Annotated in this window: 41 protein-coding genes and 5 pseudogenes; 17 read left to right on the forward strand and 29 right to left on the reverse strand. The window is 37.9% G+C overall.

The annotated features are described in order from the left end of the window. A pseudogene (locus tag ACFIMC_RS07615) lies at positions 1-210 on the reverse strand (DUF3792 domain-containing protein); the annotation flags it as partial. Positions 211-690: 480 nt separating this feature from the next. On the opposite strand from ACFIMC_RS07615, the gene pyrF reads away from it, so the two are divergent. The 4 genes from pyrF to ACFIMC_RS07635 all read left to right on the forward strand — a co-directional run bounded on the left by pyrF (position 691) and on the right by ACFIMC_RS07635 (position 4,494). Then, positions 691-1,536, forward strand: coding sequence for an orotidine-5'-phosphate decarboxylase (gene pyrF, locus ACFIMC_RS07620; RefSeq protein ID WP_375634394.1), 846 nt, complete (start codon positions 691-693; stop codon positions 1,534-1,536). Between the two features lie 49 nt (positions 1,537-1,585). Continuing rightward, a complete protein-coding gene (locus tag ACFIMC_RS07625) occupies positions 1,586-1,843 on the forward strand; it encodes a hypothetical protein (protein ID WP_375681731.1) in 258 nt (85 codons plus the stop codon). 42 nt (positions 1,844-1,885) lie between these two features. Next, positions 1,886-3,370, forward strand: a complete 1,485-nt coding sequence (gene hisS / locus ACFIMC_RS07630) for a histidine--tRNA ligase (RefSeq protein WP_375680974.1) — start codon at positions 1,886-1,888, stop codon at positions 3,368-3,370. A gap of 590 nt (positions 3,371-3,960) precedes the next feature. Beyond that, a complete protein-coding gene (locus ACFIMC_RS07635) occupies positions 3,961-4,494 on the forward strand; it encodes a replication protein (RefSeq protein WP_375618298.1) in 534 nt (177 codons plus the stop codon). 882 nt (positions 4,495-5,376) lie between these two features. Here the strand turns inward: ACFIMC_RS07635 and ACFIMC_RS07640 are convergent. Beyond that, positions 5,377-5,901, reverse strand: a complete 525-nt coding sequence (locus ACFIMC_RS07640) for a peroxiredoxin (RefSeq protein WP_375613588.1) — start codon at positions 5,899-5,901, stop codon at positions 5,377-5,379. Positions 5,902-6,118: 217 nt separating this feature from the next. On the opposite strand from ACFIMC_RS07640, the gene ACFIMC_RS07645 reads away from it, so the two are divergent. The 3 genes and pseudogenes from ACFIMC_RS07645 to ACFIMC_RS07655 all read left to right on the forward strand — a co-directional run. Further along, positions 6,119-7,747: an alpha-D-glucose phosphate-specific phosphoglucomutase gene (locus ACFIMC_RS07645; protein WP_375613582.1), complete on the forward strand. Its 1,629-nt coding sequence runs from the start codon at positions 6,119-6,121 to the stop codon at positions 7,745-7,747. 1,084 nt (positions 7,748-8,831) lie between these two features. Further along, on the forward strand, positions 8,832-9,167 hold the full coding sequence (locus ACFIMC_RS07650; RefSeq protein WP_375680975.1) for a zinc ribbon domain-containing protein YjdM: 336 nt from the start codon (positions 8,832-8,834) through the stop codon (positions 9,165-9,167). A gap of 876 nt (positions 9,168-10,043) precedes the next feature. Next, positions 10,044-10,124 (forward strand): annotated as a pseudogene (locus ACFIMC_RS07655) (DUF4102 domain-containing protein); the annotation flags it as partial. A gap of 448 nt (positions 10,125-10,572) precedes the next feature. On the opposite strand, the gene ACFIMC_RS07660 reads toward ACFIMC_RS07655, so the two are convergent. The 25 genes and pseudogenes from ACFIMC_RS07660 to ACFIMC_RS07780 all read right to left on the reverse strand — a co-directional run bounded on the left by ACFIMC_RS07660 (position 10,573) and on the right by ACFIMC_RS07780 (position 43,608). Then, positions 10,573-11,151 carry a NifU family protein gene (locus ACFIMC_RS07660; protein ID WP_273723704.1) on the reverse strand — a complete coding sequence of 193 codons (579 nt, stop codon included), beginning with the start codon at positions 11,149-11,151 and terminating at the stop codon, positions 10,573-10,575. Between the two features lie 59 nt (positions 11,152-11,210). After that, positions 11,211-11,702 carry a universal stress protein gene (locus ACFIMC_RS07665; protein ID WP_375612177.1) on the reverse strand — a complete coding sequence of 164 codons (492 nt, stop codon included), beginning with the start codon at positions 11,700-11,702 and terminating at the stop codon, positions 11,211-11,213. A 62-nt stretch (positions 11,703-11,764) separates the two neighbouring features. Then, a complete protein-coding gene (trpS, locus tag ACFIMC_RS07670; protein WP_375672044.1) occupies positions 11,765-12,835 on the reverse strand; it encodes a tryptophan--tRNA ligase in 1,071 nt (356 codons plus the stop codon). A gap of 60 nt (positions 12,836-12,895) precedes the next feature. Further along, on the reverse strand, positions 12,896-14,467 hold the full coding sequence (gene murJ / locus ACFIMC_RS07675) for a murein biosynthesis integral membrane protein MurJ (protein ID WP_273790944.1): 1,572 nt from the start codon (positions 14,465-14,467) through the stop codon (positions 12,896-12,898). A gap of 788 nt (positions 14,468-15,255) precedes the next feature. Next, positions 15,256-18,486 carry a BID domain-containing T4SS effector gene (locus ACFIMC_RS07680; protein WP_375672045.1) on the reverse strand — a complete coding sequence of 1,077 codons (3,231 nt, stop codon included), beginning with the start codon at positions 18,484-18,486 and terminating at the stop codon, positions 15,256-15,258. A 317-nt stretch (positions 18,487-18,803) separates the two neighbouring features. Then, a complete protein-coding gene (locus ACFIMC_RS07685) occupies positions 18,804-20,768 on the reverse strand; it encodes a BID domain-containing T4SS effector (RefSeq protein ID WP_375672046.1) in 1,965 nt (654 codons plus the stop codon). A 304-nt stretch (positions 20,769-21,072) separates the two neighbouring features. Then, positions 21,073-22,359: a BID domain-containing T4SS effector gene (locus ACFIMC_RS07690; RefSeq protein WP_375672047.1), complete on the reverse strand. Its 1,287-nt coding sequence runs from the start codon at positions 22,357-22,359 to the stop codon at positions 21,073-21,075. A gap of 353 nt (positions 22,360-22,712) precedes the next feature. Next, on the reverse strand, positions 22,713-23,561 hold the full coding sequence (locus tag ACFIMC_RS07695) for a BID domain-containing T4SS effector (protein WP_375672048.1): 849 nt from the start codon (positions 23,559-23,561) through the stop codon (positions 22,713-22,715). Positions 23,562-23,902: 341 nt separating this feature from the next. Beyond that, a complete protein-coding gene (locus ACFIMC_RS07700) occupies positions 23,903-25,207 on the reverse strand; it encodes a BID domain-containing T4SS effector (protein ID WP_375672049.1) in 1,305 nt (434 codons plus the stop codon). A gap of 309 nt (positions 25,208-25,516) precedes the next feature. Next, positions 25,517-27,115 (reverse strand): BID domain-containing T4SS effector, encoded by a 1,599-nt coding sequence (locus ACFIMC_RS07705; protein ID WP_375672050.1) that lies wholly within the window; start codon positions 27,113-27,115, stop codon positions 25,517-25,519. A 1,203-nt stretch (positions 27,116-28,318) separates the two neighbouring features. Then, positions 28,319-28,501, reverse strand: a pseudogene (locus ACFIMC_RS07710) (type IV secretory system conjugative DNA transfer family protein); the annotation flags it as partial. Between the two features lie 248 nt (positions 28,502-28,749). Beyond that, on the reverse strand, positions 28,750-30,378 hold the full coding sequence (locus ACFIMC_RS07715; RefSeq protein ID WP_375672051.1) for a BID domain-containing T4SS effector: 1,629 nt from the start codon (positions 30,376-30,378) through the stop codon (positions 28,750-28,752). A 516-nt stretch (positions 30,379-30,894) separates the two neighbouring features. Further along, complete coding sequence (gene traG / locus ACFIMC_RS07720; protein ID WP_375634755.1) at positions 30,895-32,811, reverse strand: Ti-type conjugative transfer system protein TraG; 1,917 nt, start codon at positions 32,809-32,811, stop codon at positions 30,895-30,897. A gap of 155 nt (positions 32,812-32,966) precedes the next feature. Continuing rightward, positions 32,967-34,601: a BID domain-containing T4SS effector gene (locus ACFIMC_RS07725; protein ID WP_375636856.1), complete on the reverse strand. Its 1,635-nt coding sequence runs from the start codon at positions 34,599-34,601 to the stop codon at positions 32,967-32,969. Between the two features lie 10 nt (positions 34,602-34,611). Continuing rightward, complete coding sequence (locus ACFIMC_RS07730) at positions 34,612-34,827, reverse strand: antitoxin VbhA family protein (protein WP_375610603.1); 216 nt, start codon at positions 34,825-34,827, stop codon at positions 34,612-34,614. Between the two features lie 65 nt (positions 34,828-34,892). After that, the gene (virB11, locus tag ACFIMC_RS07735; RefSeq protein WP_375613571.1) at positions 34,893-35,963 is read right to left on the reverse strand and encodes a P-type DNA transfer ATPase VirB11; all 1,071 of its coding nucleotides are present in this window, start codon (positions 35,961-35,963) and stop codon (positions 34,893-34,895) included. Then, positions 35,960-37,120, reverse strand: coding sequence for a type IV secretion system protein VirB10 (gene virB10, locus ACFIMC_RS07740; protein ID WP_375627908.1), 1,161 nt, complete (start codon positions 37,118-37,120; stop codon positions 35,960-35,962). Before virB10 ends, virB11 begins: the two co-directional genes overlap by 4 nt. Further along, the gene (virB9, locus tag ACFIMC_RS07745; protein WP_375612192.1) at positions 37,113-37,979 is read right to left on the reverse strand and encodes a P-type conjugative transfer protein VirB9; all 867 of its coding nucleotides are present in this window, start codon (positions 37,977-37,979) and stop codon (positions 37,113-37,115) included. Before virB9 ends, virB10 begins: the two co-directional genes overlap by 8 nt. Further along, positions 37,976-38,680: a virB8 family protein gene (locus tag ACFIMC_RS07750; protein WP_375610599.1), complete on the reverse strand. Its 705-nt coding sequence runs from the start codon at positions 38,678-38,680 to the stop codon at positions 37,976-37,978. Before ACFIMC_RS07750 ends, virB9 begins: the two co-directional genes overlap by 4 nt. Next, the gene (locus tag ACFIMC_RS07755) at positions 38,634-38,936 is read right to left on the reverse strand and encodes a type IV secretion system protein VirB7 (protein ID WP_375610598.1); all 303 of its coding nucleotides are present in this window, start codon (positions 38,934-38,936) and stop codon (positions 38,634-38,636) included. Before ACFIMC_RS07755 ends, ACFIMC_RS07750 begins: the two co-directional genes overlap by 47 nt. 210 nt (positions 38,937-39,146) lie before the next feature. Continuing rightward, entirely contained in the window at positions 39,147-40,133 is a 987-nt protein-coding gene (locus ACFIMC_RS07760) for a type IV secretion system protein (RefSeq protein ID WP_375610597.1), read from the reverse strand. After that, positions 40,120-40,605 (reverse strand): type IV secretion system protein VirB5, encoded by a 486-nt coding sequence (locus ACFIMC_RS07765; protein WP_375610596.1) that lies wholly within the window; start codon positions 40,603-40,605, stop codon positions 40,120-40,122. The genes ACFIMC_RS07760 and ACFIMC_RS07765 overlap by 14 nt, the downstream gene beginning before the upstream one ends. Continuing rightward, positions 40,602-42,956 (reverse strand): VirB4 family type IV secretion/conjugal transfer ATPase, encoded by a 2,355-nt coding sequence (locus ACFIMC_RS07770; RefSeq protein WP_375610629.1) that lies wholly within the window; start codon positions 42,954-42,956, stop codon positions 40,602-40,604. Before ACFIMC_RS07770 ends, ACFIMC_RS07765 begins: the two co-directional genes overlap by 4 nt. Before the next feature lie 22 nt (positions 42,957-42,978). Beyond that, on the reverse strand, positions 42,979-43,287 hold the full coding sequence (locus tag ACFIMC_RS07775; RefSeq protein WP_375610595.1) for a type IV secretion system protein VirB3: 309 nt from the start codon (positions 43,285-43,287) through the stop codon (positions 42,979-42,981). Then, positions 43,288-43,608 carry a TrbC/VirB2 family protein gene (locus ACFIMC_RS07780; RefSeq protein ID WP_375610628.1) on the reverse strand — a complete coding sequence of 107 codons (321 nt, stop codon included), beginning with the start codon at positions 43,606-43,608 and terminating at the stop codon, positions 43,288-43,290. A 398-nt stretch (positions 43,609-44,006) separates the two neighbouring features. Here ACFIMC_RS07780 and ACFIMC_RS07785 point away from each other — a divergent pair, with 398 nt between their 5' ends. Together ACFIMC_RS07785 and ACFIMC_RS07790 are read left to right on the forward strand one after the other, a co-directional pair. Continuing rightward, positions 44,007-44,732, forward strand: coding sequence for a hypothetical protein (locus ACFIMC_RS07785; RefSeq protein ID WP_375638527.1), 726 nt, complete (start codon positions 44,007-44,009; stop codon positions 44,730-44,732). 1,149 nt (positions 44,733-45,881) lie between these two features. Next, positions 45,882-46,004: pseudogene (locus ACFIMC_RS07790) on the forward strand (hypothetical protein); the annotation flags it as partial. Between the two features lie 1,039 nt (positions 46,005-47,043). On the opposite strand, the pseudogene ACFIMC_RS07795 reads toward ACFIMC_RS07790, so the two are convergent. Then, a pseudogene (locus tag ACFIMC_RS07795) lies at positions 47,044-47,404 on the reverse strand (helix-turn-helix domain-containing protein). A gap of 1,194 nt (positions 47,405-48,598) precedes the next feature. Here ACFIMC_RS07795 and ACFIMC_RS07800 point away from each other — a divergent pair. Together ACFIMC_RS07800 and ACFIMC_RS07805 are read left to right on the forward strand one after the other, a co-directional pair. After that, entirely contained in the window at positions 48,599-49,444 is an 846-nt protein-coding gene (locus tag ACFIMC_RS07800) for a TIGR01459 family HAD-type hydrolase (RefSeq protein WP_375612197.1), read from the forward strand. Next, complete coding sequence (locus tag ACFIMC_RS07805) at positions 49,444-50,445, forward strand: bifunctional riboflavin kinase/FAD synthetase (RefSeq protein ID WP_375672031.1); 1,002 nt, start codon at positions 49,444-49,446, stop codon at positions 50,443-50,445. The genes ACFIMC_RS07800 and ACFIMC_RS07805 overlap by 1 nt, the downstream gene beginning before the upstream one ends. Before the next feature lie 2,119 nt (positions 50,446-52,564). On the opposite strand, the gene ACFIMC_RS07810 is transcribed toward ACFIMC_RS07805, so the two are convergent. Further along, on the reverse strand, positions 52,565-52,894 hold the full coding sequence (locus tag ACFIMC_RS07810; protein WP_375632881.1) for a TIGR01244 family sulfur transferase: 330 nt from the start codon (positions 52,892-52,894) through the stop codon (positions 52,565-52,567). 998 nt (positions 52,895-53,892) lie between these two features. Between ACFIMC_RS07810 and parA the strand changes: the two genes are divergently transcribed. From parA to ACFIMC_RS07840, 6 genes are all read left to right on the forward strand, one after another. After that, complete coding sequence (parA, locus tag ACFIMC_RS07815) at positions 53,893-54,522, forward strand: ParA family partition ATPase (protein ID WP_273790968.1); 630 nt, start codon at positions 53,893-53,895, stop codon at positions 54,520-54,522. Next, positions 54,519-54,749 carry a plasmid partition protein ParG gene (locus ACFIMC_RS07820; protein WP_375672032.1) on the forward strand — a complete coding sequence of 77 codons (231 nt, stop codon included), beginning with the start codon at positions 54,519-54,521 and terminating at the stop codon, positions 54,747-54,749. Before parA ends, ACFIMC_RS07820 begins: the two co-directional genes overlap by 4 nt. A gap of 1,090 nt (positions 54,750-55,839) precedes the next feature. Further along, a complete protein-coding gene (locus ACFIMC_RS07825) occupies positions 55,840-56,106 on the forward strand; it encodes an EexN family lipoprotein (RefSeq protein ID WP_375672033.1) in 267 nt (88 codons plus the stop codon). A 3-nt stretch (positions 56,107-56,109) separates the two neighbouring features. Further along, a complete protein-coding gene (locus ACFIMC_RS07830; RefSeq protein WP_375621543.1) occupies positions 56,110-56,322 on the forward strand; it encodes an EexN family lipoprotein in 213 nt (70 codons plus the stop codon). A 44-nt stretch (positions 56,323-56,366) separates the two neighbouring features. After that, on the forward strand, positions 56,367-56,636 hold the full coding sequence (locus tag ACFIMC_RS07835; RefSeq protein ID WP_375638605.1) for an EexN family lipoprotein: 270 nt from the start codon (positions 56,367-56,369) through the stop codon (positions 56,634-56,636). Positions 56,637-56,639: 3 nt separating this feature from the next. Beyond that, positions 56,640-56,858 (forward strand): EexN family lipoprotein, encoded by a 219-nt coding sequence (locus tag ACFIMC_RS07840; RefSeq protein ID WP_375612202.1) that lies wholly within the window; start codon positions 56,640-56,642, stop codon positions 56,856-56,858. Positions 56,859-57,671 lie beyond the last annotated feature (813 nt).

Consider the following 57,671-nt stretch of genomic DNA (forward strand, 5'->3'; position numbering starts at 1 on the left):
TGGGGATGAAGAAGTGAAATCCATTTGGCTTAAGCCTAAAGCTGCGACCAGAAAAGAGAGGCAGATTGAGGTGGCAAGAGCTGTCACCAGTCCCGCAAAGATTGCGGACCATGAAATGGGTGTGTGAAAGAGTGAATATTTTTCTTCTAGAGTTGTTTCTCCTAAAAAATTCGTATCAAATGGTGTGTTTTCAGGAATGCGAGTTTCCATGTTTTATCTCCTTGAATATGCTGGAGATACAATGCCTTTTTGCTAATTATGTTCCAAAAGGGATAAAGATATGCGCCAAAAGGAATAGGAAAGATCTAAAGCTAAGATCGAGATCATCATGGTGGGGCATTTTCTTTTGAAACTTCGTTTAAAGCGCGTTCATAGAGAGTTTTTGTTGATCATAAAAAAGGGGGGTGAAAACGACAAGGCATGTCTATAGGGCTTTATGAGGTCATTATAATATAGATGCTGTTTTGTTTATATTCTTTCATAAATTTGAATTTTTATCTCATGACAATGTTTTGGTTGATAAACATATGATAAGCGTTACGAATGGGAATATATTTATGTTTCATAAATAAAAGCACATTTTGTATAGAGAGATCTTTCTTTGTGTTTTCGCTATTGTATTCTTTTGACAAATGCTTTTCTTTTTGATTGTATCAAAAAGTTTAAAGAGAGATCTTGTTAGGATATAAAATGTTTCGTTCAACTTTTTTTAAAAATCGTGAAATCTATGGACCTCTTTGTATTGGCTTTGATCCGAGCCATAAAGTTTTGCAATCGTGGAAACTAAGCTTTGATTATAAAGGTCTAAAAGATTTTTGTGATATTCTCTTAACAGCAGTTGTTGGTAAAGTGGGTATTATAAAGCCGCAAGTCGCATTTTTTGAATTATATGGTGTGGAAGGTCTTCAAGCTCTCAAAGAACTGATTGAAAATGCACACGAACAAGGCATATTGGTTCTGGCGGATGCAAAAAGGGGGGATATTGGCTCTACTGCTGAAGCCTATGGTAAGGCTTGGCTTGGTCCAAGTAGTGCGTTCAAGGTGGATGCCATGACAGTTAATCCTTTTTTGGGTTTTGATGCTCTTATTCCTCTGATAAAGGTTGCAGAAGAAACAGGAGCAGGGGTTTTTGTGGTTGTTCAGTCTTCTAATCCAGAGGGGAAACAAATACGAAATGCGCTTATTGGTGATCAGACACTCTCTCTTCATCTTGCACAGTGTATTTGTGATTATAATAGTCAGTCTTCGGTTATTTATCATAATATTGGCCCCATAGGTGCGGTTATAGGAGCGACATTAGGATCTGAATCAAAAGACACAATCGAGCAGTTAAAAAATAGTCTGTTTCTCGTTCCGGGTATTGGCGCTCAAGGTGGAACAATGACACAACTAGCAAATCAATTTCCACAAAGACTTTGGCAGAATGTTATTCCCTCTGTATCACGCTCTATTACAGATGCTGGACGAAATATTGTTGATTTAAAAAATGTTATCAATCATTTTGCAGAACAAGCGCAAAGCACACTGATGTCTTGAGGATTTTTGCATCTGTAATAAATCTGAAGAATTCTGAAAGGGAGGGCTTTTGAGGGGGATGCTTCCGATTTATCCAGAATCAACAGTCGCTTTGAGGTTTCTTTCAACAAGCACAGATGTCTTTTCATTGAATGTTAAGCGGGCATTTCATGTTGAGCGGGGGGCTATGTTCCTATTGAAAATGCAAATATTTTCAGTAGATTGCCTTAAGGGTAAAGGTTTGCATCTTTTAAAAGCAAAAGCTTATGTATATTGTTACCAGTTTCCAGTTGATAAAGTTATTGCAGCGTTTGTTTCTATAAGATAGACACACGTTATCGGTGAATATATATTGTTGTTAGAGAAAAATATGTTATCAAAACAAGAAAAAACCAAAGCCCGTTTACCCCGGGGTTTTGTTGATCGTACAAGTGCACAGTTGTATGCAACTGAAACAATGATTGCGCAAATTCGTGAAGTTTATGAACTTTATGGTTTTGAAGCACTGGAAACACCAATTTTTGAATATACAGATGTGCTGGGTAAGTTTTTACCGGATTCAGATCGTCCAAATGCAGGCGTTTTTTCGCTACAAGATGATGATGAGCAATGGATGTCTTTGCGCTATGATCTTACCGCGCCTCTTGCTCGTTATTTTGCCGAGAATTTTGAAGTTTTGCCAAAGCCTTATCGCAGTTATCGTCTTGGCTTTGTTTTTCGCAATGAAAAACCAGGTCCAGGGCGGTTTCGGCAATTTATGCAGTTTGATGCGGATATTGTTGGAACACCAACGGTAGCAGCTGATGCCGAAATTTGTATGATGGCAGCCGATAGTTTGGAAAAACTAGGGTTTCAGCATCATGAATATGCCATTCGTCTGAACAACCGAAAAATTCTCGATTGTGTTTTAGAGAAAATTGGTTTGGGGGGAAATGAGCAGGCTGAAAAGCGCTTAACTGTCTTAAGAGCAATTGATAAGCTGGATAAATTTGGTTCTGAAGGGGTGCGTTTGCTTTTGGGAAAAGGGCGTTTGGATGAAAGTGGTGACTTTACAAAAGGGGCGGAGCTTAAGGATAAAGAGATTGAGTGTATTCTTACCTTAACTGCTGCTGGAGCTGAAACAGCAGAAGAAACGCTTGAGGCTCTTAAAGAAGTGGTTGGTGATCATATTCAAGGGCGTGAGGGAATTTGTGAGCTTGAGGAAATGCAAGCAATTTTTGCCGCAAATGGCTTTCAGAATCGTATCAAGATTGATCCATCGGTGGTGCGTGGACTGGATTATTATACAGGTCCTGTCTTTGAGGCTACGTTGCTGTTTGATGTTTTCAATGATGATGGGCTGAAAGTTGTTTTTGGCTCCGTTGGTGGTGGTGGGCGCTATGATGGATTGGTGGCACGCTTTCGTGGTGAAAACATTCCAGCAACAGGTTTTTCAATCGGGGTCTCACGCTTGATCGCTGCTTTGCAAAATCTTGGAAAGTTGCCTATGAAGGAGACAACAGGGCCGGTTGTGGTGCTGATGATGGATAAAGAGCCAGAGGCGGTTGCTGGTTATCAAAAAATGGTGATGCAGTTGCGTGGTGCGGGAATTCGTGCTGAGCTCTATTTGGGGGCATCGGGGATAAAAGCGCAGATGAAATATGCAGATCGACGCCAAGCGCCTTGTGTGGTTATCCAAGGCTCACAAGAACGTGAGAGCGGAAAAATACAGATTAAAGATTTGATTGAAGGGGCGCGTTTGTCTCATGAAATTAAGGATAATCAAACATGGCGTGAAAGTCGACCAGCACAAGTGACGGTTGATGAAGAAAAATTGGTCAAAACAGTACAGGATATTTTAGCCGCCCAAAAATGATAATGGTAAAAGTCTTTATCGAAGTGATTGTTCGAAATATTTTGAAAATTTGAAATTCAATTTTTAAAATTTGTGCTTTGCTCGTTTATACGTGTTGGTGCACGCGTTCAAAAGCGGGGTTTTGAAGTGCGTGCGGCATAAAAGAGAGATTTTTTAAGAGATAAATAAGCGCTATTTGCTATAAAACGTGCCCTTCTGAGGATGCGATGATAATGCGTTAAAATGAGCAAAAAAAATTGTAACGAACAAAAACTCTGAGAAAATTAAAGGGTTTCACGTAACGCTTCTGCAAAAGTTTATAAAAATATTGACAAGTTCATATTGGCTTCATCTTTGAATTCTCATCTATGAGTATCAAATCCTTTGATGTTCTCTTCTTGGACATTACAAAATCTAGCCTTATTGCAAAAGGAGGGAGAACTAGAGCGTTTTATCCTAAAAGACTTTTTAAGCTTCAAAAAACAATGAAATGACTTAAATCGAACAATTTTTTACAGGAGCATGTTTGGATGAATTGTAAGCTGCCATAATGGTAACTTACTGATAATATGCATTTTTCATAAAGTCAATTCTTTAACGGAGAAATGAAAATGGTCCAATATGATTTTACTCTGCTCTATGAACGAAATCCCTTTATTCTTGAAAGACCTGAGAATATTGGAAAATCATTTAAACTTCCTCCTTCAAATTTCGGATTTGAAGATCTTCCGCAAATTACCTTTTCAGGCGCCTCGTCGTGTCGGCGTATGATTTTTGGGTTATCATTTAGTGGTATGAAAGCATTTTTTGTGATGTTGTGGCAGGTAGGGAAAATGTTAGATGAGGGGGATGATGTGGACTTATGGTTTGATCAGATAACATTGGATCATGATATTCTTGAAGAATTTTTGACTTGCGATCTTTCAATTCAAGAACCAGAATATCTTAATTTTGAAAGTTTTAAAGAAGGTATCAAAGAATTAGAAACAAATAAAATTGTAGCGAAGGGGACAAAAAAAGATTGTTATTTCATCAATCCAGATATTTTTGGTCTTCCTGAATGTGATGAAGATTTTGAGTTTGATGAAGAGGAAGAGATAGAAGCACACTTTACGGTAGAATACCCGAATAAACAACTTCTTTAACCGTTTTTCTCTTAGAGAAAAATAAAAGCTTAGAATAAATAGCTATGAGAACAGTAATGAGTCTGTTTATGGTATGTGAATTGGAATGTTTGCGGGATCTGTTTTGATTTAATATTCTCCATGAATGGTTCTTTATGCAGAGCGGTTTTTATGCCATATTTTCTTCTTTTTATGAGACATAAGTTAATTTGAACTGTGCACCTCTTCAAACAAATGTTTGATCTGTATTTTCTTTCTTGGTACTTTTGTGAACTTTGCAGTAATGATGTTCATAGCTCTTGTATTTTGGCGCGTTTACGAGAGGTATTTTTACTCTTTTTAATCGTTTATTCATATGCCAATCCCGCTTGCTAATGAGCAAGAAAATAGTTTTAAGGGATTCAATATAAGAAGGGATAAAATAAAACAATCTTATGATATTCGGCTCCTCTCATTCAATATGCAAAATTATAAATTATCTTTATAAATCAAAGTATTGTTTAATACAAAGTTTTTCTCAGTATGAGAAATTTAGCATTGATCTTGCATATTTCATCAATACGTTAGTCCTTGATGTTTCTGAGAGAGTTTTGCATGAATTTGCGCATTTGGCAATTGCATCCCCATTTTTTGATAGCGTGCAACAGCTTTTAACTCTTTGATTTTTTAGCCCCACAACGGGTCCAGATTTTTCATCAGCAATTTTTCAAACTTTTTCAAAGCAGTTAAAACATAAAATATTTATTGAAAAAATTATTGCTGTAATCTTTTCTCACAGAAGGCGTACAATCAACTTATCGTGTCTGTTTTCACGAATAGATGTTGTAAAAAGTCAACGACACAAATCTTCCTCCTCAGAAAATTTGTGTCGTAAAATTTTGTTTAAATAGACGATTGGGGGAATTAGCTTTTCAAGGCTTTTAAAACATGTTGTGGTGAAGAAACTTCATAAGGATCTGTTGCACAATTATCTGAAAAACCTGCTTCTTCGAACCATTGTTCAACCACACCATCATTAATAACAGCTGCGTAGCGCCATGATCGCATGCCGAACCCAACATTGTCTTTTGCAACCAGCATACCCATTTTGCGTGTGAATTCACCAGAGCCATCGGGAATTAACTTCACGTTTTTGATATTTTGTGCTTTTCCCCAAGCATTCATGACAAAAGCATCATTGACGGAAAGGCAATAAATTTCATCAATACCCGCTTGTTTAAATTCATCATAGAGCTTTTCAAAATCAGGCAGCTGAAAGGTTGAGCAAGTAGGGGTAAAAGCTCCAGGAAGAGAAAAAAGAATAACACGCTTTCCTTTAAAGTAAGCATCGCTGTTAACTTCTTGCCACCGATAAGGATTGTCTCCAGCCACTGATTCATCGCGTACGCGTGTGTGGAATGTTACATTGGGAACTGTTTTTTTCATCATCATGATGCTCCTGTATTCTTTTACGAAAATTTTGTTTTAAAACAGCCTTTGTATTTAAAAACATATGGTAAAAAGCGTTTTAAATAAAAGGGCTTCTTTAAAAACTCTTACTTCTAACGAGTGTGCAAATATTTCACACTTCCGTCAAGTAGAATTAATGGTCGACTTTGGATACTCTTCACCTTAAAATTATAGGAAAGAATATAAAGGTATTGATATGACCATAAAGACAGTTTTAACCACGGCTTTTGAGGGGCAAAAACCGGGAACGTCTGGTTTGCGCAAAAAAGTGTCTGTTTTTCAACAACCCCATTATGTAGAAAACTTTATACAATCTCTTTTTGATAATATTGGACCTCTTGAAGGAAAAATGTTGATTCTGGGGGGGGATGGGCGCACTTTTAATCGTACTATCCTTCAGATTGTGTTGAAGATGGCAGCGGCGCATGGTGTCTCTTGTGTTAAAATGGGAAGGGGCGGTATTCTTTCTACACCTGCTGTTTCGCATCTTATTCGTAAAACTCATGCCCATGGTGGACTTATTCTTTCTGCAAGCCATAATCCTGGTGGTCCAGAAGGAGATTGTGGTATTAAATATAATATTTCCAATGGGGGACCCGCTCCTAATTCTTTATGTGATGCTATTTTTGCAACATCGCAACGTCTTTCTTTTTATAAAATTCTTGAAGCACCAGATATTGATTTAGATAGGCAAGGTACGATCTTTATGGGAGCCATGCGGATTGATATTATTGATCCTGTCGCTGATTATGTTGCTTTGATGCAGGAGCTTTTTGATTTTGACTGTATTGCCAAGGCTGTTGCTCGAGGTCTTACTTTACGGTTTGATGCCATGCATGCGGTAACAGGGCCTTATGCCCATGAAATTTTTGAAAAATGCTTAGGATTTTCTGAAGGGACGGTGGTTAATGGTATTCCTTTGCCAGATTTTGGAGGCGGTCATCCAGATCCCAATTTGGTTTATGCTAAGGATCTTTATGATTTATTGATGTCAGAGCAAGGACCAGATCTTGGCGCCGCCTCTGATGGTGATGGAGACCGTAACCTCATTATTGGTCGTCAACAATTTGTCTCGCCTTCGGATTCTTTGGCTATTATGGCTGAACATGCACACCTTATTAAAGGATATCGAAAAGGTGTTGTGGGGATAGCGCGCTCTATGCCGACGGGGCGTGCTGCTGATCTAGTTGCGGAAAAACACGGATTAAATTTTTTTGAAACGCCAACGGGATGGAAGTTTTTTGGAACCCTTTTGGATGCGGGAAAAGTAACCTTTTGTGGTGAAGAAAGCTTTGGAACGGGCTCTCATCACATCCGCGAAAAAGATGGTTTATGGGCTGTCCTATTTTGGTTAAATCTTGTAGCGGTAACAGAAAAAACTGTCGCACAGATTGTTCAACAGCATTGGTCCACCTATGGGCGTTTTTACACGTTACGGCATGATTATGAAGAAGTCGAAGCAGATAAAGCTTTGGCATTACTAGAGCATTTGCGTGCGCACTTACCACATGCAGGAACTGAAATTTCTGGATTTTTCGTCAAAAAAGCAGATGATTTTACATATCATGATCCCGTTGATCAGAGCGTTAGCACGCGGCAAGGTATACGTATTTTTTTCGAGAATGGAGCAAGGTTGGTGGTTCGTTTGTCGGGAACAGGGACGCTAGGTGCTACTTTACGACTTTATTTTGAACAGTATGAAAGTGATCCGCGCAAACACAATTTTAATCCGCAAGAAGTTCTCCAACCTTTGCAACAGGTAGCACTAAAACTGTTAAACATACAACAAGCATTGGGGCGAGATCGTCCTGATATTATCACCTAAGATCATTGGAATGTTTTTTTGTAAAGGTATGATGATTGATCACATGGATGTGATTTTAGGGGTGTGATTTTATGTGCATAAGGGAGAGCTTAACTCTATTTTTAGGCGAGACTTGTTTTTTCCACCTTTCCATATCAATCGGATTCCTAAAACTGCGGGATTCTTAAAACTAAATGCTGTAGGAAATTATAATCGAGCATAATCGGATCATTTATGTCCAATGGGTTTGCTCAATGGCTTGATAGCAATTTTTGTTTAATAGGGGAATGTTTCTCATACAAAACAAAATACGATCATTGTTGCACATTTCATATGTTTGTTTTAAAGAATCTTCTCTCTCAAGACACTAAAAACGCATCTTATGCGTGTTGCTTTGAAAGGGATAACCGGCCATCCATCCATTGAGCAGCACCATTTTTACGCTTATGAGAGAGTAAGACGGCACCATTATTCACTTTGCCCGCTTTCAATGTTGGCTCTTATATTTGAGAGTATTTAGTATTTTGGATAATCGTTTTACACGGATTTTCCTACTTGTAACATGCAAACAAAAGGCTTTGGTTGTTTCAATGTAAAAGGGGTTGAGAGAATCTCAGCTTATTTATCGGCTTTCATTCAATATACAAAACCATTAACTATGATCATAAATCAGTCTGTTCTCTAACATTATGACTGTTATCTTTACTTAAATAAAAGGTTAAGTTGGGGACATCATTTTCTTGTTTCTCAATGCTGAAATAGTTTTTAGCTCTCTGAGAACGTTTTATTCAGAGATGTTCCTTTTCTAATTGTTTTGTTATCCATTCGTTAATTGCATTGGTGATGTATAAGAAAATGATTTTGATTAATTTATTAGAGAGAATGCAGTGAGTAAATTTTATGATATGCGGGGGGCTTATTTGAGTTGTATAATGATCAATCATTTTTATAAACTTGTGTATAGTATGTGATGATAGCATTCATGAATACAGTTGGCAGATGAGGATTGAAACAAAGGGAAACATTTTTCTAAAATAATGGACAATAAGCACTTCTTGCTTTATGACCAGTCATAATGAATGTTTTTTCTAAAAAAGGGAAATTTATGACCCAATATCCCAAATGTCCTCGTTGTGATTGTCTTTATACTTATGAAGATGGTGAAAATTTTGTGTGTCCTGAATGCGCGCATGAATGGCCACAAAAAAACGATGATACGGTTCTTGCCAATACTGTTTATGATGCCAATGGTCAGATTTTAACAAACGGAGATACCGTTATGGTGATAAAAGATCTGAAAGTAAAAGGCGCTTCATCTGTTTTAAAAGGGGGGACGAAGGTAAAGAATATTCGCTTGGTGGATGGGGATCATAATATCGATTGCAAAATTCCTAGGATCGGTCAGATGAGTTTAAAGTCGGAGTTTGTGAAAAAAGTTTAGGCATTTATCTTCTTGCAATTGTTTTTGCATTTCGTTGGTTTTCTATTTTTACATTCTTCTCTAATTGGGCATATTTTTCTCCAATGGGCTTCTTTTCTTGTTTCATAGATTACACCAATCAGATAGGAGCAATATGTTTTCCTTTATTGCAAAGCCATGTATCGCAGAGAAATAGCGACTCTTTCTTTTCTTTTAATATGGGGTTATGAGGGGACTGGATGTTGACTCATAAGCAACAATAAAAGTGTGCGCTTTATGAGAAAAACAACGCCGTAAAGTAGACAAACTTATTTCTGCTGAATTGAAAAAATATTCTCATTTTTTTATCAGATAATTTCTCAAACAACCATAATAGATCTGGCTTCAATGTATTTATTTTTTATGGGTAGTTACACCTTTTGCGTCATATTTATGGAAATGAGATTGAAAATGATAGAGGAAATTCTTGATTTTAAGAATGGAAAAAGGACGCTATGACCTTGATAAGGTCTTATTGCCATGCATTTTCCAGCTCTTAGTACTGCAACAGTCTCTTATAAAAGTGTACATAAGAGCTATTAAAAATAGTTTTTGTTATTATCCAGTTTGTGCTGTGTAAGCGGACGATTTTGATTGATGCAATAAAAACATAATTGAAATAAGAAGAATGTCAGAATTCTCATTGCAAGTTGCAAAATGTGATCTTTGTCGAGTGTCTGAAACAACATATTGATTTATAATAATAAATTAGCGTTATTCATATTGAATTAGAACCCCGAATAACGTGGGATTCTCTCATTTCAAATCTGTTCCATGTTGAATCAATTAAAATCACTTGCTTGCACACCACACGCGGGGCTGGCGTGTGGGTAAAAATGAGGAAAGAAAGGATTAAAAATGACTCTTATGAATCGTCTTAATGAAAGAGCTGTCGCATCATTAGGGGCTGGCAGATATGATGATGGTGCCGGCTTGCTACAAGAAGTATTTTGCGTGATTTGTCGTTGGAAGCACTGAGAAAGATAGAGCAAATGAGCACTCTATCTTACAATGTTTTCTTTTTTGGGTTTTCTTTTTTTTAACGAGGTCGTGTTTTCCTCGTTAAAATTGCATGACAAGATTATAAAACAAAATAAATTTAAAGTGCACATCCATGCATTGTACTTCTGTGTACGTATAAATTGGTTTATTGAAACAACTTATGCTCTTAAAAGGGCAGAAAGCTTTTTAAGGCATATGTGGAGGTGAAAGGTGAGTGAATGTATCATTATTGGACAGATTTTTTTAACAGTACTCTATTTTTATGGCTGCATGGCTTACTTCGAGAATTTCAGGAATAAAATGACGTAAGATCTTTACATTCCATGTTTGAGCGCTGTTGAAGAGGGGCAATCGGTGTGGTTATTTTACCTATTGAGGTCAATATTTATTGTGGCATGGCTTCAACGCCTAAAACTTCAGGGATAAAATGGCGTAAAAGATTTTCAATACCATGTTTGAGGGTTGCCGTTGAAGAGGGACATCCAGCGCAGGAGCCGCGCATATTGAGATAAACAATACCATTTTCAAATCCACGAAAAGTAATATCTCCACCATCATTGGCAACCGCTGGGCGGATACGCGTTTCAAGCAGCTCTTTAATGGTTAAGACAATATCAGCATCTTTTTCGTCATAAAATTCTTCGTTAAGGGCATGGGTTTGTGCTTGTGTTGTAGCGTTGGTAGTGATCACTGGCTCATTGGATAGAAAATGTTCCATGATTGTGCCTAAAATGACGGGCTTGAGATGTTGCCATTCCCCTTCTTTTTTGCTTACGGTGATAAAATCATAGCCTAAAAAGACACCATTGATATTGGGAATATTAAACAGTTTAGCCGCCAAAGGTGAGTTTTTAGCTGCTTCTTCAGGGTCACGAAATTCTAATACGCCCTCAGAAAGAACCACGCGTCCTGGCAAGAATTTAAGAGTTGCAGGATTTGGGGTGGTTTCAGTTTGTATAAACATAGATTCTCCTTTTATAATGAAGGCTTGGGAAGATCTTACATTGTAGAATATTATATTTTTTAGGCAATAGATCTAATATCTTCATCGGCAAGATTGCTAGGAATAACAATGACAGGGATTGAAAAAGCTGTTCCTTTATTCCCGATTAATTGAACAAGGGGTCCTGGTCCTTCTGTATGTCCACTGGCTGCTAAAACAATCAGTGCAATCCTTTTATCTTCGTCGATCAGTTTAGAAATCTCATCAATTTTTTTTCCTTCACGCACTACTATTTCTGTTTCAAGCGCATGGGTGGTGCGGACTTCACTGGCAATGTCTCCTAATATTTTATGAGCACTTTGCTTTGATTCTGTACGCATAACGTTGTTTACACCCAGAAAATGTTGAAATTCTACACTATCAACGACACAAAGTAATACCAATGTTCTACTGGTATTTTGGGCATGCTGTGCGGCAAACGCAACGGCACGCCGACACTCTGGTGTTTCATCGATAATAACTAAGTTTTTTTTCTTTGGTTCTTTTTTCGGATTTTGGGGTTTGGAAATCATGCACTTTCTCTATTTTGTACAAACGATTTTTTTGCTCTCTACAGTTTTTAGTTTTATTATTTTTATGTATCGTGCAAAAATCCAATAATTTCACGAATTTTTTTCATATTTTCTTCTGCGAGCATACTAGCACGTTTAGCGCCATCATGCAAAACAGAGTCGATATAATCATTTTCTTGATGAAGGCGACGTAATTCTTCTGTTATAGGGGCAAGCTTATGGACAACAAGGTCGGCTAGAGCTGTTTTAAAATGCGAAAATTGTTGACCAGAAAATTCTAAAAGAATCTTTTCTTTGCTAACTTTGGCAAAGGCGGCATAAATACCAAGCAGGTTATCAACTTCTGGTCGTTCTTTTAAAGCGGCAAGGGTATCGGGAAGAGGAGCTGAATCCGTTTTGGCTTTGCGTATTTTTTTTGCGATAAGATCAGCATCATCGGTCAAATTAATGCGTGAAAAATCTGAAGGATCTGATTTTGACATTTTTTTCGTCCCATCGCGCAAAGACATAACGCGTGTGGCTGTTGTTCCAATCAGTGCTTCTGGAAGAGGAAAAAAGCCTTGTCTTTTTTCTTCATCCGTTTGCATAGAAACGCCAAAATTTAATTCGGCAATACGCTGTGCATAGTCGTTGTTAAATTTTTGTGCAATATCGCGTGTGAGTTCAACATGCTGTTTTTGATCTTCGCCTACTGGAACATGCGTTGCACGATAGACTAAAATATCAGCAGCCATCAAAGTGGGATAAGCAAAAAGCCCGAGGGATGCTTTTTCACGATCTTTTCCCGCTTTATCTTTAAATTGTGTCATGCGTTGAAGCCAGCCAATGCGGGCAACACAATTTAAAATCCAGGCGAGTTCAGCATGTTGAAAAACACGTGATTGATTAAAAATAATATGTTTTTGAGGATCAATACCGGCGGCTAAAAAGGCTGCTGTCACTGTTCTGGTGGATTCGCGTAAAGTAAGGGGATCTGGGTTGACGGTGAGCGCATGCATATCCACAACACAATAGAGACAGTGATGAGAGTTTTGTAGTTCAACCCAATGCTGAATGGCTCCAAGATAATTGCCAAGATGTAAGTGACCACTCGGTTGTACGCCGGAAAAGACAAGTGGTGTGAAGGTATCCATAGGAGTGCTCTTTCTTCAATTAAGGTTATTCATTTTATTGTTTTTGACAAAGTATAGATATTATGAGCGTTTTTTCAAATTTTTAAGCGTGTGAAAAAAGGAACGGGTGTTGAATAAAAAATAGGCACTAAAATAGATCAAAAATATGCCAATCATGATCCCAGCTAAGGTGATCGCGCGCAAGAAAAATGATGCTTGTGAGGATAAAGGAAAAGACAAAAAACCAAACACATTCAATCCGTAATAGAGGGCTAGTGCACTCAAAAGAGTTGCCATCATGAGACATAATATTCGCTTTATCAGTTGGAAGTCGTATTTCCAATAACCGCGTTTGATAAGGACACTCCACAGCAAAAGGGTGTTGGCCCATCCAGAGGTAATTTCAGCAATAACAATGCCTCGTGCAGATAGAATAGGAAATAATGTTAAGGCGAGACTGATATTGATGAAAACGCAAATACCTGTAAAAATCATCGGTGTTTTGGTATCTTCATGGGCAAAAAAATTAGGAATAAAGACCTTAATAAGAACAAAAGCTGGAAGTCCTAATCCATAAAGTTCTAGTAATTGTGCAACATGGTGTGTTGATTGACTGGTAAATTGTCCTCGCTCAAAGAGCAAACTGACAATGGGAGTGGAGAGCAGCAAAAAAGCAATGGATGCTGGAAGTGTTAACAACAATGTTAATTCAATAGAGCGATTTTGTAAATGGTGGGTTTCTTTATGCTTTTTGCTCCGCAAAGCGCGTGTTAACTCTGGTAAAAGAACGGTTGCAACGGCAATGGCAATTACGCCTAAAGGCAATTGATAAAGACGATCAGCATACATCAAAGAAGAGACAGCACCCGATTGACTAGAAGCAATGTTGGTATTAATAAGCAAATTAATTTGCGTGATGCCACCTGTGATGGCTGCGGGGAATGCTAAAGTTAATAGCTTACGAACATTAGGACTTAAATGGGGCTGGCGGAAGGAAATTTTCATTCCACTTTGACGCAAAGCAAGGGCAATTAAGGTGAGTTGAAGAAGCCCTGCTGCCAATACACCCCAAGAGAGATTTAAGCCGATATGCCAAGCGTCAAGTTTATAGATCCAAGCATAGGCAAGCACACCAATCAGAATAATGTTTAAAAAGAGTGGGGCAATGGCGGCAATAAAATAGCGTCGCAGAGCATTAAGCATGCCCCCCATCATGGCAGCAAGCGACATGCAGGTTAAATAGGGAAACATGATTGCAGTAAAGTGAATTGTAGCGTTAAATTTTGTTGCATCTTCGGTAAAACCTGGGGCAATAATGGTTCGTACCAAAAAAGGCATACTCAGTTCCATCGCAATCGTTAACAGTAAGAGCAGCGAAAAGAGAACGCCAAAGACTTCTTCTGCAAATTTGCATGCCGTTTCGTGACCTTCTTCAGTGATTTTTTTTGCAAAAAGAGGAATGAAAGCAGCGTTAAAGGCACCTTCAGCAAAAAAACGACGAAATGTGTTGGGAAAACGAAAAGCAGCGTTAAAGGCATCAGAAACAGGACCTGTCCCTAGGGCTGCTGCCATAAGCATTTCGCGTACGAAGCCAAAAATACGGCTCATGAGGGTTCCGGAAGCAACTGTTGCAATTTTTTTAATCAATGTCATAAAGATATATCAGCTTTGTTGTAAAAGAGAAGCGATGACAGGAGAAATAAACCGTTTTAAATCGTAAAAATCTGATCTCTATCCTAATCAAGGATACTTTTTGAAAGCGTTTTACGACGGTGTTTATCTTTCTGTCAACAATGGTGCTTGAAGACTTTTTTTATGCTCCTTGTTTACTGTTGCATTAAAATTTTTATTGTTGCCATAAAATAATTAAAATTTCTTTTTCAAACTGAAATATGGGAGTGATATCATAACAATTTGAAGGGATATGTAGGGATATATAATGATAATTTCTCTTTATGGTGTGATGTCGTGAATAGTGCAACCCAATGCCGTTTTGTTTTACGTGAGGGGTGTGACCCTATTAAAAGAACGCAAATAAAATAAAAGCGTGGAGCAATGGGCAATTTCCATTATTTATTCATGATTTTAAAAATAGCGCTTTAGATGTTTTAAAAAGTCGTAAGGCTGAGCTAAAAGGTGATGGTAAAGCTGGTGATTGGTTTTTACTTTTACGACTTTATGTTCTCCCCAAATGTGGCTGCCTTCCCATTTTAGAGATTACATAAACAAGAGGATAGGAAGACATGATCTTTCAACAGCATTTTTCCTGTTCAGGTTTCTTTTCACAGTTGATGAGGATAAAATCTGAGGAAATAGGATAAATTTGCTCTCTCATGGTTTCCATTCTCGTTGAGGTGCGATCGATTTGCCGATGAAGGCAAGGGGAATAAAGGCTATCATTTTTACCAGAGGGGGCGAAAAAGTTAAAGTTTATGAACCTTTTAGACATTCATTGCCGTTGCTTTTGCGTGCGCCGTTTTGTGAGGTTGAATATTTTCTTGTCTTTTGGGACTCTGATTGACGTTTTCTGTCATTTTTTGCACTTTAATTGCTTCTTTATCAGGCGTGTTGGAACATTTTTTTTCATTGTTTTTCTTTATAGATTGATACTGGTTTGGTGCGAAGCGCTTATCGAATTTATGGTTATAAAAATACATGGGTTGTATATGCTGTTCTATCTCTTTTATCTGCTTGATTATTTCCATAATCTCTTTTGCTTTAACGGTTGATGTACCAAGACTCTTCGCAAGGTTTTCAGGATTATTTTCTTTTATAGCTTCATGCTCGCTTGAGGATAAGCGCTCATTGATTTTTTTGATATAAGCCCTTATCTCCCCCCTTAATTCAGGAGAGTTTGATAACGTTTCTTGCTGTTGTGCTTTTGACACGGAAAGGAGATTTTTCATCCAAGCCTTAGGCATTTCTACCGACTGTTCACACCGCCTTTGTTTTACATGATGGGTATGGAGAATGTCTCTTTCTGTTTGTTTAGAAATATTGATATAACGATCAATGGCTCTACAGAGGGGCAAAATATTTTCTTCAGCATGGGCGCGCGCGTTGTTTTTTATGCCAAATACATTGCTACCAGAAAGCTTAGAAATCGATTGGGGAGAGGTGGTAATTTGATAGGTGAGTTGTTCTCCTTCAGTATGATTTTCATGGATCATCTCAATTTTTTCCCGCAAAATATGACGATTGCCATAAATGATTTGGCACAAAGTTTCTATTTCTTTTCTTCTTGCTTGAATGGATGCGTTGTTTTTTATCCTTGTGGCAATTTCATTGTTGGTAAGGGGGGCTATTGTTTGTGCGGGGATAAGCACTTCTTGCTGGTTTTGAATTTTTGGTGCTGTAAAGGAGAGGGCGTCACCGATTTTTAATGTCTGTATTTGCTCTGGGGTGAGATCTTTTTTATTTCCCAAGATGAAAATTCCGTTAGCATCAAGCATAAAGCCATTGGGTCCACTGCCTCTGTAAAAGCCTTTATAGGTATGACCTTCTTTTGCTGTTATAATAAGATGATGATGAATACTCTCAAGCCCGATATGTTTCATACTGTCCATGAATTCTTTTAAAATAAGTATTTTTTCTGGATTTGAGATATCTTCAAGCAGATGTTTCATTTCTTCTTTATCGTTATGTTTTAGCGATGCAATGCTGGCAAGATTCATACGTTTTTCTGTTACAAGAGAAAAGTCGAGTGTGTGGCCAGCAACTTGCCCAAGTTTTTCAAAAAACATTCGTTGCGTGCGTCCATTGCCTTCTCTGAAAGGATGTGTATAGTTGAGCTGTATCAACATTTCAGTGACATGTTCAACAAATGTTTCGCGGGTTAAGCCTTTTAAACTATTCGTTTCAGCAAGTATTTTATCTAAATTTTCTAGTCTCTCTTGTATCTGTTTTGCTGAGGCAAAAGAAATACCAGCTTTTTTCATCATTGGCATATAAGCAACGGTACCATCTTCAAATGTAAATGGTTTTTCGCGTGTTTGTCCGGCCCATTCAAAAGTATTTTTAAATAGGGTGTGATGAATATATTGGAGATATGTGGAAGTTAGTTTTTGCGGTGGCGCTTCTTGGCGTAGATGAATGATTGCTTTTGTTGTATCATGGGCACATTGCACTTTTAATTTTTTATAGTCTTTTATACCATATTTATTTTTTAAGGTGATACTATTAGGGCAAAAGAAATTACGGTACATTGTCTTATTTTCTTCGGTTTCAGGCGGTGATGATAATTTCTCCTGTAAGGTGAGAGGGACGGTGTTCGTTTTTCTTGTACCAGTATCCCAGTATGCCATTGCTTTTTTGGGGGGCTGTTTTTCTATTTCTTGATGATCAGAGCGTGTTTCCTTTGTCATTTTGACAGATATTGGATCATTTGTCGCTGTATTACTGCTCTGTAAAATGTTTTTTTGAAAATCTTTTTGCATTTGCCTCATAGCGGAAGCAGATTGAGCAATTGGTTGTGCCATTTGTTCTTTTTCTTGTTCTTGCAAACTTTTGGGCATAGCTTCAACGCTGTCATGTAAAGTATGAGGGGCAATCCATGGTGAAAAATAGGATTTTCCCTTTTTCTTTGTTTGAATGGATGCGTTGTCTTTGCTCTTTTCAGTTATTTCATCGTTTTTAAGAGTGGCTCTTTTTTCTTCTTTTTCTTCTGGAAGCAATGTTTTTTGCTGGGTTTTTTCTGGGTTTTGAATTTTTGGTGCTGTAAAGGAGAGGGCGTCACCGATTTTTAATGTCTGTATTTGCTCTGGGGTGAGATCTTTTTTATTTCCCAAGATGAAAATCCCGTTGGCATCAAGCATGAAGCCATTGGGTCCACTGCCTCTATAGGTACCATGATAGGTTTCTCCTTCTTTTGCAACGACAGCGAGATAATAATTTTTTTCATCCAATCCAAGCTCTCTCATAGAGTTGGTGAATTCTCGTAAGAGGAGCAATTTTTCTGGATTTGAGATATCTTCAAGCAGATGCTTCATAGGCTCTGGGTTGCCATGTTCCATGGCAGCGGCGCGGACAAAGTCTTTACGTTTTTTGCTCACAAGAGAAAAGTCTAGCTCATGCCCTGCTGCTTGAGAGAGTTTTTCAACAAACAGTCTCTTTGTGCGCCTATTACCCTCTCTGAAAGGATGCAAGTGGTGCAAATCTATCATTATACTAGCTGCTTGTTCAACGAATTCTTCGCGCGTTAAGCCTTGTAAATTATTCTTTTCAGCAAGCGTTTTATCTAACTTTTCTAGTCCCTCCTGTATTTTTCTGCCAATCGCAAAAGGTTTTGTAAATTCTTTTCTTTTCAAAATGGGCATAGAAGCAACAGAGCCATCTTCAAATGTAAAAGGCTCTTGGCGTGTTTGTCCGGCCCATTCAAATGTACGGGAAAAGAGGCGTTGATGAAGGTATTTTAGATAAGAGGCATTAAACTGCTCTGGTAGAGGTTCTTGGTGCAGTTTTATCATTTCTTTTTTTACATCATTAGAACAGCATTCTTTTAATATTTCTTTATCTTTGATGCGGTATTTATTTTTAAGCACTTTGCTATTGGGGTAGAAAAAATTTTGCGCTTCTTCATTGATTTGCTTTGAAATGGCTGCATTAATTACAGAGTGTTGTTCTTGCAATTCTTCCTGTGTAAAGGAGGCACAATGTTCTGTGTTTTCTTTCATGCATATTTCCTTTCAAATGGTAACATTATTTTTTGAAATCTTCTTTGTTTACATTTTTTGCCTTATGTTATTTTCATAGCGTTTTCTTCAAAGAAGAATGCCTATTTGAATGATTGAAAAAATTGACCTTATTCGCATGGAACAAAGTTAAAGTTTATAATTTTGAAGTATTATCGTGAAATTTTATCAATGAATTCTGTAAAATAATGGGGTGTCTTATTCAAAGTTTTCTGTATTTCACACACCGTCTTTGGTGCAATCTTGGCAAGATAATTGCACCAAAGTTTTGGATAAAAAGCCAACAATTAGGAGATTTATCACGACAAAGCCATTGCTTTTGATGTTTCGGCTCTGCGCGGTCGAACATGCGGCTGGTCTTCTTGTCTAGAAGTTGCTGCAACTTCTAGATGCCGCTTTGCTGTTGAGCGTTCAGGCAGCTTTGGAGGCTGCGATAAGCTTTGCTGCTTTTGTAATTTTTTATCGAGATCGGTAGGCGGTTGATGACGTTTTTGTTGTTCTGCCTGATGGTTTTGCACAATGGTTTCTTTTAACTGTTTTACAGTTTCAGCATACTCCTTAATGACGGTACAAAGAGTAGGAAGATTTTCTTCAGCGGCTTTGCGTGCTCCATTTTTTACGCCAAGGACTTGCTTACCAGCAAGTGGAGCAACAGATGCAGAATCCTTTTCAATTTGAAATACAAGCTCTTCTCCCATCTCTGGAATTTTGTGCATATCTTCTATTCTATATTGCAAAATAAATGGATCATTATAAACAATTTGGCACCAATATTGGATCTCTCTTTGACCATATTGAACCGATGGATCTTGTTGAACTCTGCGGGCAATTTCCTGATTTGAGAGAGGCTTTATTTTCTTTTCTGAATTGAGCGGATTTTGTAAATGTTGATTTGTTAGCTCTTCCTCTTGTGTTTGTCGCTGATGTTGTTGTTCCGTGTGAGAACCTTGTAAAATATTTTCACTTTTTGTATATTTTGAAGTATACACATAACCGTTAATGGCAGCACATAGGGTGGGAAGAGTTTCTTCAGCTTTTCTGCGCGCATGGTTTTTTATGCCAAGAACTTTTCTACCAGCAAGCTTAGAAATAGACTTAGGCCGTTCTGTAACATCCCATAAGAGCTGTTCTCCCATATCGGGGTTTTCTTTGATTGCTTCTATTCTTTCATTTAAAATAAGTCGGTCGCCATAAACCTTTTCGCTCAAAAATCGTATTTCTTCTTGATATGCTACGAGCAATAGCTCTCTTTCCATTGTATTAATAGATGGTTTTTGTTCGTGAGACGGTTTTGGTTGTTCAATTGCTGTGTGTGTAGAGGAAGTTTTTGGGACGACAGTATCGCTTTGTTTTCTGTTTTCCATACGGTGCGTTTTTCTTGAAGGCGGGACGGCATATGTTCCACTGTCTTGTGATGATGAACTGCTTTGCTGCCTGACTTTCATATGTGATGATGTTTTGGGTCTAACACTTGGTTCGTGTGTTTCAGGATTTTGAATTTTTGTGCTGTTTTGTGCTCTTTCTCTCATGCGTGGGGGAAGGGGCGGAGCCACTTTTGTCTGTAGAGAAGGGGATTCTTGAGCAGTTGGTTTGTTTTGTTCTCTATCTTTTGCACGCGGTGGTCTTTGTGGGGCCATTTTTATGCGCGTGGAGGGGCTTTCTTGGGTTTCATGCTTTTGGATTTTTGCGTCGGCTTGTGTTTTTTCTCTCATGCGTGGAGGAGGGGGTGGAGCCACTTTTGTCTGTAGGGAGGGGGACTCTTGAACTGTTGGTTTATGTTGTTGCCTCTCTTTTGCACGCGGGGGTCTTTGTGGAGCTGCTTTTGTGTGCGTGGAGGAGCTTTCTTGGTTTTTTGAGTTGGAGATTGTTGTGCCGGTTTGTGTTTTTTCTCTCATGCGTGGAGGAGGGGGCGGAGCCACTTTTGTCTGTAGGGAGGGGGACTCTTGAACTGTTTGTTTATGTTGTTGTCTCTCTTTTACACGCGGAGGTTTTGGTGGAGCTGCTTTTTTTTGTGGAGGAGGCGTCTCTTGGTTTTTGGCGTTAGGAAGCATTGTGCTGGTTTGAGTGTTTGCTCTCATGCGGGGGGGGGGCGGTGGCGCAACCTTTGGGTGGGGGGATAAATTTTCTGGGCGTTTTTCTACAGTTGCTTTTGGCAAACTTTGAGAAACTTGGGAAGGAGGGGTTCTGGTGGGGGATTGTTCAGCCTGTTGTTGAAATTTTTCCATCATTTCGGTGATAAAAGGGGAGGGATTTCTTTTTTTCATGCATGTTCCTTTCAAACTCTTCCAATATTGTTTTTAAATACTATTTAAAAATGCACGTTGGTTTTTATTCTGTTTTATGCTTTTTCATTTGCTTTTATGAGAGAGGATATGAAACTGAATGGTTTCGTATGATTTGACTCTCTTGGCTCAGATTATATTCATTCTCTAAAGATTGTTTTCTCCAGTGTTTGGGTTAAGGGACGGAAAAATAAATTTTGTTTCAATTTTCTCTCTTTCTTGGCGCAAACACCTCTTTCCTGTGTTGCGCCAAGACGTTGGATTCAACGTGAAAACTTATGTCTGTTTAGCTGGCAAAAGCCATCGCTTTTGGGGCGGCAGTTTTGCGAGGACGAATATCTGTTTCTCTTTGTTGAGTAGAGGTTGTTGCTCCTTCATGCGTTACTGTTGAAAGCTCAACGCGTTGAGCAGACTGTGAGACGCTTTGTTGTTGATGCAAGATTTTCGCTCTCTCAGAAGATGCTTCATTGTGTCCTTGTTTTGTCTGCTGAGTTTTTGAAAGGCTCTCTCTTACTTGTGTTACAGCTGTTGCATAATTGTCAGCGGCGTCAATGAGGTGAGAAAGACCCGCTTCAGCATGTCTGCGTGCTTTATTTTTAAAGCCACAAAAGTTACGACCAGTGTATTTGTTAAAAGACTGAGGATTTCCGGCAAGTTGCTGTGCCAGCTGTTCTATTGTTTCAGGGTTTTGGAAAAGCATTTCCACCTGTGATTGCAAAATGTTTGTGTTGCCAAAAACAACTCCGCACCAATATTGGATTTGGGCATGGTGTCTTCTGACTTTTGAATGTTGGTGAATTTTGGTAGAAATTTCTGTCTCTGAAAGCGTTTCTTTTTCGCGTTGATCTGATTTTTGTAGAAGTTTAGTGACAACTTCCTTCCCCATTAAGCGTTCATAGTTTTTGAGTTCTTGCTCTGGAGATTGTAAGAGGCTCTCTCTTGCCTGTTTTACGGCTTCTGTATAACAATCAACGGTGACACTGAGAGCGGAATAACTCTCTTCCGCTTGTCTACGCACTCGATTTTTAAAGCCCAACATGCTGGTGCCGGAAAGTTTAGCAAGACTTTCAGGATGGGCTGCCATGCGCCATGAGAGCTCCTCTCCTGCAGCGGGATTTCTTTGAATTTCCTGCATTTTTTCTTGCAAAATGTTTGGGTTACCATAGGCACTTGCGGATAAATGTTGGATTTCTTCTTGATAGGTTCGAACCAATGAATGGTGTGGAAGCAATAGAATGATCTCTTCCTCTGAGAGAACTCTTGTTGCCCTTTGTAATGCTGCTTGTGAAGGAATTGTTGCGTGTGTCGTTTCAGGTTTTCTCTGCCTTTTGGTAGAGCCGCCTCTTGTTAACGAAGCTGTTGGATTTGTTGATGCATATACAGTTTCTTCTCTTAAAAGAGATTGTCTTTCCTCATCTTCTTCCGGTATGGATGACAGTCTTTTGCTTTTTGAAGGCGTTTCTTTAAGAAGGGGGGCTGCTGCGCCTGAGACTTCTGCCGCTGCTTGTTCATAGAGCTTTATAAGTTCTTGTATTGAAGAGGATGGAAAAGGATGAGGGTGGGTTTTTTTCATGCATGTTTCCTTTCAAAAATTGTTTTAGAAAACCTCTTTGGTGCATTCTTGCCTTTTATGCTTGGATCGCTTTGAGATAAAAGAAATATCGAGCTGAATGAGCTTCCAAAGATCTGCGCTATTTGCAATCAGCTTAATGGACATTTGTGTCTTTTATACAGTTTTTTTGTGAAATATTATCAATAAGTTATCAATATTTATCGTGAATTACAGGCGTCATTTTTAGGACTATTTTTTGTAACATTCTAAAACAATTCTTGGCGCAATCGCGATGAAACGATTTGCGCCAAGAAACTCACTGAAAAAAAATTACATGAAAAACAAAAACTATCTGTTTTTATGTTTACGCCCCTTTACATGGCATAAGCCATTCCTTTTTCTCCGTGTCTTTGTCTTTGAGGGCTGTGCTCTGGACTATTTTGTTCTTGTCCTCTTGCGTGATGATGACGATGATGATGGTGTCTCTCAACTTGCTGAGAATTTTCTTGACGACGTCTTTGTTCTGCCATAGGGGTTTGCGATAGTCTTGTTTTTGCGTCTTGTACAGCTTTTGTATAACCATCAATGGCATCAATGAGCGGTTTAAAACCGTCTTCAGCTGCTTTGCGTGCTTGACTTTTTATGCCAAGTGCGGAATGGCCAGCGAGCTTATGCATAGATTCAGGATTTTCAGCAAGTCGATCTGAAAGCTCTTTTCCTTTACTGGGATCTGTAAGTATTCCTTGCAAGTGTTCTTGGAAAAGCTTGTCATTGCCATAAACAATCTTACCCCAATGCATGATCTCTTCTGCATGTGCTTGGACGTGTGGATTTTTTAAAAGCATGACACTTATTTGCTCCGTTGTGAGGGAAGATGAAGATCTTCCTCTTTGGTGCGGAGCAACCGTTGTATAGTCGGTTTCAGGACTTTCTCTTCCCCGATCAGGATGTCTCCCTCTTGAAAGAGGAGAAACGCTGCTCACTGATGCGTATAGAACATCAGTTTCATGTCTTGGAGAAGCAACCGTTGTATAGTCGGTTTCAGGATCTTCACTCCTTTGAGCATGATGTCTGTCTCTTGAAAGAGGGGAAGAGGTGCTAACTGATGCGTATAGAACTTCCTCTTCTGGGGTTGGACCGCGCTGGTTTCCTCTGGTTGGTTTATTAACTTTTGCATAGAGGGCTTCTGGATTTGCAGAAGGGCTTGGATGATGTTTTTTCATACATGTTTCCTTTCAATATTTTTAGAAAACCTCTTTGGTGCATTCCCCACTTTTAGTTTTGATAACTTTTATATAAGGAAGATATCCAACCGAATGACCTCCAAAGATTTTGCGCTATTCATATTGATATGTAATGAACATTTATGTCTTTTATACAGTTTTTTTATGAAATATTATCAATAAGTTATAATAAATTACAGAATCCATTTTTAGGACTATTTTTTGTAATATTTTAAAACAATTCTTGGTGCAATCACGATAAAATGATTTGCACCAAGAAACTCACTGAAAAAAAATTACATGAAAAACAAAAACCTATCTGTTTTTATGTTTATGTCCACTTACATGGCAAAAGCCATTCCTTTTTCTCCATGTCTTTGTCGTTGTGGGCTGGGCTCTGGACTATTGTATTCTCGTCCTCTTGCGTGATGATGATGGTGGTGATGTCTGTGTTCTGGGTCTCTTTCTGGACTTTCGTGTCTTTGACTTCTTTCTCTTTCCTGCTCCCGTGTAAACTGTTTATGGAGCTTTTGTGTATTATGTATATGTCTCTCAAGAGCTGAGCAAAGGTGGGTAAACTCATCTTCAGCTTCTCTGCGGCTTGGAGATTTTACACCAAGTATTTTGTGACCTGCAAGCTTACCAGCGCTTTCAGGATTTTCTGCAAGCTCCAATAAGACTTTTTCTGCACCCTGAGGATCATCAAGGATCTTCGCAAGTGGTCCATTCAAAGCATGTTCGTTTTTATAAACAACTCTGCATCGCTCTTGGATTTCTCTTACACCATATTGAAAGTCTACGTTTTTTAAAAGCTTTGTTGTAACCACATCTTTTGGGGTTCTGGGAGGGGAGATTCTGCCTCCGCCAACGCCTTGATAGATGGGATTTTCTAGTTGTTCAGATTCTTGCCCGCCTTCAGCTCCCATGCCAACCGTTGCATAGACGGATTCGAGTGGTCTTTGGGGAGAGTGCCTACCATTTTCACCAACTTCAAGCTCTGCATAGAGATGTTCTGGTTCTTGGGGATGTCGTCCACCCTGTGCACCTTCACCAACTGTGTCGTAGGGTGTTTGCCAATTTTGTGCTGCCAAATCCGTTATTGAATAGGGGTTTACGAGTTTGTCGGTGCGTCGCCCATCACTTGGTCTTTCACCAAGTCTGTCATAGGGATTTCCTAGTGGCTTTTGGGGAGCATAGGCCGTTTCTGATGATTGTTGAAGTGTATATTGAGGTGAGGTGCGCTGTTCTTTGGGTGGCTTATTAACCCTTGCGTAGAGGTCTTCTACATTAGAAGCTCCTAGGTTTTGTTGGTCAAGTGGCTTTTGGGGAGCATAAACCGTTTCTGGTGGTTGTTGAAGTGTATATTGAGGTGAGGTGCGCTGTTCTTTGGGTGGCTTATTAACTTTTGCGTAGAGGTCTTCTACATTAGAAGCTCCTAGGTTTTGTTGGTCAAGTGGCTTTTGGGGAGCATAGACCGTTTCTGGTGGTTGTTGAAGTGTATATTGAGGTGAGGTGCGCTGTTCTTTAGGTGGTTTATTAACCTTTGCGTAGAGGTCTTCTACATTAGAAGCTTCTAGGTTTTGTTGTTCAAATTGTCGTCTTAGTTCCTCTACATTGGTAGAAGAAGTTGGGTGACTTTTTTTCATGGCTGTTTCCTTTCAATATTTTTAGAAAACCTCTTTGGCGCATTTCCCACTTTTTGATATTTTTTAAGACAAAAGAAGAATATCAAACTGAATGGTATCCAAAGACTTCGCGCTATTCATATTGATATGTAATGGACATTTATGTCTTTTATACAGTTTTTTTATGAAATATTATCAATAAGTTATAGTAGATTATAGGATTCATTTTTAGGACTATCTTTTGTAACATTTTAAAACAATTGGTGGGCGTAATGGAGATAAAATGATTGGTATAAAGAGTTCTGTTGGAAGGCAAAAGTTCACGCGTTTTTAGCCGGTAAGAGCCAGCGATGAAGAGCGACTAACTTTCAAGCTGCGAGCTTGACATTGTGCTTCTTGGGTGTTCTTTACAGTATTCGCAATTTCTTTTGCTTTGCTTTCCGATGTTCCAAGGAGGCAAGCTAGTCTGGTATAATCTTTTTCTTGTATGGCTTTACGATCTTCTGAGGATAGACGATTGTGTAGTTGTCGTGAAAAGGTATGGAGTTCTTGTCGCAGTGAACGAGAATGCAATAAAGCTTCCCTTTGTTGTTCTTCTGGTAAGGCAAAAAGGTTTTGTAAATTTTTTCCAGGTTTTTCGACAGTGTGGTTCAGGCGATTTTGTTCTCTTTGGTGTTGCTCTAGAATTGCATCTTTTGTTTGTTGTGTTATTGCGCCATAATTTTTAAGGGCTTGGCTGAGTTGTGGAACAGCCTGTTCGGCTTGTCTGCGATTTGAACTTTTCATGCCAAGTATTTTACTCCCAGCAAATTTAGAAATTGATTGAGGGTTTTGTAAAGTTTCATCGGCAAACTGATTTCCTAAGTTTGGAGCTGCCGTTATGATATCTAATGTTGTCTTTAAGGACTGGGTTTTACCATAAACAGTCTTTGATAAATTTTCGATTTCTTTTCGGCATGCTTCAACATAAGCGTCATTTGAAATCCTTTCAAATAACTCTTCATGGGTAAGAGGGGCTAAAGTTTCTTTTGGGATCAGTGTTTCTTTTAAGCTTTGAACGTTGGTTTTTTGAAAGCAGAGGCGGGCACCGTTTTGTAATGTTTTGACTTGTTCTGGGGGAAGATCATCTTTGTGTCCGACGACGAAAGCTCCCTCTACTTCCATGACAAAACCTTCTGCTGAAAAACCTCTAAAGATGCCTTCATAGGTTACATCTTCTTTTGCAGCAACAACAACACGATTGTTAATTTCATCCAATCCAGCGTTTCTCATTTGGGAGATGAATTCTTTTAAAACAAGGGATTTTTGCGGATGCGTGATATCTTCAAAAAGATCTTTCATCGGTTGAGGATTGCCATATTGCATGGCTTCAATACAAGCTGCTGTCATGCGTCCTTTTGTGATGAAAGAAAAGTCAATGGTATGCCCTGCTGCTTGTCCAAGTTTTTCCATAAACATTCGATTGACGCGCCCATTCCCTTTTCTAAAAGGATGCGCGTGTTCAAGCGCCATAAAAACTTCAGCGGCACTTTCAGCAAATTCTTGGCGCGATAAACCTTTTAAATTGTTCTTTTCATTAAGTGTTTTTTCGAGTTGTTTTAGTTCTTTTTGAATCTTCGGTCCAATAGCAAAAGGAACTTCATAACCTTTGGGACGCATCGCCGGCATATGGGCAGAAGTGCCGTCTTCAAATGTAAAGGATGTATCGCGGGTGTGGCCCGCCCATTCAAAAGTTTCGTAGAAGAGGCTCCAGTGGATTAGTTTTAGATAGGAAGCATCAAATTTTTGTGGGGGTGGTTCATGGCGAAAATTTACGGCTGCTTTAGTGACGTCATGGGTACTGCGTTGATACAGTTTTTTAGGGTCTTTGATGCCATATTTATTTTTGAGTGTTTTGGTTCCTTTATATAGATAATTTTGCTCTAACATGTAATCTCTCCTAAGTAGGTAGGGTGATGGTTGATGAGCGTCTTAAACGCTGCATGTGAAAAATTCCCCTTCGCGTATTCTTTTGAGATTTTGGTTGTTATGAGAGGGAGTGCTTTTCCCTTCAGTGTATGGATGTTGTATCAATCGTTTTGTGATGCTTTTGAAAAGCTTTTCTGATGTTTCCTTTGTTTATTATCTTGTACTGTAAAATGCTGGTATTTAGGGCGCTGATATGAAGCCCATGAGTGGTCAGAAAATGGATTTTCTATAAATTGACTCTGGGTAAAATCTTCGTTTTTTGAGGTGTAAGGAAGAGGTCAAAAAGAAAAATGTTGCTTAAAATTGTTGTTTTTTCCTTTAACAAAGTTGTTTGCAAGAGCGCTTTGATGAGGGGCGTGGATATAGCGGGTGTAATCGCTCTTGGTTAGTGGATGGTGCTGGTACTTTTCATACACAGCTCTCAGATTGGTGAATCTATGGGCAAAAGCAGTCATCAAAAATTTTTCTCCATTATATTTTTTTTATTGCTCCATATGAATATCTTGCCATACGAACATCTTTTTTGTGTATTTTTGCAACAAAATGTTTTTTACTTTGTGTTGTTGCTCTTATTGTGTGCGCTGCTTTAAGATTTAAGACCCATAAGAGAATAAAAACTTTTCTTTGGTTGGGGAGAAAAGCCTTTTTCAGCGCTTTATCATTAAAATAGAACACTTTATGATATCGTAAAGGGGGGAAAGCTTGTATAAGAATGATTTATTCATTTTGATGTATATCTTAAATATTTTTTTGGAAAAAATCGATGTTCTTGAGTGTAGGTGTTTTGAGAGTTGTTGTCTCAAAGATCAACCGTTTTTTTAAGTCTTGATATTGGTGATTAGCGTTGTGAAATGTTTTTGCTTGTTTGTAGGGGATAAATTATAAACAAAAAGCTTTGTAGGAATGTATTTGCAGGACGTTCTCAAGTGGAAATGTTGGTTTGGTTATAGGTGATTTGAGGGGGGTGGACTTTCTTGTAAAGACGATGGGTACTGGTAAAACGATACACAAAATACAAAAAGGAAAAAACACGGATTTTTTATCATGTTTTCCTTATGTGTGAAGAAGCGGTCAAAAACTTTTTGTTAACGGGTTTTTAAAAAATAGAAATGTATGTTGTTTTTGTGGTTGGACTTTTCATAGTCAAGATCTCATAATAGGAAGTTAGTTTTTCTTTTGTGGAGCAAAGCGGTTTTTTGCAGCTGCGGCTAACATTTCTTTCCTTCTGAAATAGATGGCGCAACCACATCGCGAAGGGGAGCCTTGCATCAGAATAATTTGTTCATCTTGACGCATTTCTCGGATAACTTCGTGGGGTAAAATGAGTGCTCTTTTTAAAATATTCATATAACCACGAAAATCGACTCCATCTAAGACAAATAAAATAGGCTTTTGTAACTTTCGTCGGTAGTAATCATGACGTTTAAAAGGAATTAACAATTATCCTGTCCAATTGCTTTGGATATGGTGTATATGCTATGTGCAAAATTGGTGGTAGGGCGCTTAAGTAGTCTGTTTTTTGCATGTATGATAAGAATATTAAAATATCTCTTCCACATAGGTGTTTAAATCAAAAAAACAAAGTTTCATATTTTTTAGTTGGCCATAGCAAGTGTATTTGAACGATTTTGTGTGCGTGTGTAGAATTGGCTATGAGTGTTCCTTGCTTTTTGAACAATGTCGGTAATTTCTCGTGCTTTCTGTTCTGATATACCAATACTTTGTGCAAGTGTTTCATAATCTTTGTTTGTGATCGCACTACATTCGTTTGATGAGAGACGATGTTCTAAACTGTTTATAAAAGTACGGAGCTCTTGGTGTAATTGAGGAGATTGAGACAAGATTTCTCTTTGTTTTTCCGGTGATAAAGCAAAAATATTTTGCAAGTTTTGACTGGGATTCTCTACCGCTTTTCCAAGGCGTTCTTGTTTAATTTTATGGTCTCGAGTGACTATATTATAGGTAGCTTCTACAGTATACACATAATTCTCAATTGCAAGAGAGAGCACATCAAGATAATTTCGAGCGTGTACACGTGCCGGATTTTGTAGACCGCATATACTAAAACCTGCAAGAGGAGAAACAGAGTGCGGTGCCTGTTTAATCTGATTAGCAAACTGTCTGCCTAATTCTGGATTTTTAATAATCTCTTCTATCTGTTCGTTTAATACGTTTGCGTCACCATAAACAGTTTTTGCGTAAGCTCGGACTTGCTTTTGAGCTTTGAGAACGTAACTATCTAGCGCAACTGTTTTGGCACATTCACTTTTTGTGAGAGGCGCTAATGTTTCTTTTGGAATAAGCGTGTTTTCAAGCTCTTTGCTGTTGGGGGCGGTAAAGGTAATGATATCACCAGGTTTTAGTGTTTTTAATCGTTCTGGTGTGAGATCATCTTTGCTACCAATGATGTAAGTTCCTTGCACATCGAGTATAAAACCTTCTGAATAACAACCTTTATAAGTTCCTATATAGGTTTCTCCTGCCTTTGTTGCTATAACAAGGCGATCATCCACGTTGCGTCCCGTATTGTTTATGTGGTCCATAAATTCTTTTAAAAGACGTATTTTGGGGGGATTGGAGATATCCTCAAAAAGATCTTTCAACAGTTGTGTATTGCTATATTGCATTGCTTCGCTACAGGCAGCCATCATACGTTTTTGTGTGACAAGCGAAAAGTCAAGCTGATGTCCTGCAGCTTTGGCAAGATTTTCAAAAAAGACTTGTTCTGTGTGCTCATTGCCATCTATGAATGGGTGGATTTTGTGAAGAGAATAAAATAGCCTCGTTGCTTCCTTGACAAATTCTTCGCGTGTTAAGCCTTGCAAATTGTCTTTTTCGGCAAGCGTTTGATCTAATTTTTGTAAGAGTTCAGGGATTTCTTCACCGGTTGCAAAATTATTGCCCCATTCCATTCTTTTCATTTCTGGCATGGCGGCAATGCTATCGTCTGTAAATGCGAAGGGGATATGGCGCAGATGTCCAGCCCATACAAAGGTATTTTTAAACAATTGTTGGTGGATATGGCATAGATAAGTTGAATTAAAATATTCTGGCAGGGGTTCTGCACGCAGATTGATCATGGCTTTTTGCCTATCATGTGAGCATTTTTCCAGAAAGCGTTTTAAATCTGTTTCTCCATATCTATTTTTGAGAATTTTGGTACCAAGATAGATATAATTATGGGGTGAGGGAATTCCTTTTGTTTTTTCTTTTGCTTTGGGCATTGTTACATTCCTTATAATGTTACATTGTCTATGAGAGTGTGTTAAACTTTTTGTTTGAAAATCCCCCACGCATATTGTTTTGAGATGTTGAGACTTGGGTGAGGAAAAAATCCCTCAAATTCGTAGGTGTTTTTGAGTGTATCAATCTTTATCTTGGCACTTTTTTCTTTTACTGAGAGAGAATGGTTCATTTGGGTTGTTTTCATGCATATTGTCTTTTAATTTTTTTGTAGAAAAATTTCCCTATAAAAGCGGTGCCTTCAAAAGTTTCCTGATAGGATTCTCAAGGCATAGATATGATTGGTATTTATTATTTGGAGATGAGGAGAGTGCTTTATAAAGAAAATTGGCATTGGTAAGCACAGGCATAATACCATCATTTAAAGACTTTTCCCCATATTTTTCTTGTTGTATCAAGCGGGAATTCCTTCTTTATAGGCTTTTATGAGATAGAATCTCTGCTTTTATCCTTTGATGTTTTTGTTTTGATGCATGGCCTCCATTAGAGGGTGTTTTTTAGTTTTTCTTTTGTGGAGCAAAGCGGTTTTTTGCAGCTGCGGCTAACATTTCTTTTCTTCTGAAATAGATGGCGCGTCCACATCGCAAAGGGGGTTGTCCTTGCATCAGAATAATTTGTTCATCTTGACGCATTTCTTGAATAACCTCATGGGGTAAAATCAGGGCTCTTTGTTGGTAATTGACGTTGTATGAACTCTTTCCTAAAGATAAGCCTCTTGATTTGTTCGTTCCGGTTACTTCAACGGTCATTTGACCACAGCGTTCTGAAATGTCTTTGGCAGTTTGGAGATCTTTAATGGCAGCATAGCTGACAAAGGAACAACTTTCAAACCATGAACGTGCTCCTGCTTCTCCAAAGTGGTTGACCAACTGGCCAGAGGATTGATAGAAGAGCATCAAGGATGTACCGTATTTACGTCCACGGTCGCGGGCTTCTTCTAAAATATTCATATAGCCTAAAAGATCAACTTCATCTAAGACAAATAAAACACGCTTTTTATAGTTACCGTCTGCTGTAACCATGGCATTGAGAAAGGCGCCAATAATCACACGTCCAATAGCAGGATAACTGTTTAAAATGCTTGCGGGGAGATTGAGAAAAACATCTGTATTGCCATTGGTAATATCTGAGGAAAAAAAATCATCTCCGCAGACAAGATCTGCATAATTGGATAAAGAAAGCCATTGGGTGTCTTTTGAGGCGGTGGTATAAACCCCTGAAAAGGTTTGCTCTGCCATTTCTGTAAAAATACCAACCATTTCACGAATAAAAGGAGAAGGTGTTGTTTCTTGAATCATGCGTAATTGATTAACAACAGCTGTTTCTGATTGAGAGAGAATACCACGCAATGTTTTTAAATTGCGCTCGCTGTCTTCATATTCATCAGAAAATACAACATGAGCAAGAAGAGCTGTTAATAGATTATGGGCTTGTGTTGAGAAATATTCCGCTGAAGAATTGTCTGATTTTTTATCTGTAAGAAGCAACTTTGAAAAGCTTACAATATTTGCTTCGCGTTGTGTGCGTGGTACGCTGTCGTCTAAAAGCCAATCGATGACATTAAAGTTTTTTGTTAACAATGAGTTAGGATCGAGAACAATGACATTTCTATTTCCCATTTTTTGACGCGCAAATTTGACCATTGGGGCAACTTCTGTTGAAGGATCAAGACAAATAATAGACCCTGGATAGGTTAAACACGTAGGAACTACTGTACTTGTTGTTTTATAGCCACCAGAACCAGCAAAAAAGATCATATGAGTTGAACCAAAATCAAGATTAAAGGTTAGCAAAGGGGCTGTTCCACCCTTTCCCCATGTTGTTTTATTGCCAGGTGCAAAGGGAATGTTGCACACATTATCTTGATCGACACGGTATCTTTCACCCACAACAATTTGCCCATTGGCAGGAAAGATTTTTGCTGCCTCTCTTAAATTCATCCAAGCGGCCTCACCAAAAATACCTTTTTTTGCACGCTTGACTTTACTTTTAGGGGGAAGGGTTGTTACGAATTGAATGATGGAAAAAAAAACACCAATGATGATGCCAAAAACAACCATGGGGTCCATGAATTGAAGAGCATAGCCCCATGTTATTCCTTGTTGGCCAACATAGGGACTTAAACGTTTTATTTCACCACCAATATAGTAAAGAGCGGTTGTTCCAAAAAAGACAACGGAGACAAAAGTGATCATTTTACGCAGGTGCAGTTTTTGCGAGAGACTATACAACAATGAAACAGCAGCCGTTAGTGCTAAGACTAATAAAGGCTCAGAACGAAGTGTCCAATAAATTTGATCGCTTTTTAGTCCATTTGTTATAAACAATAAAAAATGAGGGACAAGGAATATCGTTAAAGCACCTAAAGCGATCGGTGTTAAAATGAGTACCATTTGTGTTTTGGTATATTTCATTGTATTTTACTTTCAATTCTGTCAGAATATGTTGCGAAATGCTCTTTTCTAGGTGTGTGATATGAACTCTCATCTCTTTTTGCAAAGGTGCAGATAACGCCAAACAGTTTTCGCTTATGAGCCTTTCTCATTAAGGAGGAAGGTTTTGTCTATTCTTAGCAGGCCATAGCGAATGCTTTGGAACGGTGCATTGTGCATACTTGTGCTTGCTGGTGTACTTCTTTGGTTTGCTTAATAATTTGTGTAATTTGTTTGGCTTTATTTTCTGATACACCAATGCTTTGAGCCAATGTTTCATAATCATTATTTTGAACTGCTTTATGTTCATTTGGTGAGAGACGGGTGTTGATCTTTTTTACAAAGTTGCTGAGCTCTTTTTGACATAAAGGATTTTTTGCTAAAGCTTCTTGTTGTAATTCTTTTGGCAAGGCGAAGAGGTCTTGCAAGCTTTGACTTGGCATTTCTATTGTTTTTGCAAGGCGACTTTGTTCTGTTGCATGTTCTTGCATAATTTCCTTCCCAGCATGTCTCACTGCATGGGCAAAATTTGCAACGGCAGTGCAGAGCATCTCAAGATGATTTTTAGCGTTTGCGCGTGCCTGATTTTGTAGTCCACATAAACTGAAACCTGCAAGATGAGAAATAGAGTACGGTGCTCTTTCAATCTGGTTGGCGAGCTGCTGGCCTAAGCTTGGATTTTTGATGATCTCTACCATCTGTTTGTCTAATATTTTTTCGTTACCATAAACAATTTTTGCCAATTTCTGGATCTGTTTTAAGCTTGTGTGTACGCAAGAATCTTCAGCAATCATTTCGGCTTTTTCATTTTCTGTCAAAGGAGCTAATCTTTCTTGTGGAATGAGAATGCTTTCAAGCTCTTTTGTTTTTGGGACTGTAAAGGTAAATTTGTCACCGAGTTTTAATGTTTTGAGTTGTTCTTGTGTGAGATGCTCTTTATTACCGATGATATAAGCGCCTTTCACATTGAAAGCAAAGCTATCATAACCAGCACCCCTATAGGTGCCCGTGTAAGTTTCACCTTCTTTTGCAACCATAACAGGACGATCATTAACATTGCGCCCAAGTTCTTTCATGTTGCTCATGAATTCCTTTAAAAGAAGTATTTTATTGGGATTAGAGATATCTTCAAACAGATGTTGCATTGGTTCTAGATCACCATTTTCTGCTACAGCAACACTGGCGAGCATCATGCGTTCTTTTGTAATCAGTGAAAAATCAAGCTGATGCCCTGCTGCTTGAGCAAGCTTTTCAAAAAAGACCCGTTGTGTACGTCCATTTCCTTTTCTAAAAGGATGAAGTTGGTTAAGGGCGTTAAATAAGCTTATTGCTTCAGCGTTAAATTTCTCGCGCGTTAAGCCTTGCAAATTATCTTTTTCGGCAAGCGTTTGATCTAATTTTTGTAAACCGTCTTGGATTTCATCACCGAGTGCAAAAGGATTTTCCCATCCTGTTCTTTTCATTTCGGGCATAGCGGCTATGGTGCCATCTTCAAATGTAAAGGGGAGATGGCGCAGATATCCAGCCCATTCAAAGGTATTTTTAAATAAGTGGTGATGAATAGAGCATAGATAGGAGCTATCAAACTTTTCTGGTAAGGGGGCTTCACGCAGATTAACCATTGCTTCTGCTGTATCATGTGAGCATTTCTCCAGAAAGGATTTTAAGTCTTTTATTCCATATTTATTTTTGAGTGTTGTGGTGTTTGGGTAGACATAATGATGGGGAGAAACTGTCTGTATATTTTTTGTCTTTGCTTTTGCTTTTGGCATTGTAGCTTCCTTATAATTTTACGTTATCCATAAGAGTGTTAAATTCCTCGAGTGAAATATTCCCCTTTGCGTATTCTTCTAAAATTTTGAGTGTTGTAGGATGAAGCGCTATTCCCTCTATCGCATGGGTGCTGATGGCTGCTTCAACGGCTTCACGGCGTTTTTTTAATTCTTCTTCTGTCATCGATAAAAGATTTTCTCTATTTTCTGTTTCGTTGGTTTTCATGCATTTTTTCTCTTATTTGCAATCGTTGCTTTAAAAGAGCCTTTGGCAGCCGGTGTGATCTTCTTTTAGTCACCTCCAAAGATGTTTCGTTGTTTGAAGGGATCGTAATAAATTTCTGTGACCTTAAATTTTCCTTCAATCCGTTTGCATTGGATGATGATATCAATCATTGAAATCAACAGGCCTCGAATATCATCACGCTCTAAATCACCACCGCCTTCACTTTCTTTGACCAAAAGGGTCATCTGCTCAAAGGCTGCAAGTGCTGTTGATGCGTGAACCGTCGTAATGGAACCTGGATGGCCTGAATTGACATTGCGGATATAATAAAAGGCTGTACCATCTCGAAGTTCTTGCAAAAGAATACGATCAGGACGCATCCGTAAAGATGATTCAAGCAACTCTTTGGGGCCAACGGAGGCTAAGCCTTGTCCATCTTTTGAATAGAACATTGAGACATGGTTAGGGTGTGGTATCACCAATTCTTGTGTATCTTCGATGGTGATAATACGCTCTTCTTGAGGGATTTTTGCGATTAATGCTTTTGATAATGTTGTTTTACCCGAACCGGTTTTTCCCGCAATTAAAATATTTTTCTGGCATTCTACAGCTTGATTTAAAAAGGAGACAAAGTCTTTATTACAGTAGGCATGAGCTAAGTTATGCTCGATGATTTTGAGTTCGTTAAAACGAGAATGATAGTCATGCAAGGGCGTGAAAGATACCCGTTCACATAGCGAGAAGAGGCCCTTATTTGCGAGCTCTTCGAGAGAAAAACTCTGCGATGACGGTTTACGAATTGTCATACTAATCGTGTCTTTTTCGACAGCGGGCGGAATGACAATTTGAATACGCTCATTGCCTGGTAGCGTTGCAGATAATATTGGGTTTTTGTCCGATATGTTTTGCTTGGAATAGGATGCGACAACTTTCGCAATCCCCATAAGCTCATTAAAAGAGAGCCCCGGTGCTTCTATTGTTTTCCATCCATCAAATCCTTCAGTCATGACTTGATAGGGACGATTGATAACAATTTCAAAGAGTCTATCATCTTTCAAAAAAGCACTGATGGGTTCAAGTTTTGTGAGAACAATCGCAACGGTTTCATCGCTCATGGTATGTAAGTTTGAGTTCATTCTAAAGTTACCGCAGAATTTTTGTAAAAGTTTCTTGAAACAGCTCGATTGATAATCTGTTTTTTGTTTTCGATGACTTTCAATTTATAAACGCTGGAAAAATCTAAATCGCGGGCAACAAAGATATTCACCATTTCCCCTTGGTTTTTGGATAATGTTGGAGGAATATTGGCGTAATTTTCTACGAGAATGTTTGCGATGTTTTGTCCTGAAGAGATTGTTTCAGTTTCTTCTTTTTCCTGTTTTTTTGATAAACGTTTATTGGCATAGTGTGTTGCATCTTTTATTAGTGAGACAAGAAGCGCAGACCCAATCCTCTCGAGCCAATGGTTATCAATATCTCCATCCATACCAGAACGCCCTAAAGCATCCGTTGCCGGTGAAGCTAAAGATATAATGATACCATTGGGGGTTTTTGCTCTATTCCATAGTACAAAGAGACGTGTTTGGCCTTTTTTCAATCCGGCGCGATATTCACCAACAATTTGGGTGCCTTTATCAAGAAGCACAACACGACCATTGTCTGATAAGATATCTCTGGAGATGATACAACTGGCAAAACCTTGTTGATCACTGTTGATGGCTGTTTCTAAAATACAAGGAATAGAAGTTCCCATCGCGATGATGTAGTTTCGATTGCCAAGGGTTGAAGCACGAATACCTTCAAGCACTGTGGGTTTGAGAAGATGATTAAAACGTTGTGTCGTTTCATCAGGTTTGCTTTCAAGTTGGTGAGGCAAAGCACCATTATTTGTTTGTGAATCTATTTTGCCTTGTTGTGTACTTGCATAAGCTAATACAGGAGCACGTTGTGCTGCTTCCAGCAGTGAGTTATCAGAATTTAATTGATTGATGTTTGGTGTTGGTAGCTCGACTTTTGGTAATAGAGCGTTATTTCGTTGAGGCTGTTCAAAGGGGGGAGGGGTAGGCTTTGCAGGACGAAAAAGCTCTGTTTGTTTTATAACTTTTCCTTCTTTTGAAGATTCAATTGGTTGCTTTTTGTCTGTAACAAGTGTTGAATAGGCTAAATAAAGACAGACACTGAAAAGAATAATAAGAGCAATAGCTTTCCCCACATTGTTCTGTTGACTTTTCCCTTGAGCATTTTTTATTGTATCGCGATCATTAATGCTTTTTTCATCCACGGTGTTATTCATGGCTGCTTCCTAGGTTCACTTTACGTTGTACAGATGGTGATGTCGTACCTGTTTCAGGATTAATTCCTTTTGGTACGAACCTTTTGTTAAAGATGCACAATACTTCATTCCCACGTCGTAGCGTGAATTGTGCAGCTGTTGCATGAACAATAACCTTGTTGCCTTTAATCGATTTGGGAATAAGCGCTTCTTGCCCATCAGGCGATACAATGTAAATGGCAGGGATTTCAATGTTGCCTAAAAAGGTAAAGGTTGTTGTTTTCCCATTATCATAGACAGAAGCAGGTTCAATAAGAGATGAGCCTTGAGCTTCATAAGCCCAATTGCGTGGTCCAAAATCTTCATGGATATTTAAAATATCATTGACAAAGTTTTCTTCACGTTGTTTTTCTTTTTCTGCTTCGGCTAATTTCTTACGTAAGGCTTCATCTTCTGGATAACGAAACTTTACCAAGAAATACGTCTCATTGCCGGCTGAAACATCGCCTTCACGGACTTGTAGCTCGAATTGATAAGAGCGTTGTGTTCCATCTTGGCGGCTTGTGACAATTTGTAAATTTGTCACAGGCTGAACTTCACGTGGTTTGAGAAAAACAAAGTGTCCAGCCGGTGCAACTTGCCAAGCAACCGAATTTCCAATTCCTACATAGGTTACTTCTTCATCAACGGCAAATTCTAGTTGAACCGAAGAGCGAATGGAGCCAATGATTTGTACGACGTTGTAGGGGTCATAATTGACAAATCTGATGCGGTTATCTTTACGTGCACTGACAGGCGCTGTTTCCGCAAGTGAGAGAGCTGTGTGAAAGCTGACAGTGATCGTAAAAATTAAAGAGATTGTTTGTAAAAGTCTGATCATTTTATCACCTCTGGATCAGATCTATATTCCGATACTTGAAAACCAAGAGGGTTGATAAGACGATCAGACGTTGAAATGTGTGCGTTCACGTAGGAAAAATTTAAGATTGAAATCCAATGGGAAATATTTTCTTTTTCATTCAAGTCTCTGATCGTTTTATAGTAACGAACTTGGATAAGATCTTTACTTATAAAAGAGATTGATTTGATTGTGATCGTAGCAATCATGTTATGATAAATATTTTGCGGACTTTCTGGATTATTGCCCGCGTACCATTTTGCAAAACGGTTTTGTTCTTTTGGAGAAGATAAAAGAGAGACTAAGCGAAAATTGTTTTCTGCTTCTGATGCTTGAAAACCTTCACGAGCGCGAACGTATTGGCTGGCAAAATAACGCGTTATCGCTTCATCATAGTCGTTAGGGGATTCTTTTAGGGCGCTTACAGTATCAATAATACCTGTTGAGTTATCAACGCGGATAACAAAAGGCTCTACCGTTTTCAAAGGTGTCAAAGCTGCGACAGCTAAAGCCAGCGCAATTGTCATCAATCCAAAAAGCACTGTTAAAGCCATGGAGATTTTCATCCGCACGCGCATGCTATGCATGCGATCAATGTCAAATGAGCGCGCTTCTTTTATATATTCTTCAAGGGCATCACTTTTCACGCATAACCTCCACAGTTTTATCAGATCGTGCTTCATGAATAACCGGCTTTAATAAAGCTGAATTGGCTGTTACTTTTTCACTTTCCAAAGTATTGAGAATGATGGGAGTGGTAACAGGCTTTACACTCTTTTCTGGGTAGACAATGTTTTTATTGTCCCAATTCCACTTATCTTTATTTAAAGCGCGTGTATGTTTGCCATTACAGCGTGGTGGTTTTTTAGGGCCACTCAAAGAGGCACAACCAGTAAGAGCGATTGTTAGGACCATAACAAAAGTTATTTTTCGTTTCATTTTTTGAACTCACAAATATCTTGGAATACAATGCATGAGAGCCTTTGTTCTGAACATTTTTACAAGTTTATGTGATGCAAGGTTTTGATTGGTTTTATTGTTAGACCCAAGATGTTAGATCTTATCTGGAACAGGATCATGGCGTGTACGCCAAAGGGCGCACACAAGGCAAAAACAAAAATGCTTATTCTTTTAAAGAAGTGTTTTATCTTAAAATCGACCACGACCGCCTCCAGATTTACCTGCTTTTGCTGCCGCCCCTGCCGCACTTCTAACAGCGTTACCGGCAGCTCCTGAGATTTGTGAAGTGGCACTTTTTACTGCATTGCCACTCGCTCTTGCACCATTGGAAAGCATTGTAAAAATCTGTCCTCCTGAAGAGACACCAGCGTTAAAGTATGGTCCGCCAGAGGCCAGCGCTGTTGCAATACCAGGAAGCGCACGGAAGATAATAACTCCTATGATCGAAATGACGATGACAGGGGGAAAAAGAACATAAATTGATTCATATGAAACTTTGAGAACCTGTAGGATAACTTGACATATAATGGTTCCAAGCATGATTACGAGAACTTGTAAAATGGTAAAATTGATCAAAGTTGTAATCCATGCATCGGAGTATTTTCGCGTTGCATTGAACAAATACAAACTAATGAATAGAGGCCCAAGACCTATAATCATGACGAGTGCAACTTGTGCAAACATTTGCACAATAAAACCACCTATACAAAAAAGAATAACCGCGAGAAGCATGATAGAACCAAGAAGACCCACAATGATCTTTTCAAAAAACCAAGCATTGTATAAGACTTCTTGATAACGTGAACTTGCCTTTAACAAAATATAATCAAAAACATTGGAGCTTGCAGGATTACTGTTAAGCGCATTCCCAATAGCATTGGATAAATCATTGAAGAAAATATCCTTGACATAAGTATTAAATGTATCCGCATTCGTTGCCATTGTTGTAACAACAACGATTTTAACAACATTATTGAGAAGACTATGCATGGAAAGCGCAACGCGACCTGTCATAACATTATAGCCATAAAGAAAGATAAAAATGATTGCGGCGAGATTTAAGGGCGCTGAAATAGCAGAAGATAGCCCACTCACCGTTGTGTCCATCACATTATCGAGGGGTTTTAAAATATACCCAGAAACGCTTTCAAAGGGAGAAAAACTAAAGTCTGACATCTGTACGCGCACTTTCAAGTTTTTCTTTTAATTGTTTTTCTTTTTCTTTTAACTGTTTTTCAATATGTTTATGCTTTTGTTGTTCCTTTTCTTCACGCAATTCGTCTTTTGTTTTCGTATCTCTTGCTTGAATCATATCAAGAGACTGAAGTTTTAAAGAATTCACTTGAAGATCGGCTTGAAGAAGAGAAAGTTTTATTTGAAGCTCTTGTTGAAGGGCTTGCAATTCTTCAGGCTTAGTGTCTTTTTTTGATTGAATATTTTCAAATTGATGATTTATTTCTTTGATTTTATTTGCAGTGTCAGTTGCTGTTTTATAAATAGTTTCAGCTGTTTCTGATTTTGCAGCATTTAATTTTTGTGTGTTCTCGAGTGCTTGTTTATAATATTCATCTACATCGGGTGTCGTTTGTGATATTGCATGAGAAATAAAAGAAAAAGATAACAGTGTAACTAAGCCATATTTTTTCATTGATTTTTTCTCCTTTGATAAAATATGGGCAGCCATTTGTCAGGGTCAGCTCCATATTCGTTGATAATTTCATTCATGAGTTCAATGTTTTTTGTTGTGCCGCTTAAAACGGCGATCTCATCATTCATTCCACGTAAGTTAAGTTCTGCAACGACGGAACTTTGTCCTTGTTTGATGAGAAAACGACGGGATTCTCTGCTTAACTCTGACTGTATCAGTTCAAATTCACGCTCAGTAAGTTTGAAAGCTTCGACATAATCATTGTAATTTGCTTTTTGATTTGGAAAAAATATTTGGGTGGGGCATTGCTCAATAATTGTGTGTGCGATTGTTGAGTTCAAAGCATCTTTAGGGCTTTGTGTTGCAAAGAGCATCATGCCATTTTGTTTACGGATTGTTTTTAGCCGATCTTGCGCAAAAGCTTTGAATGAATCATCTTCTAAAGCTTTCCAGAATTCATCAATGACGATAATGATACGTCGCCCATCAATCAAATCAAGAATGCGGTGAAAAAGATACATCATTAAGGGGCGCCGAATTTCTTCATTATCTAAGAAATCGGTCATGTCATATCCAATGAACTGCGCATTTAAATTGAGATCATCTTGGTCATTATCAAAAACCCATCCTAAATCATTGCCTCTAATCCAGCGTTGCAGCCGTATGGCAATTCCTTCTTTGGATGTGTTGTCAAAAAACAGTTGAAGGGCACCAAGAGAGCGCTGGGTTGGGGGTAAGTTTTCCAAGGAATCAATGGCTTTGGCGATATCTTGTCGCTCTTCTTCTGTTACGATTTGCCCTTCAGCGGTCACCAGCTTTAAGATCCAATTACGAAGAAAGATTTTATTTTTTTCGGTGTATTCCATGCCCTTTAAGGGAGCAATACCCGTGGGCTGCCCATTTTTTAAAGGTTTGTATTTCCCTCCTCCAGCCCGTACAAAAATCTCTGCTCCTTGATCTTTATCAAAAAAAACCATTGTTGGATTGTGTTTTTGTAATTGTGCAAGAAGAAAATTAACAATCACTGTTTTACCAGATCCTGATGGACCACAAACAAATGTGTTTCCAAGATCGCCATAATGAAAATTAAAATAGTAAGGTGAACCAGCCTGTGTTTTTAGCAATGCGACAGCAGCTCCCCAAACATTATCGTTCAGTTTGCCAACAGGGAAAGAATGGAAGGGCGATAAAGCGGCAAAATTTCTGCTGGTAATGGCGCCTGAACGCGCACGATAGCTAAAGTTTCCAGGAAGCTGTGCCCACCATGCTGCTTCCAATCCTAAATCTTCTCTGGCAATCACGGCTCCTCCATTGGTTAAATGGGAACGTGCTTTTGATAAGTTTTCAGACAATATTTTAGGATGATCAGCAAAAACAGCTAAAGAAATGTGGTGTTCTCCCAAAACAAAACGGTTTGATTCTAAATCATCTAGCGCTTCATCCAGTGCATCGATTTGTGAGCTAGCACGGTCAGCTGCATTGATCATTTGATTTTGTTTGCGGCTCATAATCGCACTGGCGGCTGCCTTACTTTTAAAGACAAAGGATTGTGTTAAGATGAATTCAAATGGCACCGTAAGCAGACCATCAGTCATACCTGGGCGTGTTTTAGAAGGATACTCTTTCCATCCAAACATGCCCACAAAGCGTTCATTGCTTTCATGGCGAATTTCGATAATTTCTTTCCCAAAAATAACACGATCCGAGTAAATTGTTGAAGCAATAGTTCCAAATGTGAGAGGAATACGCTCACGTCTTCCCCCTACTAGCTGGTGGAGAAATTCACTTTGTTCGGCAAATAAAAGTCCTTCATGTTCATAGATGGATAGCAGACGGACTTCATACTCTTCCAAACCTTGCATAAGATCTTGACTTAACTCTTCGAGTTTACGAATAGCTTCCTCGTCGGGCTCAGATTGTGTTTTCTTGGCTTTGCTCAAGCGCTGAAAAAATGAAACCAGCTTTTCTGTTTTATCCGCGGCCGGATTCCAAAGCAGTGAAATAAATAGATCATTTCTATACAGTTCTTGCGAAACCATTTTCTTTTTATATTTTTCATCTAATGTTGTTGCAAAAGATGAAAGAAAATGACCCTCTGGGTATATCGTTTCACGGCGGCGGATGATGTGAGAATATAAAGCAAGCCGCTCATCTGCGATATTTTTTAAAAGGGTGTTTAATTGGTTGTGTAAAGAATTTAATTGATCAATATCCGCAGTGTCGAAATTTATACCTTCAACAGCCATCACAACCATTAAACAGCGTGAATTTAAAGCAACGACATGTTGGTTGATGTAGCGTATATAGGGAATATATTCTTCAGGCAAAGTTTCCCGTTTCATTATTGACATCTGTTTCACCAGTTTCGTTCCTTCAGCTTAGTTCCTTATACGTGCGGATAAGGCGTAAAGGGGAGGTAGAACCTCCTCCCCATCTGTTGAGGTTTTTTTGTTTTCCTCGGGTATTGAGCCATGCAAATAATACGCGAAATTGATTGTGATCGTACTTTGTCACTTCTCGCAAAATAAAGTGCATCCCAATACCAAGACCAAACATGGTAAAATCACTGGTCAAAATGAAAAGAATGGATGTCGCCATGACATTGATCGCCATCGCTTCCATTGTAACACCAGCAAACATGGCTGGGCGCGTACAGGCAAGGAAAAGAGTATCTTCGTTCATTTATGTTGTGCCCGCTAATTTACCGACGAGAGTGGGGGCACCAAAAACAATAGCAATCCCCAGAACACAGTAAGCTGCTTTGCGTAAATCAATAAAGCCGTACATCCAACCAATCCCCACAGCAGCAACACATATAATAGCAATGAGTCTTGCCGTTGGACCCGTCATCATTGCGACAATGTTGCCTAAAACACCATCTAGCTTCCCGAAACCACCTCCACCAGCAGTAGAAGCAGCATAAGAAGGATCTGATACAAGCAATGCTGTAAAAAGCAGCATGGTCACGATAAAAATGATGTTTTGGAATCTATTATCTGTCATTTTACCTCTCTTTAACAAATAATATTTGTTCATATGTCGACATTCCATTGCCTCTAACAAACAGGAGAGTGTTGTCATTTGATGACAGTTTAATTCTTCTCATTTGTTTGTTTTAAAAGCCTTGATCGTGGATCTGTTCACTCTCAAGCTCTTCTTCGTAAAGAGACAGAAGTCTTTTCAAATTGAGATTGTGTTATATGAAAATGGCAATTTTAAGTTGTGTATATTGGTAAAAATAACAATATTAAAATAATGAAAGAAAGAATATCATTCTTTACAAAATGTAGTTAATCTGCAACACTTATATTTGGATTTTTTCTTTAAAAACAAGGGGATTGCTGATCAATAATCTGACATGATAGGAAAAAAACGAATTTTTTGAGCGAGCGTGTTAAGAGATGCTATTTAAATTGATTGTTATTATTTACATTATGGGGGCTACGGTGTGGGGATTAAGCCAATATAAAGATAAAATGGATTTCAGCATTCTTAAAACATTTGAGACGCAAGATATCCAAGATATTGTCGATCTCTATCGAGAAGAAAAAAAGTTGGGTAGATCTATCACCAAACAGCAATTAGAAAAAAATGAACCAGCTCTCGATTTGCAGAAGAGTGTTTCATTAAATGATGTTGCAAATAATGCTGTTGTTTTTCATGGTAAGGCTTCTGTTACAAGTGGGGTTACATTTAAATTACTGACGCCTGCTGCACAATCTTGGCGCTCACATATCTCCCGTGATATTCATCTTTATGGTGTTGACACATGTGCACCCCGTCAAAAAGCAAGATTAAATGATCAAGAATGGCCCTGTGGTGCGGTTACAACGGCTTGGCTTGTCACCAAAACACTTGGGCAGGATTTATCCTGTAAACAGGCTTTGATGCACAATGGTGTTTATTATGCGCAATGTTTTGTTCAAGGGGTTGATTTAGCTGAGGAAGGTCTTAAAGAAGGTATGTTGGTACTCTCAAAAGAGGGGAAAAATCCTATTCCAGCCCAGTATCATCATGCGGAAGAAAAAGCACGTGGCAATAAGATTGGTCTTTGGTCGAGTGATTTCACTGAACCTTTAAAATGGCGGCGAGATAATGGATCCTATAACCCCTTTGCTAGTCCATGATTGGTTTTAACGAACATATTTACTTAAATTTTTATAGAGAAAACTTTATCAATAAAATTGTACCAAATCGTAGAGCAAATTTGAATAAACGGTGAGATTATTTTCGTTTAGGAAGTAAATGGATGGTACTTTCCTTTTCAAGGGAGGGTTGCTTTCAAAATCGCTTCTCTATTTTTACTTATGTGTTTTATAAAAGCGGGAAAATGTCATTGTTGGTGGCAAAGCATTTTTGAGTATTTGTGTTTGAAGGAGAAAGTGAGGCGATAAAAAACGCTCAAGAAACGGATTTCTAGAGCGGTGTTGATAAAAGTAAAAAATAAACAGACCCAAAAATGGTGTAACGTTTGATATAACGGATAAAATCTTTCACAATGCCTTAAAAGAATTCATAGCAAAAGTTTTTTCATCAGAATTTTGTCTTCAGGATTGGATCACGTTTTTTACTTCTTTAAAAGTGATCAATCTGTTGCATTCCTTGAAAAGCTTTCATAATTATCTGCTTTTAAATTCAGACTTTCAAATGATGGATGGATTTCAAATAGACTCTATACGAAGAAATCTTCGTAAAATGATTTGCATTGCTGATTGTTTTCTATATATCACAAAACGTTTCTATTTAGGCCTCGATGGAGGAACAATAATCAACATACAAATAGGTAAAAAGAGTTCATACTTTTTTGTTATGGCTGCATAGTCCATTGATCGTGAGATTTAAGTATTATAATGCTCATAGGCTTTCTATAGGGCTAGGGGCGATGCCTATTGCAATGTAACTATTTGAAATCAGTTGAACAAAAGCATTAATGCGCCTTCTGATTTCATCGTTTGTATTCAGTTTGGGCTCTTTCCCTTCTTATTGTATTTTATGACAAACTCATACGATGGCTATTGTGAGCTCTTCTTGCGTCACTTTACTCAGAGTGTTCACTTTGAAAGCAAGCAAGTGGATAGTGAGGCTGTATTCTCATACAGTGTGAAAATTCAACCCTCATTTGGGGGGATAATATTAACAGATAAGGTATTTAAAGAGGAGTAAAATGAAAAAAATTATTTATTATGCATGACTCTATTATTCGTCTTGGGGTGTGAAAAAACTATAGCCTAGAAGATTTTAAAAAAGATGCAAAATTAAGAGAAGAATGGGGAACGAAGTGTTTTCTTTCAGGACAATTTGTTAAGGAATCTAAAAATTGTCAAAATGTCTTACAAGCAGATACTGAAATGTTTTTCTCGCCAAAGCTTGATGCTCTAGACCGTGGTCATGTATTTTAATAAATATATATTACTCAACAGTAAAGTGTGATATAAAAATTCTAAAATAAAGAAGTTACGGCTTAACGAATGCTCGCTTCTTCAATTGTTATAGCGGAATTTTTTTATCATTTTTCATCTTTCAGATGAGCTCCCCAAATCATATTCGCAATCCTATTGTTTGTTTCAACTTTATCAGATTGAGGATTATAATCATGAGAGAACTGGATAGCATTGTCTTATAGAAATATCTCTCAAGGTATCCAAGCCTATTTTGCGACGCTGTTCGTAAAGGGTATAAGGGTAAATCCATTGAGCCCCCCATCTTTACGCTTCATAACGGAGTAAGCCTTGCACCATCACACAGTTTGTCAGCTTGTGGGTGTTGCTTACAGCTCTTGGTAATTGAGACGGTTCGTTTGAGGCATTTTTAATTCTTACTTAATAGTTTTTATCCATACGCCTCTTCCCACTTGTAACCTGCAAGAGATATAGTTTTGGTTGATTCAACATGGAACAAGTCTGAAATGAAAGAATCTTACGATATTCTGGATTCTCATTCAACATGTAAAATAATAAATTGTCTTTATAAATCAATGTTTTGCCTTATGATAGAGTTGGTGTAGCATTGAGATTTTAGAGGGAAAATATGCCTTTAAGACTCTATAACAGATACTAAGTCTTTAATAGCAGGTATATTAAATGTACATCATTTAAAATAAATAGAGCGTCCATAGCGAAAAGGGGGCCACTCTTTAAATACAGATAAATACTTATTCTGTTGTGCTGTAAAACGCTATTGTTTGCGGGTGTGGTGATATAAGACATAAAACTTTATACATGGGGTGTTTTGATAAGAGAGTGTGATGAATATTCAAGGGAGGGCTTGTTTATATAATTTTGTGAAAGGAACCATATGAAATGGGAAGCTGAGAAGGAGCTATTTTTGAAAAGGCGGATCGTTTATCAATTGGTTTGAGGAGGGGGGCATCCTTTTGGGGTGTGGGGAGAAAGACAAGAATAGGGTGTGTAGCACTTTATAGCTATGCTTTAAAGCGTTTTAATTTTGATCACAAATTAAGTTTAAAATCGCTTTCTGCTTGACAGATGTGAGGACTCTAAAACTTTTTAAAAGCAAATATTCCTCTTTGCTCGAGGCGATTTCATCATAATGGTACGGGGCGTTGTCTTTTTTGATGATATCAGTGTAAAAAAAAGGCAAGTGGAACATTCAAAATATCGGAAATTTCCTTTAAACGTTCTGCGCTCACGCGATTTAAGCCTTTTTCATACTTTTGGATTTGTTGAAAAGTGACACCTAAATGATGCCCTAATGTTTTTTGAGACATTTTTAGCACTTTTCGCCTAAAGCGAATTTTTTTGCCTACAAAAAGATCAATATTAAGATTTTGAGCTTGCATTTTCCCCCTCCAGGTGCGAGCGCCCTCGCATTGGTATTCCGAGAGCTTGAAAACACTGAACCCTAGTCAGCATTTTGCTTTTAGTGCTTGGAGCACCTGGACATAGCAAAATCTCCCAGAATTCCGAGATACCCACATAGTGGGTTTATTTTTACGCTAGGGTTTCGGGTTTTCAAGACCCCTTTTGATCGTTGCGTATGCGATCAAAACATTTTTCGATTCATAAAGTAATTTTAGGAGATTGGCAATAAAAATAGTTTTTCTTGAGACGGATAGATTTTTTTAAATAGGAGGTTGTTTGCCTTTCAAAGTTTTAAGGTTTGCTTACTCAACTCATGATATCAGATATGCATTTTACGAAGGTAAAACTTGGTTTTTAAGCTCAAGGCACCGCTTACGGTATTGCTCTTAACCAATAACCAAAATGGCTTGTTTTGATGCGTCTGAGATATCATGATGATAGGGGAAAGCTTTTATGAGTAAAGAGCCCTCATGCAAAATAAACTCAAAACATTATAGATCTTATTGTTGTACATTTACATGTTTGTTTTAGAAGATATTTCTCAATGTTAGCGCCTATTTTACAATGATGCTTCGTAAAGTATGTAGCGTAAAAGCCTCTATGAATGGGATAAAAGCTATATTGCTATCTTTACTGAAAAAAAGATGCTCGGACGGCACATACTCTCTGCCAGTTCAAAATATTACGACAGTTTTTGCCTTGAAAGGGAGCATAAGAGCTATTTTTTCTTTCTTCACGTGTTTTTATCTGTACGCTCTCTGCTTATAATGTGTAAGCGAAAAGGTTTTGATTGATTCAATATAAACAAATTTGAAATAAGAAAATATATTGGGCTTTCTCATGATGCATGTTTTTAAGAGGGGGATACGTTTATTTTCTCAGTGAAGAATTTGAGTATTTTAGATAAAAAACTCTATCAACGTCGTTGTTGTTAGAATTAAAATTTTTATGAGAAAAATGAGCATTGGGGAATGATAAGCTTTTGCTATCAAGCATTTTAGAATTTTGCACAACTTAATGATAACTTAGTTATTTTATCATTTCTTATGATCTCTATAGACGATAAAAAGTTGGGATATGGTTTGAGAAAGCAGATGACACAAGTATTATCTTTCGGTAAGTAGTTTTGAAGTAAAAGACAGCTTTAAATGACAAATAGAGATAGGTGCTCCATGAATGAACTTACCCATATTGAGACTATTATAGCGCATTATGATGCTGTTTTTTGTGATGTGTGGGGTGTTGTGCATAACGGTGTACATGCATTTGAACCAGCGTTGAAGGCGTTGTATAAAATCCGACAAATGGGAAAAACTGTCATTTTATTAACTAATTCTCCTCGGCTACGGGAAGATGTTGCTGCTCAATTACAAAGCATGAATGTTCATAGCGACTATTATGATGCCATTATCACTTCAGGGGATGTAACGCGCGATCTCATTCAGACTGCTCCACGTAAAGTTTTTTTCATTGGTTCACAACGTGATTTGGTGCTGTTTGAAGGGTTAGAGTGTGAATTTGTTGAAGAATGGGAGGCTTCTGTTGTCGTCTGTAGCGGTTTTCTTGAAGATTTTGACGAAGAACCCTCTGCTTATGAGGAGATGTTTCGTCGCATGCGGTCGCGGAATTTACCTTTTATTTGTGCGAACCCAGATGTGATTGTCCATTATGGAAATAAAGAATTTTGGTGCGCTGGTGCATTGGCTCGTCTTTATCAACAATTAGGGGGGGAAGTGCGCATTGCTGGAAAACCTCACGCGCCTATTTATGAATGTGCCTTTGAAAAACTTCAAAAAATACGGGGAACAGTAGAAAAAAGTCAAGTTTTAGCTATTGGTGATGGTCTTTTAACGGATATTAAGGGGGCGGCTCACTTTGGTCTTGATGCCCTTTATATTATGGGGGGGATTCATCATTATGATTATACGCAAAAGGGTGTGGTTGATAAGCAAGCTTTGCATTCTTTTCTTGAACATCATGGTTATAAACCACAAGCAATCATGTGGGCACTTCAGTAATGACTAAATTTTTGCGTCTTCAGGGAATTCATATATTTCCCTCGGCTTGGCGGGGAGCAGTGTTGGCACTTGGAAATTTTGATGGTGTTCATTGTGGGCATCAGGTGGTGTTGCAAAAAGCACTTGATTTCGCGCGTATAAAAAAGAAACCAGCTGTTGTTTTAACTTTTGAACCCCATCCAAGAAGTTTTTTTCAACATTCAGCTCCTGTCTATCGTTTGACAGAGGCAGCTGAAAAAGCTGAAATTTTTAAAACCCTTGGTTTTGACGGCGTGATTGAACAGCCCTTTGATGCACAGTTTGCCGCTCTTTCAGCGGACGAATTTATTAAGTCGTTTTTAAAGGAAGTTTTTGATGTTTCAGTTGTGGTGACAGGCGAAAATTTTCAATTTGGTCATCAGAAAAGTGGAAATGTACATCTTCTTTGCCAAAGGGGAGAGAAATATGGATTTGAGGTTGTGCAAGTTCCTTGCGTTGCTCGTCCTCAAGAGTCACAATCTTTGATCATTTCCTCGAGTTTTATTCGGCAACTTCTCTTACAAGGGGAAGTGGACAAAGCAGCCCATTTGTTAGGGTATCACTATCGGATACGCTCCAATATTATTCAAGGTGAAAAACTTGGACGTCTTTTGGGATTTCCTACCGCTAATCAAATGTTGCCTCCCCAAGTTCGTTTGGCTCATGGTGTTTATGCGGTACGTTTGCGTCGTGCGAACGGTGTTTTGTATGATGGTGTTGCAAGCTTTGGTTGTCGTCCAACGGTTGTTAAGGATGGGGCGCCCCTTTTGGAAACCTATTTGTTTGACTTTAACGACGACCTTTATGGGGAAAGCTGTACCGTTTCTTTTTTCCAGTTTTTGCGAGGACAAGAAAAATTTGATGGACTTGAACCTTTGATTGCGCAAATGCATCGTGATGAAAAGAAAGCAAAAGAAATTTTAAAGACAGTACAACCATTATCAAAGTTGGATAGGCTGCTTACTTTTAAAAATATGTCCTAAACTGATCTGAAAAAGAGAGAAGAGCCGTAAAAATAGCACTTAAAGTGATTATAATCACAAAGATATATTCCAAAACATCGTGGAATATATGTTTTTTCCGTTGTTGAGAGGGAGAATCGAATATCTGAAGATCTGATTTTGGCATCATTTTTTTCAAAGTTAACTTTATGGTTTTTGTTGTCATTCAAAACTTTACTGCTTGTTTCTTTCTGATCCGTTAAAACTCATCATAAAAGATGCAGTAAAGAATAAGCACCCAGCCTATTTAGCAATAATAGACGTGAAGAGGGAGAAAGGCTGTTTTTAAAATTTCTTGCGATTTTAAGCTTATAGTTTGATAAAATTTAATTGATGACTTTTTTTATTTTAAAAGTTTATTGTTTCTTCTTTCTAATTTGTTTTATTATATCATTTATGCCGTATCATCGTTTATGATGAGAGTTGGTTTGTGTAACCTTACGCATGTGATATTTTGTATTATGTGATGAATATTTTTAAAAAAGGTTTGTTTGTCAAGTCTCGTGAAGAAGATCAGTGGTTAGCAGCAGTTTTCGTGCTAACCAATCACGTAAAAGAGAATGAAGCTGCTGGAAGATGCTTTAACTCTCCTTTCTCTTGTATATTGTGATGGGGAATGCATATTAAGGAGACTGCGAGTGATTGCAGATAAAAAGAAATCATTGCGAGAAGCAGGTGTATTTGTTTCAAAATTTCTAATGCTTTTGATGGATAAAGGCACAATTTTGTTGTCGTAATACGTCAATCTTTTAGATTCTCAAGCTAAGAAATATCCATATATTTCCTTTGTCCTTCACAAATGTAAAGCCTATAATGCAAAGAAAAGGCAGTCTTGTAAGGATATGAAAACGCAAAGCCAATAATGTTTTGTTGTTTTTTGATAGAAGTATTGGATAAAAGTTAGAACATCTTTCCAATCTATGTTCGGTCTATTCATGACTTTATGGTGTTGTTTTTCTCATAAAACTTTTTCTTTAGTGTTCCTCAATGCGAGCAGTATGTTTGAGATAAAGATTAAGGCGCTTTAATGCTCTCTCTACTGTTACAGCTTTTGTATGCTAGATGAGGAGAGCCCTATTGCATTATCCATTTGCGTATTCTCTGAAATCAATCTGCAGCCTTATTGGGGAAAATATGAAGTTATCAAGGGAAAAATCAGTCCAGATGACTGTCTTTTTTAAATTCGGCTTTGCTACTTTCAAAAGCGTCCAGAGCAATATCTCTTAAATCATGAAAATAACAGTTTCAGGCTTTTGTTGTTCTTTGAATAGGATATCAGATCTCACAGGTAAAATAAAATGCTGGAATATCCTTGTTTTGCTAATTTATGCACTTCTTTTAAAGAAATATCTCTCAACGCTTCTCATATTTATTTTCATGATGGCTCTCATGAATGGTATCATGCATGTTTCGTTGAGCGCTATCGTCTTTATGCCTAATAAAAGAGCAATCCGACACCATCAGTTATATTGACAAGCTTTCAGTTTTGTACAGCTTTCGCTATTTGAGAGCGTTTATGAGAGTTTTTTCTTAACTCGTTTTATTTCACATGAACACTTCCTGCTTGTGACATGTAAGAAACACGCTTTTGATTAATTCACTATAAATAGATTTAAAATGAGAAAATCTTACGGTATTAGGATTTCTCACTCAACGTGCAAAATAATTAATTGTTATAAATCAATATATTATAATTAATTATAGATTATGGCTTACGGCTTTTTTTATAAAATACTCTGCATGCCTTTTATCCGGAATATGGGGTTTTCTTAGTGGTTTTACTGTCGTTTTAAGTGTCTGTGGCGTACGAATGAGCTCGTATTGGTAAAGGGAGAGAAAAAGAAGGTGGAGCAGCGATAAAAGGTGGGGTAAAAATAAATTTTCTTGATCATCATATGAATTTTCATGCATTTTTATGGCTTCGGGTGTGCATGCTTGTTGTATATTGAGGAGCAAAGCTTGCTCGTAGAGTTTTATGAAATGTGAAGCCTGAGTGGAAAGGTGCAAGACAAAGATTATTGACAGATTGTTTTTTACAAATCGATGTGTATTTAAGAATCTTCGTCTTTTAAGGTGCGGAGGAAGTGTGCGAACCCTCTGTTTAAAGACGCGCTAAACGATAAAGATGCAGCGAGCGTGCTCCGTGATGACAATAGGCAAGAAGAGGCAGAGAGGCTGTTTTTAAAATTGTTTGCATGGCTTCAACAGCTGACTTTTCTATAGTTGGAGGAGAAATGGGAATGTGATAGGCTTTTATGCCATATTCATTTGCGACCGTTTTAATGCTAGAAAAGTCAGGTTGATGGAGCTCTTCGTGATCGGGGCGGTTACAGATAATTGTTTTAAAACCAGCTTGTGCCAATGTTTTGATATTTTCTATGCTAATTTGGGCGCTGATAAAAATATCAGGTTCAATTTGTTGTAAATTCATTTTTATTTATTCCCAATTGCACGATCTTCACGATACCCTCTGGTCTAGTATATAGAAAGAACATAATGAAGGTAAGTTTTTCAGTGGCATCTTAACAAAAATATTCTTTTTGTCGAGAAGATCTATTTGGGAAAAATGAGCTGTAAGATGCAAAATATCTCATTCCGCAACATGTTCGTTATGCGATTTATAAAAGACGGATGTTTGGTCTTTATGGATAATCTATAGTGTTTACTCAGCATAGACATTTCATTGTGTTGCTTGTTTACGCGCTTGCTAGAGGTATCCTTACTTTTCTTAAGCCCATTTTACTCTGTCGAGAGTCAAAGAGTATAAAATTCATGGATCACCACCCTTTTTACACTTATGAAGAAGGAAGTCGGCACCATTATTATATTTGCTAACCCCCAATATTGTAATAGTTCTTGGTACTTGAGATTCTGCATAAGAAGCATTTTAAATCCTTTCTTGTACAGTTTTTACTCACACGCCAGCCTTGCTTGTATGTACAAGAGATATGATTTTGATTAATTTAATATAAGAGGCATGAAATGAGAGAATCTTCCTGATTTCAGCTCTCTCATTCAACGTACAAAACAATGAATGCTTCTTATAGTTTGTTGTATATTCAGAGTGGAGCTTGTTTGTAGAGTTGCATTAAGTGGATTGCATGAAGGGAGAAGCCCAAAAGGCAGGCGCAAAATAAGAAGCTGGATCATTTACAGAGCATTGTTTACAGATCGACATGGATTTAAGAATCTTCGTTTTAGGGTGGAGGAAGAAGAGCATGCCTCTTTTAAATTTATTTTGTTATTTTCAAGAACATCATCTTCATAATGTTTTGCTCATGCTAAAAGAATATTATAAAGACAAAATTGCGGACTATTGTTATTTATCCTAAAAATGGGAAAAATGGTTATTTTGCACGTATTGGATGCTTGTTTCTTTTATTACTTTCTGTATAATCGTAAAAACGATAATGCTGAAAGGCGTAATAAATGATCATTGGACTTTTGAATCAAAAGGGAGGTGTCGGAAAAACGACGTTGAGTGTTAATCTTGCGGCCAGTTTTGCGCGTACCGGTGCACGGGTATTGCTTATTGATGTTGATCCACAGGGGAGCGCATTGGATTGGGCTGCTGCGCGTGAAGATGCACCTTTGTTTTCGGTTATTGGTTTACCGCGTGCAACGGTTCACAAAGAGATTACACAGATTGGTCATGGTTATGATCATATTATTATCGATGGTCCTCCGCGTGTAACTGATCTTGCTCGTAGTGCTCTTATGGCTTCGGATTTGGTGCTTATACCTGTTTTGCCTAGTCCCTATGATATTTGGGCAGCGGATGGAATTGTAAAGCTGATTGACGAAGCACGTGTTTATAAAGAAAATCTCAAATCTGCTTTTGTTATTAATCGTAAAATCGTCAATACAGCGATAGGGCGTGATGTGAACGAAGCTCTTGGCATATACCCCGTGCATGTTCTTTCTTCTAGCGTTGCGCAGCGCGTGATTTTTGCAGAAGCAGCAGCACAGGGGAAGGCGGTTTATGAAGTTGATAAGCAAGGACCAGCAGCAGCAGAGATTGAAGCGGTTGCAGCGGAAATCAAGGAGTTAGCGCGATGAATAAAAAAATTAAAATCGGCACAAAACCAACGAATAAATCAATTCCTTTAACAGCGGATGCATGGGTAGGAAGCCACAAAGGGAGCATAAGTGGAGGGATGAAGCGCCTCACGATTGATATACCAGAAAGTTTGCATCGGTTGATTAAGGTCAGTTGTGCAAGTCGTGGAACTAAAATAGCTGATGAGGTCCGCGAATTGCTTTCACAAAAATACGGAAAAGTGTAAAAAATGATACGATAATTTCGTTGGTTTGAGTGCTTTTTCTAGAGATGATATCGATTGTTTTTATACGAAGTTAATAATAAAAGCGCTCTTCTTTTTTCACGATAGTTGCTTCATTTAAGTTGTTTTTCATAAGGTTCTGTATCATCGCATGAAAGAGCTATGAGTTTGCGAAAAATTCTCCATTTCAAATTTTTCCCTATAAATGTGATAATCATCATACTACTTGTCATCTTATATCTCTAGATGAATAGATAAGTTTATTCTTCCATAAAAATTATCTTGATAATGATTTTAAACATCAGGTTATTTTTGTTTATTTTACTTAATACATAGGTAAATAATATAATTAAGAGTAGCGTTGATTATTTTTTTCTGTTATGCAGCAATCCATTTTATTAAATTATATTCATGTTTATAAAGGGGGGATAAAAATAAGTAAAATTTACTGATATTGACGCGCTATAAGTTATTCCTAATAAACAAAAGAAGTCATTGAGTATACTATAGACAATATTTCTTACATTTATATGATTTTATAGTCTTAAATAGTTAATGCCAGTCGTAATGATATGCAAGACAATAGGCTTTTTTCTTTAATTGGAATGTATAAGATTGCTTGTTTAGCATTTCTATTGGCTTTTAAAAAGTGCAGGGGGGACTTAAAGCTTTCTTTCTTTTCCGGTGGTTTAGAAATGATAAGAGTGCAATTAGTTGACTAAAAGCTGTATTCTTTCGTTTGCAGAGAATTTGCAATGGGTATAGGCATAACGAATTTTGGGTAAGATATTCGTACTGTTTCTCGTTACCAAGAGGTTCTTGAAGGAAAAGAAATGATTAAAAAGCTTTTTGAGAATGTCAAGATATCAGAATTTTTACTGAAGTTTTAACACTTCAAATACAAAGAGCTGCCGTGCAGATAATGTTACAAATGCAAGTCTGATAAATGAAAGAGGCTCTTATGATTTAACATGTTTGCGTTGGAAGTGTACGTATTTGCAAAGGAAAATTAGACGCAAGGTCACAATATAGGAGGGGATGTGAACCCAAAGATATTGTTAATAAAATATAAAACAAAGAGAGGGGTTAAATCATGAACAAGATCATTATAACAGCGCTACTGCTTTGCGTGGGACTTGCTGTTACTGGTTGTGAAAAAACTTATAGTGTAACGGAATTTAAGAAAGATCCCAAATTACTCAATCAGTGGTTAGAGAAATGTTTTATTGCAGGAAGTTTTGATTCAAAAAATTGTAAAAACGCAGAACAAGCTGAATTAGAAACTCGTAAAAAATGGGGAATTTTTGGCTCTGGAAAGGACGACCAAGAAAAAACTGAAGATAAAAAGGAAGGGAATTAAATTATGAATAAAGTCATTATTACAGCATTGCTGCTTTGTACTGGACTTGCTGTTACTGGTTGTGAAAAAACTTATAGTGTAAAAGAATTTAAAACAAATGAAAAATTATACGAGGAATGGGCAAAGAAATGTGAGAACGATGATTCACCGCTCAAATCCTCTCAAAATTGTAAAAACCTTCGACAAGCATATGTAGAACTTTTTTTAAGGCCCTAAATTGTGTCCTAAACTTTGTAAATTTGAAAAAGGGGAATTTATTGATGAATAAAGCCATTATTACAGCATTGCTGGTTTGTACTGGACTTGTCGTTGCTGGTTGTGAAAAAACTTATAGCGTAGCGGAATTTAAGAAGGATCCCAAATTACTCGAGCAATGGGCAATGAAATGCATGATATCAGAGGATTTAGATTCTCAAAATTGTAAAAATGCAGATAAAGCGTATCGTGAAGTTCATGCCCGAGATTGGCCTGGTTCAAGCTTTGTACATGATGACGAGAAAAAAACTGAAGATAAAAAGGAAGGGAATTAAATCATGAATAAAGTTATTATTACAGCATTGCTGCTTTGTACTGGACTTGTCGTTGCTGGTTGCGAAAAAAACTACAGCGTAGCGGAATTTAAGAAAGATAAAATATTACTCGAAGAGTGGGCAAAAAAATGTGAAAAGCTGGATCAATCTTCTATAGAGAAATCTAAAAATTGCCAACATGCCAGACAAGCATATATGGAACTTATGTTTGGCATTAATTAAAAACATACAGTTCAATAAATAAGGAATTGTTTAGTTCTTGATTCTATTGCGTTTTTAGGCTCTCTCTAACTTTTAGAGAGTCTTTTTATGGCTTCAAGAATTAGTTGTTTACGATCAGTACTCTTTGTGTAAACGTATGCTATACTGTCATTTGTTCAGCCCAAAAGTGCTTTTAATTGTAGATAGTATTGCCTCCCAATGAGTTGTTACGTGTTACTGCTAATTTTTTAATGTTTTGGTTACATGTATTTAAAATATGAGATTAAATCTATCTTTGGGGTGTTTTTTTGCGTTTATCACAAATAAATGTTTCATCACACTAAGATCGTCTTTAAGTGTTGCGGCTAATTTCGGAAAAATTAGGAGGAAACATTTGTTTGGAAATTACGTTCTCTGTTTTAATAAAGAGAAAAACATTCTGAATAGAATTATTATCGTTTCATACTCAAATGTTTTTCTCAAACTATTTTTAAAAAATTTCTTTTGATTTGAGAATATTATAACATTAGTTAAGTTGTGAGACAGTTTTGCTAGGACGGTTTTGCTGGATGTGTGAGGAATTGAGCGCTCTCCACATCTTTTCATTTTTCTCCTCTCTTTTCTGAGTTTGCAAGGTTTTTCCTTGTTATTTTTTTATCTTAATTGTGTCGTGATATTATCATGTTGAGCGGTGGAGCGCATATAAAACTTTACGTATGAGGTGTTTTTTGTTCTCGAGTGTGTGATGAATGTTTTTCTGAATAACACTTTGATTTATAAAAATAATTTAATTATTTTATACTGAATAAGGATCTCGAATAACGTAAGCTTCTC

Origin of the sequence: Bartonella sp. AP21QHHD, from assembly GCF_042196205.1 — a bacterium.
Taxonomy (GTDB): Bacteria; Pseudomonadota; Alphaproteobacteria; order Rhizobiales; family Rhizobiaceae; genus Bartonella.

Coding starts and splice junctions, on each gene's coding strand:
- virB10 (WP_375627908.1), bottom strand. CDS start 37,120: ATGAATAACACCGTGGATGAAAAAAGCATTAATGATCGCGATACAATA.
- hisS (WP_375680974.1), top strand. CDS start 1,886: ATGTTATCAAAACAAGAAAAAACCAAAGCCCGTTTACCCCGGGGTTTT.
- ACFIMC_RS07685 (WP_375672046.1), bottom strand. CDS start 20,768: ATGAAAAAAAGAAATCCCTCCCCTTTTATCACCGAAATGATGGAAAAA.
- ACFIMC_RS07725 (WP_375636856.1), bottom strand. CDS start 34,601: ATGCCAAAAGCAAAAGCAAAGACAAAAAATATACAGACAGTTTCTCCC.
- ACFIMC_RS07750 (WP_375610599.1), bottom strand. CDS start 38,680: ATGAAGCACGATCTGATAAAACTGTGGAGGTTATGCGTGAAAAGTGAT.
- ACFIMC_RS07785 (WP_375638527.1), top strand. CDS start 44,007: ATGCTATTTAAATTGATTGTTATTATTTACATTATGGGGGCTACGGTG.
- ACFIMC_RS07780 (WP_375610628.1), bottom strand. CDS start 43,608: ATGACAGATAATAGATTCCAAAACATCATTTTTATCGTGACCATGCTG.
- ACFIMC_RS07810 (WP_375632881.1), bottom strand. CDS start 52,894: ATGAATTTACAACAAATTGAACCTGATATTTTTATCAGCGCCCAAATT.
- ACFIMC_RS07635 (WP_375618298.1), top strand. CDS start 3,961: ATGGTCCAATATGATTTTACTCTGCTCTATGAACGAAATCCCTTTATT.
- ACFIMC_RS07805 (WP_375672031.1), top strand. CDS start 49,444: ATGACTAAATTTTTGCGTCTTCAGGGAATTCATATATTTCCCTCGGCT.
- ACFIMC_RS07645 (WP_375613582.1), top strand. CDS start 6,119: ATGACCATAAAGACAGTTTTAACCACGGCTTTTGAGGGGCAAAAACCG.
- ACFIMC_RS07640 (WP_375613588.1), bottom strand. CDS start 5,901: ATGATGAAAAAAACAGTTCCCAATGTAACATTCCACACACGCGTACGC.
- ACFIMC_RS07650 (WP_375680975.1), top strand. CDS start 8,832: ATGACCCAATATCCCAAATGTCCTCGTTGTGATTGTCTTTATACTTAT.
- ACFIMC_RS07715 (WP_375672051.1), bottom strand. CDS start 30,378: ATGCCCAAAGCAAAAGAAAAAACAAAAGGAATTCCCTCACCCCATAAT.
- virB9 (WP_375612192.1), bottom strand. CDS start 37,979: ATGATCAGACTTTTACAAACAATCTCTTTAATTTTTACGATCACTGTC.
- ACFIMC_RS07800 (WP_375612197.1), top strand. CDS start 48,599: ATGAATGAACTTACCCATATTGAGACTATTATAGCGCATTATGATGCT.
- ACFIMC_RS07700 (WP_375672049.1), bottom strand. CDS start 25,207: ATGAAAAAAAGTCACCCAACTTCTTCTACCAATGTAGAGGAACTAAGA.
- ACFIMC_RS07755 (WP_375610598.1), bottom strand. CDS start 38,936: ATGAAACGAAAAATAACTTTTGTTATGGTCCTAACAATCGCTCTTACT.
- murJ (WP_273790944.1), bottom strand. CDS start 14,467: ATGACATTGATTAAAAAAATTGCAACAGTTGCTTCCGGAACCCTCATG.
- ACFIMC_RS07765 (WP_375610596.1), bottom strand. CDS start 40,605: ATGAAAAAATATGGCTTAGTTACACTGTTATCTTTTTCTTTTATTTCT.
- ACFIMC_RS07705 (WP_375672050.1), bottom strand. CDS start 27,115: ATGTTAGAGCAAAATTATCTATATAAAGGAACCAAAACACTCAAAAAT.
- ACFIMC_RS07695 (WP_375672048.1), bottom strand. CDS start 23,561: ATGAAAAAACATCATCCAAGCCCTTCTGCAAATCCAGAAGCCCTCTAT.
- virB11 (WP_375613571.1), bottom strand. CDS start 35,963: ATGAACTCAAACTTACATACCATGAGCGATGAAACCGTTGCGATTGTT.
- parA (WP_273790968.1), top strand. CDS start 53,893: ATGATCATTGGACTTTTGAATCAAAAGGGAGGTGTCGGAAAAACGACG.
- traG (WP_375634755.1), bottom strand. CDS start 32,811: ATGAAATATACCAAAACACAAATGGTACTCATTTTAACACCGATCGCT.
- trpS (WP_375672044.1), bottom strand. CDS start 12,835: ATGGATACCTTCACACCACTTGTCTTTTCCGGCGTACAACCGAGTGGT.
- ACFIMC_RS07690 (WP_375672047.1), bottom strand. CDS start 22,359: ATGAAAAAAACCCACCCTCATCCTTTTCCATCCTCTTCAATACAAGAA.
- ACFIMC_RS07760 (WP_375610597.1), bottom strand. CDS start 40,133: ATGTCAGACTTTAGTTTTTCTCCCTTTGAAAGCGTTTCTGGGTATATT.
- ACFIMC_RS07680 (WP_375672045.1), bottom strand. CDS start 18,486: ATGAAAGAAAACACAGAACATTGTGCCTCCTTTACACAGGAAGAATTG.
- ACFIMC_RS07825 (WP_375672033.1), top strand. CDS start 55,840: ATGAACAAGATCATTATAACAGCGCTACTGCTTTGCGTGGGACTTGCT.
- ACFIMC_RS07820 (WP_375672032.1), top strand. CDS start 54,519: ATGAATAAAAAAATTAAAATCGGCACAAAACCAACGAATAAATCAATT.
- ACFIMC_RS07775 (WP_375610595.1), bottom strand. CDS start 43,287: ATGAACGAAGATACTCTTTTCCTTGCCTGTACGCGCCCAGCCATGTTT.
- ACFIMC_RS07770 (WP_375610629.1), bottom strand. CDS start 42,956: ATGTCAATAATGAAACGGGAAACTTTGCCTGAAGAATATATTCCCTAT.
- ACFIMC_RS07830 (WP_375621543.1), top strand. CDS start 56,110: ATGAATAAAGTCATTATTACAGCATTGCTGCTTTGTACTGGACTTGCT.
- ACFIMC_RS07730 (WP_375610603.1), bottom strand. CDS start 34,827: ATGAAAACCAACGAAACAGAAAATAGAGAAAATCTTTTATCGATGACA.
- ACFIMC_RS07835 (WP_375638605.1), top strand. CDS start 56,367: ATGAATAAAGCCATTATTACAGCATTGCTGGTTTGTACTGGACTTGTC.
- ACFIMC_RS07840 (WP_375612202.1), top strand. CDS start 56,640: ATGAATAAAGTTATTATTACAGCATTGCTGCTTTGTACTGGACTTGTC.
- ACFIMC_RS07660 (WP_273723704.1), bottom strand. CDS start 11,151: ATGTTTATACAAACTGAAACCACCCCAAATCCTGCAACTCTTAAATTC.
- pyrF (WP_375634394.1), top strand. CDS start 691: ATGTTTCGTTCAACTTTTTTTAAAAATCGTGAAATCTATGGACCTCTT.
- ACFIMC_RS07665 (WP_375612177.1), bottom strand. CDS start 11,702: ATGATTTCCAAACCCCAAAATCCGAAAAAAGAACCAAAGAAAAAAAAC.